The sequence below is a fragment of the Kitasatospora setae KM-6054 genome, assembly GCF_000269985.1.
Classification (GTDB): Bacteria; Actinomycetota; Actinomycetes; order Streptomycetales; family Streptomycetaceae; genus Kitasatospora; species Kitasatospora setae.
This window is the reverse complement of sequence record NC_016109.1, coordinates 3,322,992-3,380,662: the sequence shown is the minus strand read 5'-3', so window position 1 is coordinate 3,380,662 and position 57,671 is coordinate 3,322,992. Positions and strand designations below refer to the sequence as shown.

46 protein-coding genes and 2 pseudogenes (2 of these 48 cut by a window edge) are annotated in these 57,671 nt (G+C 73.3%); 32 read left to right on the top strand and 16 right to left on the bottom strand.

Annotation, left to right across the window (positions count from 1 at the left end):
* The 5 genes from KSE_RS45825 to KSE_RS38425 all read left to right on the top strand — a co-directional run.
* Window positions 1-714: the final stretch of a ricin-type beta-trefoil lectin domain protein gene (locus tag KSE_RS45825; protein WP_014136120.1), read on the top strand. It extends 3,633 nt beyond the left edge of the window; 714 of the gene's 4,347 nt are visible here — the last part of the coding sequence; the start codon falls outside the window, past its left edge; its stop codon occupies window positions 712-714.
* 405 nt (window positions 715-1,119) lie between these two features.
* The gene (locus KSE_RS45820; RefSeq protein ID WP_014136119.1) at window positions 1,120-8,292 is read left to right on the top strand and encodes a polymorphic toxin-type HINT domain-containing protein; all 7,173 of its coding nucleotides are present in this window, start codon (window positions 1,120-1,122) and stop codon (window positions 8,290-8,292) included.
* Window positions 8,293-8,321: 29 nt separating this feature from the next.
* The gene (locus KSE_RS14770; RefSeq protein WP_063747466.1) at window positions 8,322-8,882 is read left to right on the top strand and encodes a T6SS immunity protein Tdi1 domain-containing protein; all 561 of its coding nucleotides are present in this window, start codon (window positions 8,322-8,324) and stop codon (window positions 8,880-8,882) included.
* A gap of 160 nt (window positions 8,883-9,042) precedes the next feature.
* On the top strand, window positions 9,043-9,381 hold the full coding sequence (locus tag KSE_RS42140; protein ID WP_148283100.1) for a hypothetical protein: 339 nt from the start codon (window positions 9,043-9,045) through the stop codon (window positions 9,379-9,381).
* Window positions 9,382-9,403: 22 nt separating this feature from the next.
* Entirely contained in the window at window positions 9,404-10,078 is a 675-nt protein-coding gene (locus tag KSE_RS38425) for a hypothetical protein (protein WP_051055227.1), read from the top strand.
* A gap of 94 nt (window positions 10,079-10,172) precedes the next feature.
* Here KSE_RS38425 and KSE_RS14760 read toward each other — a convergent pair whose 3' ends face one another.
* From KSE_RS14760 to KSE_RS14750, 3 genes are all read right to left on the bottom strand, one after another.
* On the bottom strand, window positions 10,173-11,876 hold the full coding sequence (locus KSE_RS14760) for a phospho-sugar mutase (protein ID WP_014136116.1): 1,704 nt from the start codon (window positions 11,874-11,876) through the stop codon (window positions 10,173-10,175).
* Window positions 11,877-12,068: 192 nt separating this feature from the next.
* The gene (locus KSE_RS14755; RefSeq protein WP_014136115.1) at window positions 12,069-12,899 is read right to left on the bottom strand and encodes a purine-nucleoside phosphorylase; all 831 of its coding nucleotides are present in this window, start codon (window positions 12,897-12,899) and stop codon (window positions 12,069-12,071) included.
* A 135-nt stretch (window positions 12,900-13,034) separates the two neighbouring features.
* Window positions 13,035-13,472, bottom strand: coding sequence for a gamma-glutamylcyclotransferase (locus KSE_RS14750; protein ID WP_014136114.1), 438 nt, complete (start codon window positions 13,470-13,472; stop codon window positions 13,035-13,037).
* Between the two features lie 134 nt (window positions 13,473-13,606).
* Here KSE_RS14750 and KSE_RS38420 point away from each other — a divergent pair, with 134 nt between their 5' ends.
* From KSE_RS38420 to KSE_RS14730, 4 genes are all read left to right on the top strand, one after another.
* Entirely contained in the window at window positions 13,607-14,176 is a 570-nt protein-coding gene (locus KSE_RS38420; protein ID WP_148283099.1) for a hypothetical protein, read from the top strand.
* Between the two features lie 125 nt (window positions 14,177-14,301).
* The gene (locus KSE_RS14740; RefSeq protein ID WP_033259271.1) at window positions 14,302-15,819 is read left to right on the top strand and encodes an NAD(P)H-quinone dehydrogenase; all 1,518 of its coding nucleotides are present in this window, start codon (window positions 14,302-14,304) and stop codon (window positions 15,817-15,819) included.
* A 229-nt stretch (window positions 15,820-16,048) separates the two neighbouring features.
* The gene (locus tag KSE_RS14735) at window positions 16,049-16,948 is read left to right on the top strand and encodes a DeoR/GlpR family DNA-binding transcription regulator (RefSeq protein ID WP_014136111.1); all 900 of its coding nucleotides are present in this window, start codon (window positions 16,049-16,051) and stop codon (window positions 16,946-16,948) included.
* A 162-nt stretch (window positions 16,949-17,110) separates the two neighbouring features.
* Window positions 17,111-18,418, top strand: a complete 1,308-nt coding sequence (locus KSE_RS14730; RefSeq protein WP_014136110.1) for a condensation domain-containing protein — start codon at window positions 17,111-17,113, stop codon at window positions 18,416-18,418.
* 57 nt (window positions 18,419-18,475) lie between these two features.
* Here KSE_RS14730 and KSE_RS14725 read toward each other — a convergent pair whose 3' ends face one another.
* On the bottom strand, window positions 18,476-20,254 hold the full coding sequence (locus tag KSE_RS14725; RefSeq protein WP_014136109.1) for an acetyl/propionyl/methylcrotonyl-CoA carboxylase subunit alpha: 1,779 nt from the start codon (window positions 20,252-20,254) through the stop codon (window positions 18,476-18,478).
* Between the two features lie 217 nt (window positions 20,255-20,471).
* A complete protein-coding gene (locus tag KSE_RS14720) occupies window positions 20,472-21,227 on the bottom strand; it encodes a hypothetical protein (protein WP_014136108.1) in 756 nt (251 codons plus the stop codon).
* Between the two features lie 247 nt (window positions 21,228-21,474).
* On the opposite strand from KSE_RS14720, the gene KSE_RS14715 reads away from it, so the two are divergent.
* Entirely contained in the window at window positions 21,475-22,239 is a 765-nt protein-coding gene (locus KSE_RS14715; RefSeq protein ID WP_014136107.1) for an alpha/beta hydrolase family protein, read from the top strand.
* Window positions 22,240-22,248: 9 nt separating this feature from the next.
* Here KSE_RS14715 and KSE_RS14710 read toward each other — a convergent pair whose 3' ends face one another.
* Together KSE_RS14710 and mmpB are read right to left on the bottom strand one after the other, a co-directional pair.
* Window positions 22,249-22,860, bottom strand: coding sequence for a Maf family protein (locus KSE_RS14710; RefSeq protein WP_014136106.1), 612 nt, complete (start codon window positions 22,858-22,860; stop codon window positions 22,249-22,251).
* Window positions 22,861-22,878: 18 nt separating this feature from the next.
* Complete coding sequence (gene mmpB, locus KSE_RS45815) at window positions 22,879-23,004, bottom strand: morphogenic membrane protein MmpB (RefSeq protein ID WP_014136105.1); 126 nt, start codon at window positions 23,002-23,004, stop codon at window positions 22,879-22,881.
* Between the two features lie 262 nt (window positions 23,005-23,266).
* Here mmpB and KSE_RS14705 point away from each other — a divergent pair, with 262 nt between their 5' ends.
* On the top strand, window positions 23,267-23,689 hold the full coding sequence (locus KSE_RS14705) for a DoxX family protein (RefSeq protein ID WP_014136104.1): 423 nt from the start codon (window positions 23,267-23,269) through the stop codon (window positions 23,687-23,689).
* 70 nt (window positions 23,690-23,759) lie between these two features.
* Here KSE_RS14705 and KSE_RS14700 read toward each other — a convergent pair whose 3' ends face one another.
* Together KSE_RS14700 and KSE_RS14695 are read right to left on the bottom strand one after the other, a co-directional pair.
* A complete protein-coding gene (locus KSE_RS14700) occupies window positions 23,760-23,960 on the bottom strand; it encodes an acyl-CoA carboxylase subunit epsilon (RefSeq protein WP_014136103.1) in 201 nt (66 codons plus the stop codon).
* Window positions 23,961-23,983: 23 nt separating this feature from the next.
* Window positions 23,984-25,591: an acyl-CoA carboxylase subunit beta gene (locus tag KSE_RS14695; protein ID WP_014136102.1), complete on the bottom strand. Its 1,608-nt coding sequence runs from the start codon at window positions 25,589-25,591 to the stop codon at window positions 23,984-23,986.
* A 214-nt stretch (window positions 25,592-25,805) separates the two neighbouring features.
* On the opposite strand from KSE_RS14695, the gene KSE_RS14690 reads away from it, so the two are divergent.
* The 3 genes and pseudogenes from KSE_RS14690 to KSE_RS44665 all read left to right on the top strand — a co-directional run.
* Window positions 25,806-26,702 (top strand): biotin--[acetyl-CoA-carboxylase] ligase, encoded by an 897-nt coding sequence (locus KSE_RS14690; protein WP_014136101.1) that lies wholly within the window; start codon window positions 25,806-25,808, stop codon window positions 26,700-26,702.
* 203 nt (window positions 26,703-26,905) lie between these two features.
* A complete protein-coding gene (locus KSE_RS14685; protein WP_014136100.1) occupies window positions 26,906-27,970 on the top strand; it encodes an adenylate/guanylate cyclase domain-containing protein in 1,065 nt (354 codons plus the stop codon).
* Window positions 27,971-28,193: 223 nt separating this feature from the next.
* Window positions 28,194-29,321, top strand: a pseudogene (locus KSE_RS44665) (diguanylate cyclase domain-containing protein); the annotation flags it as partial.
* 562 nt (window positions 29,322-29,883) lie between these two features.
* On the opposite strand, the gene fdhD reads toward KSE_RS44665, so the two are convergent.
* Window positions 29,884-30,699 (bottom strand): formate dehydrogenase accessory sulfurtransferase FdhD, encoded by an 816-nt coding sequence (gene fdhD, locus KSE_RS14675; protein WP_033259269.1) that lies wholly within the window; start codon window positions 30,697-30,699, stop codon window positions 29,884-29,886.
* Between the two features lie 115 nt (window positions 30,700-30,814).
* Here fdhD and hutH point away from each other — a divergent pair, with 115 nt between their 5' ends.
* The 9 genes from hutH (at window position 30,815) to KSE_RS14630 (ending at window position 41,751) form a co-directional block, all read left to right on the top strand.
* Window positions 30,815-32,377 carry a histidine ammonia-lyase gene (gene hutH, locus KSE_RS14670; RefSeq protein WP_014136097.1) on the top strand — a complete coding sequence of 521 codons (1,563 nt, stop codon included), beginning with the start codon at window positions 30,815-30,817 and terminating at the stop codon, window positions 32,375-32,377.
* 163 nt (window positions 32,378-32,540) lie between these two features.
* Window positions 32,541-33,413, top strand: a complete 873-nt coding sequence (locus tag KSE_RS14665) for a MurR/RpiR family transcriptional regulator (protein ID WP_014136096.1) — start codon at window positions 32,541-32,543, stop codon at window positions 33,411-33,413.
* Between the two features lie 124 nt (window positions 33,414-33,537).
* Window positions 33,538-33,867: a hypothetical protein gene (locus tag KSE_RS14660; RefSeq protein ID WP_148283098.1), complete on the top strand. Its 330-nt coding sequence runs from the start codon at window positions 33,538-33,540 to the stop codon at window positions 33,865-33,867.
* Window positions 33,868-34,020: 153 nt separating this feature from the next.
* On the top strand, window positions 34,021-35,772 hold the full coding sequence (gene hutU / locus KSE_RS14655; protein ID WP_014136094.1) for a urocanate hydratase: 1,752 nt from the start codon (window positions 34,021-34,023) through the stop codon (window positions 35,770-35,772).
* A gap of 11 nt (window positions 35,773-35,783) precedes the next feature.
* Window positions 35,784-36,971: an allantoate amidohydrolase gene (locus KSE_RS14650; RefSeq protein ID WP_033259279.1), complete on the top strand. Its 1,188-nt coding sequence runs from the start codon at window positions 35,784-35,786 to the stop codon at window positions 36,969-36,971.
* The gene (locus KSE_RS14645; protein ID WP_033259268.1) at window positions 36,956-38,308 is read left to right on the top strand and encodes a formimidoylglutamate deiminase; all 1,353 of its coding nucleotides are present in this window, start codon (window positions 36,956-36,958) and stop codon (window positions 38,306-38,308) included. Before KSE_RS14650 ends, KSE_RS14645 begins: the two co-directional genes overlap by 16 nt.
* A 61-nt stretch (window positions 38,309-38,369) precedes the next feature.
* Window positions 38,370-39,536 (top strand): imidazolonepropionase, encoded by a 1,167-nt coding sequence (hutI, locus tag KSE_RS14640; protein ID WP_014136091.1) that lies wholly within the window; start codon window positions 38,370-38,372, stop codon window positions 39,534-39,536.
* A 231-nt stretch (window positions 39,537-39,767) separates the two neighbouring features.
* Window positions 39,768-40,442 (top strand): response regulator transcription factor, encoded by a 675-nt coding sequence (locus KSE_RS14635; RefSeq protein ID WP_014136090.1) that lies wholly within the window; start codon window positions 39,768-39,770, stop codon window positions 40,440-40,442.
* 58 nt (window positions 40,443-40,500) lie between these two features.
* Complete coding sequence (locus KSE_RS14630; RefSeq protein WP_014136089.1) at window positions 40,501-41,751, top strand: ATP-binding protein; 1,251 nt, start codon at window positions 40,501-40,503, stop codon at window positions 41,749-41,751.
* 21 nt (window positions 41,752-41,772) lie between these two features.
* Here KSE_RS14630 and KSE_RS14625 read toward each other — a convergent pair whose 3' ends face one another.
* Window positions 41,773-42,351: a GtrA family protein gene (locus tag KSE_RS14625; protein WP_014136088.1), complete on the bottom strand. Its 579-nt coding sequence runs from the start codon at window positions 42,349-42,351 to the stop codon at window positions 41,773-41,775.
* A gap of 171 nt (window positions 42,352-42,522) precedes the next feature.
* Between KSE_RS14625 and KSE_RS14620 the strand changes: the two genes are divergently transcribed.
* From KSE_RS14620 to KSE_RS14605, 4 genes are read left to right on the top strand one after another with little or no spacing between them, the layout of a single operon-like run.
* Window positions 42,523-43,680, top strand: a complete 1,158-nt coding sequence (locus KSE_RS14620; protein ID WP_033259267.1) for a 5-(carboxyamino)imidazole ribonucleotide synthase — start codon at window positions 42,523-42,525, stop codon at window positions 43,678-43,680.
* Window positions 43,677-44,204: a 5-(carboxyamino)imidazole ribonucleotide mutase gene (gene purE / locus KSE_RS14615; protein WP_033259266.1), complete on the top strand. Its 528-nt coding sequence runs from the start codon at window positions 43,677-43,679 to the stop codon at window positions 44,202-44,204. The genes KSE_RS14620 and purE overlap by 4 nt, the downstream gene beginning before the upstream one ends.
* 12 nt (window positions 44,205-44,216) lie before the next feature.
* The gene (locus KSE_RS14610; RefSeq protein WP_014136085.1) at window positions 44,217-45,410 is read left to right on the top strand and encodes a dipeptidase; all 1,194 of its coding nucleotides are present in this window, start codon (window positions 44,217-44,219) and stop codon (window positions 45,408-45,410) included.
* A 41-nt stretch (window positions 45,411-45,451) separates the two neighbouring features.
* Complete coding sequence (locus KSE_RS14605; RefSeq protein ID WP_014136084.1) at window positions 45,452-46,285, top strand: MerR family transcriptional regulator; 834 nt, start codon at window positions 45,452-45,454, stop codon at window positions 46,283-46,285.
* A 6-nt stretch (window positions 46,286-46,291) separates the two neighbouring features.
* Here the strand turns inward: KSE_RS14605 and KSE_RS14600 are convergent, their stop codons facing one another.
* Window positions 46,292-46,699, bottom strand: a complete 408-nt coding sequence (locus KSE_RS14600; RefSeq protein ID WP_014136083.1) for a CoA-binding protein — start codon at window positions 46,697-46,699, stop codon at window positions 46,292-46,294.
* A 40-nt stretch (window positions 46,700-46,739) separates the two neighbouring features.
* A complete protein-coding gene (locus KSE_RS14595) occupies window positions 46,740-48,083 on the bottom strand; it encodes a UDP-glucose dehydrogenase family protein (RefSeq protein WP_014136082.1) in 1,344 nt (447 codons plus the stop codon).
* A gap of 141 nt (window positions 48,084-48,224) precedes the next feature.
* Here KSE_RS14595 and KSE_RS14590 point away from each other — a divergent pair, with 141 nt between their 5' ends.
* Both KSE_RS14590 and KSE_RS40000 read left to right on the top strand, forming a co-directional pair.
* Window positions 48,225-49,418, top strand: coding sequence for an LCP family protein (locus KSE_RS14590; RefSeq protein WP_014136081.1), 1,194 nt, complete (start codon window positions 48,225-48,227; stop codon window positions 49,416-49,418).
* Between the two features lie 124 nt (window positions 49,419-49,542).
* Window positions 49,543-49,734: pseudogene (locus KSE_RS40000) on the top strand (acyl-CoA dehydrogenase family protein); the annotation flags it as partial.
* Window positions 49,735-49,756: 22 nt separating this feature from the next.
* Here KSE_RS40000 and KSE_RS38415 read toward each other — a convergent pair.
* Both KSE_RS38415 and KSE_RS14580 read right to left on the bottom strand, forming a co-directional pair.
* On the bottom strand, window positions 49,757-50,227 hold the full coding sequence (locus tag KSE_RS38415; protein ID WP_014136079.1) for a serine O-acetyltransferase: 471 nt from the start codon (window positions 50,225-50,227) through the stop codon (window positions 49,757-49,759).
* 119 nt (window positions 50,228-50,346) lie between these two features.
* Complete coding sequence (locus tag KSE_RS14580; RefSeq protein ID WP_231873170.1) at window positions 50,347-51,321, bottom strand: LCP family protein; 975 nt, start codon at window positions 51,319-51,321, stop codon at window positions 50,347-50,349.
* A gap of 707 nt (window positions 51,322-52,028) precedes the next feature.
* On the opposite strand from KSE_RS14580, the gene ssuE reads away from it, so the two are divergent.
* From ssuE to KSE_RS14565, 3 genes are all read left to right on the top strand, one after another.
* Entirely contained in the window at window positions 52,029-52,583 is a 555-nt protein-coding gene (gene ssuE / locus KSE_RS14575) for an NADPH-dependent FMN reductase (protein ID WP_014136077.1), read from the top strand.
* 288 nt (window positions 52,584-52,871) lie between these two features.
* Window positions 52,872-53,657 carry an ABC transporter ATP-binding protein gene (locus tag KSE_RS14570; protein ID WP_014136076.1) on the top strand — a complete coding sequence of 262 codons (786 nt, stop codon included), beginning with the start codon at window positions 52,872-52,874 and terminating at the stop codon, window positions 53,655-53,657.
* Window positions 53,658-53,676: 19 nt separating this feature from the next.
* Entirely contained in the window at window positions 53,677-56,229 is a 2,553-nt protein-coding gene (locus KSE_RS14565) for an FtsX-like permease family protein (RefSeq protein ID WP_014136075.1), read from the top strand.
* A 37-nt stretch (window positions 56,230-56,266) separates the two neighbouring features.
* On the opposite strand, the gene KSE_RS14560 is transcribed toward KSE_RS14565, so the two are convergent.
* Window positions 56,267-57,671: the 3' portion of an LCP family protein gene (locus KSE_RS14560; RefSeq protein ID WP_014136074.1), read on the bottom strand. 170 nt of this gene lie beyond the right edge of the window; the window shows 1,405 of its 1,575 coding nt (coding positions 171-1,575); its start codon lies off the right edge, out of view — the gene reads right to left on this strand; the stop codon is at window positions 56,267-56,269.

Below are 57,671 nucleotides of genomic sequence, written 5' to 3'. Positions count from 1 at the left end.
TTCGGCATGGCCACCACCGACAACGCCGGCCCGAGCTACCACCAGACGGCGGACGCCAGCACCAGCGCCGCCCGCTACCAGGCGGACCGCTGGGACCGGCTGACCGCCAGCTACAACGCCACCACCGGCGGCATGTCGCTGTACGTCAACGGGGTGCTCGCCGGCAGCAGCTACCACGCCGGCAAGTTCGGCTACAGCGGGCAGTTGGTGATCGGCAACTCCCAGGAGGCGGGTGCGCTCTCCGCCGCGTTCAGCGGCAACGTCAGCGACGTCGAGGTGTTCGACACCGCGACCGACCCGAGCACCGCCGCCAGCCGGATCATGGCCAACCTGCCGACCGGCGTCGGCTCCAACAAGTGCCTGGACGCCAACGGCGGCGTGGACGCCAACGGCACCGCGATCCAGCTCTGGGACTGCAACCCCAGCACCGCCCAGCAGGCCACCGCGCAGCCGAACGGCACCATCAAGGTGCTCAGCCGCTGCGTCGACGTGACCGGCGCGGTCACCGGCAACGGCACCAAGATCCAGCTCTGGAACTGCGACGGCAACCCCGCCCAGCAGTGGCTCTACCGCGCCGACGGCTCGCTCTACAACCCGATGTCCGGCCGCTGCCTGGACATCCCGAACGGCACCCTCACCAACGGGACGCAGCTCCAGATCTGGGACTGCAACCAGACCTACCCGCAGCGCTGGGGCATGGGGGCGATCGCCTGACCCGACCAGCCTGACCAGCCCGGCCGGGGGCGCCGCCCGCGCCCCCGGCCCGGTCCACCGCCCCGGAAATCCGCCCGGAAATATCCGACGGAATTCCACCGGGGCGGTCTCAGGCGCATCTTTCGAATGGTTTCTGGGAGAGCTGGGAGAAAGTTCCCTGCCGACTGGCACGTTCAATAACGGAATGGTTAAGTTGCCTGCTGGGGGCTGGTGTTGACGGCCAGCTGATCTCTAGTTTCGGTGTCGACCATCGCGCATGCAATTCGTGGCGTCCTGTTTCCTGACGGGGCGTCTTTTGTGCGTGGTCCCACATAATCTGGGGAGATTCATATGGGGGAGCAGCGTGAACGCACCCCGCGCCACCGGTTGAGAGGCCGGTCGAGGGCGCTGGGGTTGCTGACGCTCATGGCGGTGACCGGGGCACTGGTCGGTGCGCCGCCGGCGTTCGCCGAGAAGCCGCCGAAGATCTGGGTGCCGCCCACCACGCCGCTGCACGAGGCGGACTCGGTGGCCGGGCGCTCGGACGGCGCGGGCGGGACGGCCGCCACCGGCGGCGTGCCGCGGGAGTGGAAGCGTGCGGCGGTGGCTCCGGCGAAGGCCGGCAGTGCGACCGTCGAGGTCACGGACGTGTCGGCGGAGCAGGAGGCGGCGCGCCGGCTGGGCGGCGGGGCCGCTCCGGCGGCCGGCGGCAAGGCCAGGGTCAAGGCCGGCGACCTGCCGGTGTTCCTGACCGACCTGGGCACCGCGAAGGACAAGGACAAGGCCGCGGGCACGCCCTCGGTCAAGGTCGACCTGCTGGACGAGGGCAAGGCCAAGGCGGCCGGTTCGACCGGTCCGGTGGTCCGGCTGGAAGGGGCCGGCGGTGCCGCGAAGGGCGGCCACAAGCTCCAGGTCTCGCTGGACGTCAAGGCGCTGACCGGCAACGCGATGTGGTCCGACCGGGCCCGGCTGGTGCTGCTGCCCGAGTGCGCGCTCACCACGCCGGACGCCCAGCAGTGCCGCACCAGCACCCCGGTGCCCTCGACGGTCGACCCGCTGTCGGGTCTGCTGACCGCCGACGTGCAGCTGCCGGAGGCGCCCGCCGCGCCCGCGGCGTCCGCTTCGGCCGGCGGTGTCGTGCAGGCCGGGTTCGTCCAGCAGACGGCCGTCGCGTCGTCGGGCGCGATGGTGCTGGCCGCGCAGGCGGCCCCGTCGGGTTCGTCGGGTTCGTTCGCGGCGACCGCGATCGCGCCGTCGGCGGCCTGGAGCGCGGGTTCCGGCTCCGGCAACTTCACGTACTCGTACACCTTCGACATGCCGACCGCGGTCGGCGGGTCCGCCCCCAGCGTGGTGCTGGGCTACGACTCCTCGTCGGTGGACGGTCGCACCGCCTCGACCAACTCGCAGTCGGGCTGGGTCGGTGACGGCTGGGACTACTCGGCCGGCTCGATCTCGCGCTCGTACAAGCCCTGCGCCAAGGCCGGCATCGACATGTCGGGTGACGAGTGCTGGGCGGGGCAGTCGCTGCAGCTCAACCTGGCGGGCCACTCCGGCGTCCTGGTCAAGGACGACACCACTGGCGTGCTGCGGCTGCAGGGCGACGACGGGACCCTGGTCACCCCGCTGACGGGCCTGGCCAACGGGGCGTGGAACGGCGAGGGCTTCAAGGTCACCACGACCGACGGCACCCAGTACTACTTCGGTGCCAACCACCTGCCCGGCGGTGACAACACCGATCCGGCCAGCAACTCGGTCAACACCGTGCCGGTCTACCACCCGCACGCGGGCGACCCGTGCTACAGCTCCTCGACCGGCCTGGCCTCGTGGTGCCAGATGGGCTGGCAGTGGAACCTCGACTACATCGTCGACCTGCACGGCAACCTGATCAAGTACCAGTACGCGAAGGAGTCCAACTCCTACGCGCGCGGCGGCGGCCAGAACAACGGCACCGGCACCCGCACCGCGTACGACCGGTACTCCAACGTCTCCTCGATCCAGTACGGCCTGCGGCTGTCCGACCAGATCGCCTCCAAGGGCGCGGGCAACCCCGCGGCGAAGATCGACTTCACGACGGCGGAGCGCTGCTTCGCCTCCGGCTCGATCACCTGCACCACCGCCCAGCGGGTGGTGGCCAACCAGTCGTCCTGGCCGGACACCCCGCTCGACCAGGCCTGCACCTCGTCCGGTACCTGCACCAACTACGGCCCGTCGTTCTGGACTTCGAAGCGCCTGACCGGCATTCAGACCACCGTGTACGTGGGCGGCGCGGCCCGGGTGGTGGACTCCTGGGCGCTCAACCAGGTCTTCTCCGACCCGGGTGACGGCAACGCGCCGACGCTGTGGCTGAGCTCGATCCAGCGCACCGGCAAGAACGGCCAGGCCGACCTGCCGCTGCCCGCCGTGTCGTTCACGGCGATGCAGATGGCCAACCGGGTCGACGGCCTCGTCCCGGCGGCCCCGCAGTTCAACCGGCCCCGGATGAAGGAGATCACCACCGAGACCGGTGGCCGGATCACCGTCAACTACAAGCCCGCCGAGTGCTCCCGGGTCAACAGCACCATGCCGGCCTCCGAGGCCGGGAACACCATGGCGTGCATGCCGGTGAAGTGGGTCCCGCCGGGCTCGCAGGCCGGCACCAAGCCGATCGACGACTGGTTCCACAAGTACCTGGTCTCCTCGATCGTCGAGTCCTCGCTGGTGACGAGTTCGACCGTGGCGAAGGAGACGCAGTACGCCTACGGCGGCGGCGCCGCCTGGCACCGCAACGACTCCGAGTTCGCGGACGACGACACCCGCACCTACGACAACTTCCGCGGCTACCAGTCCGTCACCACCACGACGGGCTCCGGCTCGGACGGCCCCCGCACCAAGTCGGTCAGCACCTTCCTGCGCGGCATGGGCGGCCAGGTCGCCGACAGCTGGGGCTCCACCATCACCGACGTCGAGGAACTGGCCGGCTTCGTCCGCGAGACCCAGAACTACGAGTCGGACGCCGCGGGCGCCAAGGTCATCGGCGGCGAGCTCACCACCCCGTGGCTCTCCAAGATCACCTCGACCCACACCCAGACCGGCAACCTGCCCAAGGTCACCGCCCGCTACATCAACACCGCCAACGTCAAGAACCGCTCACTGCTGTCCAACGGCCAGTGGCGCACCACCGAGCGCAGCGCCACCTACGACGAGGACCACGCCGGACGCCTCGTCACCATGGACGTCCTCGGCGACACCACGCTCAGCGGCTACCCGCAGCGTCAGTGCACCTCGATGACGTACGCCTCGGGCAGCAACCCGGCCCTGGTCGAGCTGCCCTCGCGCATCCTCACCCTGGCCGGCGCCTGCGCGCAGACGCCCAACGCCACCAACACCGTCTCCGACGCGCTGACCTACTACGACGGCCAGGCCCTCGGCGTGATCGGCGACAAGGCCGACCAGACCGAGACCCGCGTCCTGGAGTCCTACGGCGCCAACAACAGCCCCAACTACCGGGTCACCGCCAAGGCGCAGTTCGACGCCTACGGCCGCCAGGTCTCCACCACCGACCCCAACCGCACCGACACCGCCCACCCCAACGGCGCGACCACCACCACGGCGTACACCCCCGCCACCGGTGAACTGCCCTCCCAAGTGGACGTCACCAACCCGCTCGGCTGGAAGTCCACCACCGTCGTCGACCCCGCTCGCGGCCTGCCCACCAAGGCGACCGACGAGAACGGCCGCACCACGCTGGAGACCTACGACGCGCTCGGCCGCCTCACCGCGGTCTGGCTGCCCGGCCGCGACCCCAACAGCACCGACACCCGGAAGACCGCGCCCAACCGGAAGTTCACCTACGCGCTGAACGGCTCGGCCTCCCCGTCGATCGTCACCAGCGAGAGCATCCGCGAGGACCGCACCTACGCCAAGAGCCTGCAGATCTACGACGGCCTCGGGCGCGTCCGGCAGTCGCAGTCGATGCCGGTGCAGGGCCAGGTCGGCCGGCTGATCTCCGAGTCGTTCTTCGACTCGCACGGTTGGCAGATCAAGTCCACCCCGTCCTACTACAACGCCGACTCCGGCCCGGTCGCGACCGTGTTCCTGCCGCAGGACTCGCAGGTCCCGACCCAGACCTGGAACGAGTACGACGGCCTCGGCCGCATCACCGCCAGCAAGTTCATCTCCTACGGCCAGGAGCAGTGGCGCAGCACGGCCTCCTACCCGGGCACCGAGCGCACCGACGCGACCCCGCCGCCCGGCGGCTACGCGACCACCACGCTCACCGACGCCACCGGCGCGGCCGTCGAGGTACGGCAGTACAAGGGCGGCACCCCGACCGGGGTCTACGACGCGACCACCTACGGGTACAGCATCACGGGCAAGCCGACCTGGGTCCAGGACAGCAGCACCCCGGCCCACCGGTGGACCTACACCTACGACCTGCTCGGCCAGCAGACCAGTGCGACGGACCCGGACAGTGGCACGTCCACCGTGGTGTACGACAAGGCCGGACACCCCGCCACCACCACCGACGCGCGCGGCAAGTCGACCAGCATCACCTATGACCTGCTTGGTCGCCAGGTTGCCTCGTACGACGGGACCAGCACCACCGACGCGAGCAAGAAGCTCATCGAGTGGACGTACGACTCGCTGGCCCTTGGCAAGCCCGCCGCCACGACCACCTATGCCGATGTTCCCAACGGCACCGGCAAGGTCGCCTACGTGGGTGCGGTCACCGGCTACGACATCGGCTACCGGCCGACCGGAATGTCGATGACGATCCCGTCCGTCACCGGCGAGGAGAAGCTGGCCAAGACCTACACCTGGTCGAAAGCCTATTCGCTGGTCCTCGGACTGAACAGGAGCAATACGCTGCCCGCGGTGGGCGGCTTGGCGGCGGAGACCGTCGGCAACTCCTACGACGTCGACGGCAACTTCCAGACCTCCAGCGGCCTGGACTACTACGTCCAGGACATGCAGTACGACGCGTTCGGCCGCCCCACCCGCACCACGGTGGGCGCGTCCGGCAAGCAGGTCGTCTCCACCCAGCAGTACGACCCGGGCACGGGCAACGTCGTGCAGTCCACCCTGGACAAGCAGACGGCGGCCACCACCCACGTCGACTTCACGAACTACACCTACAACAAGGTGGGTTCGATGACCTCGGCGAAGACGGTCCAGGACGGTACTTCCACCGACCTGCAGTGCTTCACCTACGACTACCTCGGCCGGCTCTCCGCGGCCTGGACCGACAAGGGCACCACCACCACCGCCCCCGCACCCTCCGTGCAGGGCATCGGCAGCTGCACCAACGCCACCGAGCCCACCGCGGCCACCGCCTCGGCCCGGATCGGCGGCCCCGCCCCCTACTGGCAGACCTACTCCTACGACCTGACCGGCAACCGCACCAAGCTCGTCCAGCACGACACCACCGGCGCGGTCGTCAACGACAAGCAGACCGACCAGACCTTCGCCCCGGGCCCGAACACCGCCACCACCGACCCCACCACGGGCGGCGGCACCGGCGGACCCCACGCGCTGCTCACCTCCAAGACCAGCTCGAACGGCACCAGCAAGGTCACCACGTCCACCTACGACGCGGCCGGCAACACCACGTCCCTCACCAGCACCAGCGGCACCAAGACGCTGACCTGGAACAACCAGGGCAAGCTCGCCAAGGTCCACGACACGGCGGCACCCGCCAACGACACCAGCTACGTCTACGACGCGGACGGCAACCAGTTGGTCCGCCGGGTGGGCGGCAAGACCACCATCAACCTGGGCACCGACGAGCTCACCCTCGACACCGCCACCGGCAAGACCACCGCCACCCGCTACTACGCGGCCCCCGGCGGCCTGACCATCACCCGCACCGCGGACGACGCCGGCGCCACGGCGCTCTACTACCAGGCGTCCGACCCGCACGGCACCGCCGGCGTCCAGCTGGACGCCGCCAACCTGACCGTCGCCCGACGCCCCACCGACCCCTTCGGCAACGCCCGCGGCACCCAGCCCGGCAACGGCGTCTGGGCCGGCGACAAGGGCTTCGTCGGCGGCACCATCGAAGGCACCGGATTCACCAACCTCGGCGCCCGCCAGTACGACCCTGCCACCGGACGCTTCCTGTCCGTCGACCCGGTGTTCAACGGCTCGGACCCGCAGTCGTGGAACGGCTACGCCTACGCCAACAACAATCCCGTCGACCACACCGACCCGTCCGGCACCTGCATCCCCGACGACAAGGGCCGCTGCATGTCGGCCGCCGGTTGGGACGCCTACGACGCCGGCAAGACCGGACTCCCGCAGACCACCGGGAGCACCACCACCGGCACCAGCCCGAAGTCCAAGGCCGCGCAGGACGCCTCCAACGAGGCCATGCGCCAGAAGCAGGCCGCCGACGAGGCGCTCGCCAAGGCGAAGCAGGCCCGCGAGGAACTGGTCAAGCAGATCGTCGACGTCGTCGGCGACCTGATCGGCTTCAACGACGCCCGCGACTGCTTCACCAAGGGCGACGTGATGGGCTGCATCAACACGGCCCTGAACTTCGTTCCGTGGAGCAAGGTCTTCAAGGCCGTCAAGGTCGGCATCAAGGCGTTCAAGCTCTGGCGCGAGGGCGAGAAGGCCTACGACGCCATCCGCAGCGCGGAACGCGTGGCCAAGGGCGCGGAGGACGCACTCAGCGCGGCTCGCAAGACCGAGAAGGAGGTTGCGGAAGCCGAGGCACAAGCGGCCAAGCAGGCCGAGGCCGACGCCGCCAAGGCCGCCGAGGCCGACGCCGCCAAGGCGGACAGCGGCGGGTCATGCCCGCTCAAGGCCAACAGTTTCCCGGCCGGCACCCTGGTCCGGCTCGCTGACGGCAGCACCAAGCCGATCGACCAGTTGGAACTGGGCGACATGGTTCTGGCGACCGACCCGCAGACCGGGGAGACCCGGGCCGAGCCGGTTACCGACACGATCACCGGCTATGACGATGTCGAGTTCACCGAACTCACGCTCGACCGTGCCACCGGGGGCGAAACCCCGACCGTCACTTCCACGGCGCACCATGCCTACTGGGACGAGACCGCCCGGAAGTGGGTCGACGCCCTCGATCTGAAGGTCGGCGACCAACTCCAGACCGCTGACCGCACACTCGCCACGATTGTGGCGACCCGGACCTACGGCACCCCGCCGTCGACCGCGCACAACCTCACCGTGGCGAACCTGCACACGTACTATGTGGTCGCAGGCTCCACGCCCGTGCTGGTCCACAACTGTGGCACTGACGATACGGCCGTCCACCTCGACCTCACCTACAAGGAGGGTTGGGACGATGCGCAGAAGGTTGCGGCCGACGGCAAGGTGGCGTACCTCGACGGGCTGGCCAAGAGCGAGGACCTGGTGAAGACCGACTCGGTGCGCGTGGTCAAGGGCTCTGCGGCAGGCCGTCTCCGCAAGGACGGCCAGACTGTTCCGAGCGGATCTGACGGGGACCACATGCGGGATCTTCAACTCGGTGGAACCGACACCCTCGACAACCTTTCTCCACTGGATGCGAGCGTGAACAGGAGCTTGGGCCCGCAGATCGCGGGAAGACTGAAGAACCTGCCGAACGGGACGCGCATCTGCGGCGTTTCCATTTCCTAGGGGTCATAATGTATGAAAACTTCTTGGCCGTGTACCCGGAGGATTTCAGGGAGGCGGAACGCCCTTCAGCCTTTTCCCACCTTGAGGGGGTCGCCGGGGGAACGGAGCTGATGGCCATTGGTGCCGGAAGTTCCTTCGGCAACGGCATCATCCGGATCCACGATGCCCACCAGTCCCGCCGTGCCGTCGCGCTCATCGGGGAGGTCTTCCCCGAGTACCAGGGGCGCGTCATCCCGTTCGCCAAGGACTGGCTGGGACGGCAGTTCGCGGTTCCCACTCACGACGGACTGCCGACCGCTGATCGGATTCTTCTCATGGAGCCGGGATCCGGAGACGCTTTCGTCGTCGACGTGACCCTGGCCGACCTCTTCGACCAGGAGATGGTCGAGGAGCCGGACACGTTCCTCGCGGCCGACCTGTTCGCGGAGTGGCGCCGTCAGTACCCCGGGCGGGTTCCAGCCGATGAGTGCGTGGGGTTCAAGGTCCCCCTCTTCCTGGGTGGTCAGGGAGAGGTCGAAAACCTTGAGGTGAGCGACGAGGAGGTCTACTGGGGCCTTTTCGGTCAGCTGCGTTCCCAAGTGAAAGGGTGACAGGAACGGAGCATGACCGTGTGCTGACCACTGCCCGAAAGCGGTCCCCGAATCGGTAGGAGGTTGGGGCGGCACGGAGAGCGGCTCCGCCTGGCTTCGGCCAGGCGGAGCCGCTCTGTCATGTGTGGTGTCGGCCCATTCTCGGGCCAGCCCCGCCGCCGTGGCGCAGGCGATCCACTTGAAGCCGGTGAGTGTTTCGGTGCGGCCGAGGCCGGCTGCGACGGCACACCGCCCCTATGGGGGCGAAACCTCCCGCGAGCGGGTTGACGCCCTTGATGTGGCGGTCGGTCACCGGCTTCGAGCCGTTGACCAGGAAGCTGCTGATGCGCAGACTCGGTCGCCGTCGCCCAAGGAGCAGCGGACTGCCAGTGCCGGTGACAGTAGTGGGAATTTCGCCATCATCGGTGTGCGCAACATTGAAGTCGGCCAGATCATCAAAAAGGTTGCCGCCAACGGCGATGTCGAGAGAGGGGAAAATGATCATTCCCGGGCATGGTGATTCCCTTCCGGAGGCTGTCGATGTGGATCTGATCACGTTTGACGGAGCGGATCTGATGGGGGAGCCAGAATTCTGGGCGGCCTACTGTCTCAATCAGTCGATCGAGGATGATTCATTGCTCGCGCGTGCGTGGGCGGTGGAAGTTCCTTCGATTCGCGAGATGCAGCGGGCCCTCTGGTCTCCGGATGCATGGCCGACTTTCGAGGTTCCCATCGACGGCGGTTCGTCCCTGGTGGTTGTCTTCCGCAACGTCGAGGACGACTCTGGTGTCGACTACCTGGTGGTGCCGCCCGGCGGAAGGGACTGCATCAGGGTGGCCACTCTGGAAGGCGGCTACCAGGGTCCGGGGATTTCGTGGGATGAAGTGCTCCGGGTTGCGAACCGGGCGGCTGATCCGCTTGCTCGGGCGCAGCGAATGCTGTTGCTGGCGCCCGCGCTGGGGGATGTCGAGGTGGCGGATTCGGGAGGTGTGGACATGCTGGCCGATGCCCTGCGGGCGGTCGGGGTGCAGGCGCATTCCGAGGAGGTTGCCGAGCTCATCGCCACGGAGAACCTCCAATGGGAGCCCGTCGAATGGCGCACCACCGAGGGCGGCATCCGGGTGTGTGCCTCGGAGGAGAGCCCGAGGAGTATGAACAGCGCTGTTTCGTTGTCCGATGAGCAGTTGCGGGTCGTCTCCGAACTTCTTGCCGGATAGCAGCACGAAGAGGTCCCGCCGACTGTTGTCGGCGGGACCTCGGCGCGTCCTGGTGTTGTTGGCACCGGGGCCCGCAGTCGGTGGTGCGGGTGATTCAGGCCAGCCCGGCCGCCGTGGCGAAGTCGTGCTTGAGGGCGTCCAGCAGGTCCTGGGCGGCGGCGCGGGTGGCCGGGAGGTCGGCCGGGGTGGGGACGGGGAGGACGGCCTCCAGGTAGCACTTGAGCTTGGGTTCGGTGCCGGAGGGGCGGACGACGACGCGGGCGGAGGCGACGGCGGGGCCGGCCAAGAGGTAGCGGAGGCCGTCGGTGGGGGGGAGGTCGGGGGTGCCGGTGGTGAGGTCGTCGGCGCGGGTGACGGTGAGGCCGGCCAGCTCGGTGGGGGGCTTGTCGCGGAGGGTGGTCATCGCGTCGGTGATGACGGTGAGGTCGTCGACGCGGACGGAGAGCTGGTCGGTGGCGTGCAGGCCGTGGGTGAGGGCGAGGTCGTCGAGGAGGTCGGTGAGGGTGCGGCCGTCGCGCTTGAGGCCGGCGGCGAGTTCGGCGATCTGGAGGGCGGCGGTGATGCCGTCCTTGTCGCGGACGCCGTCGGGGTCGACGCAGTAGCCGAGGGCCTCCTCGTAGCCGTAGCGGATGTGCTCGGCGCGGGCGATCCACTTGAAGCCGGTGAGGGTCTCGGTGTAGCCGAGGCCGGCGGCGGCGGCGATCCTGCCGAGCAGGGTGGAGGAGACGATGGTGGTGGCGAAGACGCCGTCGGTGCCGGTGGCGGCGACGGCGGCGCCGAGGAGGGCGCCGACCTCGTCGCCGCGGAGCATCCGCCAGCCGCCGTCGGCGGCGGGGTCGGGGACGGCGACGGCGCAGCGGTCGGCGTCGGGGTCGTTGGCGATGACGAGGTCGGGGCGGGCTTCGCGGGCGGTGGCGAAGGCGAGGTCCATCGCGCCGGGTTCCTCGGGGTTGGGGAACGCGACGGTGGGGAAGTCGGGGTCGGGTTCGGCCTGTTCGGCGACGACGGTGGGGGCGGGGAAGCCGGCGGCGGCGAACGCGGCGAGCAGGACGTCGCGGCCGACGCCGTGCAGCGGGGTGTAGACGGTGGTGAGCTCGCGCGCCCCGGCCGGGTCGAGGACGGCGGCGGCGCGGGCCAGGTACGCGGTGAGGACGTCGTCGCCGAGGACCTCCCAGCCGCTCTCGGCGCGCGGGATGCCGGCCAGCGGGCCGAGCGCGTCGATCTCGGCGGCGATGTCGGCGTCGGCGGGCGGGACGATCTGCGAGCCGTCGCCGAGGTAGACCTTGTAGCCGTTGTCCCGGGGCGGGTTGTGGCTGGCGGTGACGACCACGCCGGCCGCCGCGCCGAGTTGCCGGATCGCGAAGGCGAGGACGGGGGTGGGCAGGGCGCGGGGCAGCAGCGCGGCGCGCAGGCCGGCGCCGACGACCACGGCGGCGGTGTCGAGCGCGAAGTCGTACGACTTGTGGCGGGCGTCGTAGCCGATCACCACCAGGTCGCCGAGCTCGGGGTGCCGGCGGACGTACCCGGCCAGGCCGGCGGCGGCCCGGATCACCACGGCGCGGTTCATCCTGGTCGGCCCGGCGCCCAGCTCGCCGCGCAGCCCGGCGGTGCCGAACTGGAGGCGTCCGGCGAAGCGCTCGGCCAGCCGGGACCAGGCGATCCGCTCCTCGGCCTCGGCTTCCGGGCCCTCGGCGGCGGCCAGCAGGGCGGTCAGCTCGGCGCGGGTCTGCGGGTCGGGGTCCTCGGCCAGCCAGGTGCGGGCCCGGTCGAGGAGGTCGGTGGTGGGTTCCTTCGGCATGCGGCCCGCTCCTTGGGAGATGGGGGTGGGAGGACGAGAGGACGAGGGGGGTGCGGAGGGCGAGGGGAGGGGACAGCGGAGCGCCGCCGCGCACGGGACCCGCGCGCGGCGGCGCCGCCTCTCCTCGTCACGCCCCCGATTCTCCGTCAGGGCGGATCCCCGGCCGGGGAGGTCCGCCCGCCGGAGGGGGTGTCAGATCCGTTCCAGGACCTGCGCCAGCAGCGCGCCCATCCGCTCGGCGGACGCCTTGCCGGCCTCCAGCACCTCGGCGTGGTTGAGCGGTTCGCCGGTGATGCCCGCGGCCAGGTTGGTGACCAGCGAGAGGCCGAGCACCTCGGCGCCGGCCTCGCGGGCGGCGATGGCCTCCAGGGTGGTGGACATGCCGACGAGCTCGCCGCCGATCGCCCGGGCCATGTTGACCTCGGCCGGGGTCTCGTAGTGCGGGCCGCGGAACTGCACGTAGACGGCCTCGTCGAGGGAGGGGTCGATCTCGCGGCAGAGGGCGCGCAGCCGCTTGGAGTACAGGTCGGTGAGGTCGACGAAGTTGGCGCCGACGATCGGGGAGTCCGCGGTCAGGTTGATGTGGTCGCTGATCAGCACCGGCTGGCCGGGGACCCAGCCCGCGCGCAGGCCGCCGCAGCCGTTGGTGAGCACGATCGTCCGGCAACCGGCGGCGGCGGCGGTGCGCACGCCGTGCACCACGGTGGCCACGCCGTGGCCCTCGTAGTAGTGGTTGCGGCCGAGGAAGACCAGGGCCCGGCGGTCGTCGTCGCCGGGGATCCGCACCGAGCGGATGGTGCCGGCGTGGCCGGCCACCGAGGGGGCGGGGAAGCCGGGCAGGTCGGTGACCGGGAATTCCGCCAGCGTCTCGCCGAGCGCGTCGGCGGCGGGCACCCAGCCGGAGCCCATCACCAGGGCGACGTCGTGGCGCTCGGCGCCGGTGAGTTCGCGCAGCCGGTCGGCGGCGGCCCGGGCGGCGGCGTAGGGGTCGGCGGGGGCGACCGTCTGAGGAGATGCGTTCACACGGTCGAGGATAGGTCACATTTGCCTACGCGCGTAGACAGCGCGCCCGGGCCATGCCGGATCGTTACCCGGATTGCGTGGAACGACAGCATTCGTCCCCCGGGCGCGGGCCGCGCCCGGGCGAACGCACCAGCCTCAGCAGGGTCGGCGGCGCAGGTCCAGCACGTAGTCGTCGGGGGCGCCGGCGCTCTCCGCCGCGTCCGCGATCAGGCCCAGGTAGCGGGCCGCGGGCAGGCCGCCCTCGTAGTCGTTCAGCACGTACGTCCAGACCGCGACCTCGCCGTCCAGGGTCTGCGCGCGCAGCTTCACCTTGCGGTAGATGCCGAGCTGGACGCCCTCCCAGCGGTCGAGGCCCTCCTCGTCCATCGGCGCCACGTCGTACAGCGAGACGAAGACCTGCTCCTTCTCGTCCTCGACCACGGTGGCCAGCGAGCCCTCCCAGCCGAGCTGCTCGCCGCCGAAGGTCAGCCGCCAGCCGGGCAGCCAGCCGGTGCCGCGCAGCGGGGAGTGCGGGGCGCGCCGGGACATCTGCCGGGCGTCGAGGTTGGTGGCGTAGGCGGCGTAGAGCGACATGGCGCCAGCCTACGGGAGCCGGACGGCCTACCGGGCCGTCCGGCCGGGGCGGGCCTACCGTGGAGGGAGGTCTCACCCCGCGGGCGGACCCGCCCCGCTCGGGGGCGGGGTGCGCGCCGGACGGGAGTGTCCTGATGCGACGGCTACCGGTGGCGGTGGGTGTCCCGGCCGCGGCGGCGGTGCTGCTGGCGACCACGGCGGCCCTGGCGGGCTGCGGCTCCGGCGGAGGCGCCGGCTCCGGCGCCAGCCCGCCGGCCGCGGTCACCGTCACCGCGACGCCGACCCCGACGCCGACCGTCACGGTCACGCCGACGCCCACCCCGACCGTCACCGTCACGCCGCAGACGGTCACCGCGACGCCGAACCCGACCGTCACGGTCACCACCGCGAAGGGCGGCAACCCGACCCTCACCAACGCCACCGCCGTGGTCACGCAGTACTACCAGGACATCACCGACCACGACTACGCGGCGGCCTGGGCGCTGGGCGGCCGGAACATCGGCGGCAGCGACTACGCCGGCTGGGTGCGGGGCTACGCCACCACGGCCCGGATCTACCTCGGCACCAGCAGCGAGTTCGGCTCCGGCCAGGTCCGGGCGGTGATCTACGCGGAGCAGACCGACGGCAGCACCAGGACGTACGAGGGCACCTACACGGTCTCCGGCGGAGTGCTGGTCGGCGCCTCGATCCGGCAGACCGGCTGACGGCGCGGCGGGACGGCGCGGGGCGGGGCGTGCGGGGCGTGCGGCGCGGGCCGGTCGGCGGCCGGACGAAGTGAGAGGGGAACAACAACGGCCCCGGCGTGGAATCGGTTCCGGGGTGCGGGACAATGGGGCACGTGACTCGGATCGTGATCATCGGTGGCGGACCAGGCGGATACGAGGCGGCCCTCGTGGCAGCCCAGCTCGGCGCGGAGGTGACCGTCGTCGACCGCGACGGTCTGGGCGGATCGGCGGTGCTGACGGACTGCGTGCCGTCCAAGACGCTGATCGCCACCGCCGAGGTGATGACCAGCTTCGACAGCTCCTACGAGGAACTCGGCATCCTGGTCGCGGACGGCACGCCGGACCCGGCCGACCCGGCCCGGGTGGTCGGCGTCGACCTCGGCAAGGTCAACCGGCGCGTGAAGCGGCTGGCGATCGCCCAGTCGCACGACATCACCCAGGCCGTCACCCGGGCCGGCGTCACCGTGCTGCGCGGCCGCGGCCGGCTGGGCAGCGGCGGCCAGGCGATCGACGGCTCCCGCGAGGTGCTGGTCGAACTGGCCGACGGCGCCACCGAGTCGGTGCGCGCCGACGCGGTGCTGATCGCCACCGGCGTCCGCCCGCGCGAACTGCCGGACGCCCAGCCGGACGGCGAGCGGATCCTGGCCTGGACCCAGGTGTACGACCTGGAGGAGCTGCCGCGCGAGCTGATCGTGGTCGGCTCCGGCGTCACCGGCGCCGAGTTCGCCGGCGCCTACCAGGCGCTCGGCTCGAACGTCACGCTGGTCTCCTCGCGCGACCGGGTGCTCCCGGGCGAGGACCCGGACGCCGCCGAGGTGCTGGAGGACGTGTTCCGCCGCCGCGGCATGAACGTGATGAGCCGCTCGCGGGCGGTCTCGGTGAAGAGGTTTTCGGAACGGGCAGAAGGCGCACAGGGACCCTCCTCGCCGGAGGCGGGCAAGGAGGGATGGATCGGCGACCGGGTCGAGGTGACGCTGGCGGACGGCAAGGTGATCACCGGCACGCACTGTCTGATGGCGGTCGGCTCGATCCCGAACACCGCCGACCTCGGCCTGGAGGAGGCCGGTGTCGCGGTGAACGACTGGGGCCAGATCCAGGTGGACCGGGTCTCCCGCACCTCCGCCCCCGGCGTGTACGCGGCCGGCGACTGCACCGGCGTCTTCATGCTGGCCTCGGTGGCCGCCATGCAGGGCCGGATCGCGATGTACCACGCGCTCGGCGACGCGGTGCAGCCGCTGAACCTGAAGACCGTGGCGTCCAACGTGTTCACCGACCCGGAGATCGCCACCGTCGGCTACACCCACGCCGACGTGTCCTGCGGGAAGATGGACGCCGTCGAGGTCAAGCTCCCGCTGCGCGGCAACCCGCGGGCCAAGATGCAGGGCATCCGGGACGGCTTCGTGAAGCTGTTCGCCCGCCCCGGCACCGGCATCGTGGTCGGCGGCGTGGTGGTCGCCCCGCGCGCCTCCGAGCTGATCCACTCCATCTCGCTGGCCGTCGACAACAACCTGACGGTCGAGCAGGTCGCCGGCGCCTTCACGGTCTACCCGTCGCTCTCCGGCTCCACCGCCGAGGCCGCCCGCCAGCTGCACATCCGCAAGCGCGAGGGCGCCGAGTCGTAACGCCCCCGGGGCCCCGGGCGGCGCACGCCCGGGGCGTGCGGGACGTACCGGAACGAGCCGGGCGCGCACTGACCGGCTCACCCGGCCGAGGGAGCGCGCATTGTACGGTCGTGCGCCGTTCCGAGGTGAGCAAATCCCGTTACCAGGTGCAAACGCCTGAAAGCAGACGGTCACTCGGGTTACCGTCGGTCCTGTGTTTGCAGCAGAACGTCGCCAGTTGATCCTTGAGATGGTGCGCGCCAACGGAGCGGTTTCGCTCCGCGAGTTGGCCCGCGTCGTCCAGACCTCCGAAGTCACCGTCCGCCGGGACGTCCGGGCGCTGGAGTCCGAAGGGCTGCTCGACCGCCGCCACGGCGGCGCGGTGCTGCCCGGCGGGTTCAGCCGGGACCCCGGCTACCCGCAGAAGACCCACCTCGCCACCGCCGAGAAGAGCGCCATCGCCGATCTCGCCGCGGACCTGGTCGAGGAGGGCGACGCCATCGTGGTCGGCGCCGGCACCACCACCCAGGAGCTGGCCCGCCGGCTCGCCCGGGTGCCGGGGCTGACGGTGGTCACCAACTCGCTGCTGGTCGCCCAGGCGCTGGCGCACGCCAACCGGGTCGAGGTGGTGATGACCGGCGGCACCCTGCGCGGCTCCAACTACGCCCTGGTGGGCAGCGGCGCCGAGCAGTCGCTGGCCGGGCTGCGGGTGACCAAGGCCTTCATCTCCGGCAGCGGCCTGACCGCCGACCGCGGCCTGTCCACCGCCAACATGCTCTCCGCCTCGGTGGACCGGGCGCTGGTGCAGGCCGCCAACGAGGTGATCGTGCTGGCCGACCACACCAAGCTCGGCGCGGACAGCATGTTCCAGACCGTCGCCACCGAGGCGATCACCCGGCTGGTCACCGACGAGCGCACCCTGCTCGACGACCTGACCTCCCGGGAACAGCACGCGCTCGCCGACTGCGGGGTGCAGATCTCGGTGGCCTCGCTCGGCCTGGCCCCCGACGCCGGACACCAGCAGCCCGCCCGCCGGGCCGCCCCGCCGCCGTCCGGCCTGGCCGCCGGCGGCCCGCTGCCCGGCCAGCGCCGCCCCGCCCCGCACGGCGCCCTGCCGCCGCCGGCCCGGCTCGCCGAACGCATCCGCTGACGCGCGGGGGCACGGAGCGCGGGGGCACGGGGTGAAGGGCCGCCGGCTGACCGGTTCCGGCCCGCCCACCGCCGACCCCTGGCCGCCCCGCCCGCCCCGCTTGTAGCGTCTGGCCCCATGGACGCAGCGAGCGAAACACTCGACCGCACAACCGAATTGACGGTGCGTGAGGCCCGTGGCGGCCAAGGCCCCGCGACCTGGGGACAGCGCGCCATCCACTCCGCCCTGGTCCGGCTCGGCCCCGAGGCGCCCCGCTACAACCTGAAGCTGGCCGCGCCCGTCGACCCCGGCATGACGCCGGAGGCGGTGCTCCGCGCCTACGCCGAACTGCTGCACCTGCACGACGCGTTGCGCACCCGGCTGGTCGAGCGGGACGGCGACCTGACGCAGGTCGCCGACCCGGAGGGCGTCCTGCCGGTGGCGCTGCTGCACCGGGACACCCCCGAGGCGGCCGCCGCGGCCGCCGAGGAACTGCTCGGCGCGTACGCCCGGCAGCCCTTCGACCTGGCCGGCGAGTGGCCGGTCCGGCTCGGGCTGGTGCTGGTCGACGGCCTGGTCCGGTGGACGGTCGTGGTGCTCTCGCACACCGCCGCCGACGGCTGGGGGATGCGCCGGATGGTCCGCGACCTGATGCTGCTGGCGGCCGGTCGCACCGCCCGGGAGCTGCGCGCCGAACGGGAGTTCGCCCAGCCGCTGGAGGAGGCCGCCGGGCAGTCCGGGCCGCGCGGCCGCCGCCGGGACGCCGCCGCCCGCCGGCACTGGCGGGAGAAGCTGACCGCGGGCCCGCGCGTCCTGCTGCCCCGCCCGGACGGCGAACCCGACCCGGAGCGGACCTTCCCGTACGCGGTGCTGCGCTCCCCGGCGCTGGCCGCCGCGCTCCCGGCGGTCGCCGCCCGGCTGCGCACCAGCGACGCCACCGTGCTGCTGGCCGCGGCCGCCACCGAGTTGGCCCGGCTCGGCGGGCAGCGCGGCTTCCTGTGCCAGGTGGTGGTCGGCAACCGGTTCACCGAGCTGGCCGCCGAGGCCGTCACCACGCTCGCCCAGGAGGGCCTGTTCCACCTCCCGGAGATCTCCCCGGACTTCGCCGAGACGGTCCGCCGCGCGCACGGCCCGGCGCTCAGCGCGTACCGCCACTCCGGTTACGACAAGCCGCGGTTGGACGCCGACCTGGAGGAACTGCGGGCGTCCGGCGTCGAGTTGGCCGACCACTCGGTGTTCTGGAACGACACCCGGGACCCGCTGGCCGCGCTGATGTCCGACGCCCCGGCCCCGGGGGCCGCCGGGGAGCGGGAGTTGAGCTTCCCGGACGAGTTCCCGGTGCGCCCGGGGGTGTCCGTCGCGGTGGACGTGGTGGTGGTGCCCGGCGCGGTCGAGCTGCGGATGGTGGTGGACAGCGCGCTGCTCGGCCGAGAGCAGATGGCCGAGTTCCTGTGCGGCGTCGAGGAGTTGGTCCTCGGCGTGGCCGAATAGCCCGAAGGGCGGCGGGAGTCCGCGGACTCCCGCCGCCCTTCACGGTGCCGAGGAGGCTCAGGCGTCCTTGATGTCGCAGAGGGGGGCGCCGCTGGAGACGGCGGCGCCGACCTCGGCGGCGAGGTTGGTGATGGTGCCGGCCTTGTGGGCGTTCAGCGGCTGCTCCATCTTCATGGCTTCGAGGACGACGATGAGGTCGCCCTCGGCGACGCTCTGGCCCTCCTCGACGGCGACCTTGACGATGGTGCCCTGCATGGGGGAGGCGAGGGTGTCGCCGGAGGCGGCGGCGCCGGCCTTCTTCGCGCCGACGCGGCGCTTGGCCTTGGCCCCGCCGGCCGCGCCGGCCGCGGGGGCGGTGGGCAGGCCGAGGGAGGAGGGGAGGGAGACCTCGATGCGCTTGCCGCCGACCTCGACCACGACGGTCTCGCGGCCCTCGGGCTCCTCGCCGTCGGTGCCGGTGCCCGCGAACGGCGGGATGGTGTTGTCGAACTCGGTCTCGATCCAGCGGGTGTGGACGGTGAACGGCTGCTGGGTTCCGGTGAGTTCGGGCGCGAAGGCGGGGTCGGTGACGACGGCCTGGTGGAAGGGGATGGCGGTGGCCATGCCCTCGACCTTGAACTCGGCCAGGGCGCGGCGGGCGCGCTGGAGGGCCTGGGCGCGGTCGGCGCCGGTGACGACGAGCTTGGCGAGCAGGGAGTCCCAGGCGGGGCCGATCACGGAGCCGGTCTCGACGCCGGCGTCCAGGCGGACGCCGGGGCCGGTGGGGGGGTTGAAGAGGGTGACGGTGCCGGGGGCGGGCAGGAAGCCGCGGCCGGGGTCCTCGCCGTTGATGCGGAACTCGAAGGAGTGACCGCGCACGGGCGGGTCGTCGTAGCCGAGGGCCTCGCCGTCGGCGATCCGGAACATCTCGCGGACCAGGTCGAGGCCGGTGACCTCTTCGGAGACGGGGTGTTCGACCTGGAGGCGGGTGTTGACCTCGAGGAAGGAGATCAGGCCGTCCTGGGAGACGAGGAACTCGCAGGTGCCGGCGCCGACGTAGCCGGCCTCGCGGAGGATGGCCTTGGAGGCGCGGTAGAGCTCGGCGTTCTGGGCGTCGGTGAGGAACGGGGCGGGGGCTTCCTCGACGAGTTTCTGGTGGCGGCGCTGGAGGGAGCAGTCGCGGGTGGAGACGACCACGACGTTGCCGTGGGTGTCGGCCAGGCACTGGGTCTCGACGTGGCGGGGCTTGTCGAGGTACTGCTCGACGAAGCACTCGCCGCGGCCGAAGGCGGCGACGGCCTCGCGGACGGCGGACTCGTAGAGCTCGGGGATCTCCTCCAGCGTGCGGGCGACCTTGAGGCCGCGGCCGCCGCCGCCGAAGGCGGCCTTGATGGCGACGGGCAGGCCGTGCTCGGTGGCGAAGGCGACGACCTCGTCGGCGCCGGAGACCGGGTCGGGGGTGCCGGCGACCAGGGGGGCGCCGGCGCGCTGGGCGACGTGGCGGGCGGTGACCTTGTCGCCGAGGTCGCGGATGGCCTGGGGCGGGGGGCCGATCCAGGTCAGACCCGCGTCGAGGACGGCCTGGGCGAAGTCGGCGTTCTCGGAGAGGAAGCCGTAGCCGGGGTGGACGGCGTCGGCGCCGGAGTCGGCGGCGGCCTTGAGGACCTTGGCGATGTCCAGGTAGCTGGTGGCGGGGGTGTCGCCGCCCAGGGCGTACGCCTCGTCGGCCGCGCGCACGTGCAGCGCGTCCCGGTCGGGCTCCGCGTAGACCGCGACACTGGCGATACCCGCGTCCCGGCAGGCCCGGGCGACGCGGACGGCGATTTCTCCGCGGTTGGCGATGAGCACCTTGCGCACTGTGGCTCCCTTCTCGAACCTCGTCGAGTCTATGGATGGAAGGGCGCTACCGGCGAGTAGTCCCTGGTGGTGAGCGTGCTCACACGCTCGATTGCCGGACTCCGTTGCGCGTGGCGGCCGTTGGCGGCGCACCGCAGGCAGCGAGCCCGAAGCGGTCATGGCCGGGGCGGCGGCGGGGCCGGCCCGGAGCGGGTGGCCTTCGCCACATCGGGGCGGTTCAGCCGGCCGCCACGGGCTGCGGACGGGTGGTGGCCGCAGCCGTCACGTCGGCCTCGAACTCGACCACGTCCGGCCCGTAGGCGCGGGCGTTCACCACCCGCAGCACCACCGCGAACGCGCCGTCCCGGCCGTGCCGGCGGGCCAGCTCCCGGTGGTGCGCGAGCAGGTAGCGGGCCGCCGCGTGGTTGGAGACCGCGGTCTGCCCGGCTATCAGGAACACCGGCCGGCTGCCCTCGCGCAGGTGCACCCGGGCCAGCAGCGCGTGCGCCCGCTGGCCGGGCTCCTCCCGGGAGGTCAGGAAGCGGAACTCCCGCGCGCCGACCAGCAGGGTGTGCACCGGGTGCCCGGCCTCCTCGGGCGGGGAGACGAACGCGACGCCCGGCAGCCAGGACTCCAGGTGGGCCGCCGTCCGCTTGTTGCCGACCGGGCCGCCCACGCAGAACTCGGTCTTGTCGCCGAGCCCCTGCCGGACCTCGTCGTGACCGGTCAGCGTCGCCCGCGCCCCGCACTCGCGGACCAGCGCGGCCAGTTCCATCAGCGCGTACACGTCGTCGCGGGCCACGCTCCTCGCGTCCGTCGCCGACGCCTGCCGGTTGACCACCAGCAGCGCCTCGCCGCCGACCGGCAGGCCGAAGAAGGCGCGCTCCCGCTCCAGCCGGCGGCGCCGGCGCAGCGACTGGGCCAGCCAGCCGAGGCCGGCGCTGATCGCCGAAGCGACGAGCCCGAGGACGACGTTGAGCACTCCATCGGTCATCTGCGGCTCCTCGTCGCCCCTTTCCGGTCCGGTTCGTCAGCCTAACGGTGGGTCGGCGGGTGCAGGAGTGGAAATCTGCAACAGATGTGCGGGCCGGGTTCTGTTCGTTTCCGCACCCCGTGAGCGGAATCGACTGATCCGCTTCGCGCGCGGCGATAACGGAATGGTTCAGACCATTGACCGGTTTCGGGCCGCTCCCTAGCGTCGCAGCCACCACGCACCATTCGTACGATTCACGGGGGAAAACGTGAAGCGTTCCGCACCGCCCGTCGCGCTGGCCGCCGCCGCGCTGCTGCTCACCGCCTGCTCCGGCGGCAGCGGCGGCGGGGGAGAGGACGGCGCCGCGCGCGCCGCCGCGAGCCCGAGCGCCAACACCTACGGCTGCGTCACCCGGCAGCAGGCCGAGAAGGGCTCCTTCACCCTCGACGGCGGCACCGCCGCCGGCACCTACCTGGACGCCTACTACCGGGACTCCGACGCGGGAGGGGCCAAGGTCGGGGTGATCTTCTCGCACCAGGCCGACGGCTCGCTCTGCGAGTGGGCGCCCGCCTTCGACGCGTTCACCAAGGCCGGGTACGCGATCCTCGCCGTCACCTGCTCGGGCGACGTCACCGAGGCCGTCAAGGCCGCCGAACGCTACTACCAGGGCAAGGGCGTCGGCGCGGTCGCGCTGGTCGGCGCCTCCAAGGGCGCGGCCGCCTCGCTGGTCGCCGCCAAGCTGGCCAACCCGCTGCCGGTGCGGGCCGTGGTCTCGCTCAGCTCGCCCACCTCGTACCCGCTGTTCAACGCGGAGATGGCCGTCACCGTGGTGAAGACCCCGACCTACTTCGCCGCCGAGCAGCTCGACACCCCGTTCAGCGCCGACGCCCGGACCCTGTACGACGCCTCGGTCGCCGAGGACAAGCAGCTCAAGATCTACCCGGGCAGCCACCACGGCGCCCCGCTGCTCCAGGACGGCGCGCTGCCCGACGTGCTCGGCTACCTGGCCAAGCACGCCCCGGCGACCGGCTGACGCGACTCCCTAGGCCCAGAGGTCGGTGATGCGCACGTCCAGCTCGGCGAGCAGCGTGCGCAGCAGCGGCAGCGACAGGCCGATCACGTTGCCGGGGTCGCCGTCGATCCCCTCCACGAACGGCGCCGAACGGCCGTCCAGGGTGAACGCCCCGGCCACGTGCAGCGGTTCGCCGGAGGCGACGTACGCGGCGACCTCGGCGTCGTCCGGCGTCCCGAACCGGACGGTGGTCGAGGCGGTCGCGCTCGCCCGCCTCCCGGTCGCGGTGTCGATCACGCAGTGGCCGGTGCGCAGCACGCCCGCGCGGCCGCGCATCGAGCGCCAGCGGGCCAGCGCCTGGGCCGCGTCGGCCGGCTTGCCGAGCGCGGCGCCGTCCAGCTCCAGCACCGAGTCGCAGCCCACCACCAGCGGCGGCTCACCCGGCTCGGCGGCCAGCTCGCCGGCCACCTTCTCCGCCTTCGCGACCGCCAGCACCAGCGCCAACTCGCCCGGCGTTGCGGCGCTCAGCGCGTCCTCGTCCACCCCGCTGACCCGCACCAGCGGATCCAGGCCCGCCTGCCGCAGCAGGCCCAGCCGGGCGGGGGAGGCGGACGCGAGAACCAGCGGGCGGCGAGCGGTCATGGGCCCCAGCCTAGCGTTCTAGACCAGCACCAGGGCCGCGCCGACGAGCGCCAGCAGCGCGATCAGCAGCGCCGTCCGGCGCAGCCTGCGCTGCACCTCGCGGGCCTCTTGCGACGGTTCGTCGCGCGGGTCTGACCAGAGCACCTCACCAGCCTGCAACGGCCGGGCCGACGGCGCCTGAGTACGCGTACTCAGTCCGGCGTAGCGGAAATGGTTCGGGTCCCCGCTTGACGCGGGGGCCCGCTTTCCCTGCAATAGAGCAACTGACTTGTCGGGTCCATGATTTGCGGAGTGCGGTCCGTCGATCCACCCCCACCGTCCCGGCGGTCGGCCTTCCCTGGTCAGGGCGCGTGCGCAGGCACGGAAAAAACCACCCCACTGGTTTCGCCTGAGGAGTCGACACCCCATGTCCCAACTCACCACCACCGCGAGAAGCACCGCCGACGCGGCCCGTCCGCACCTGATCGCGCTGTACCGCGTCGTGGTCGGCCTGCTCTTCACCTGCCACGGCGCCGCGTCGCTCTTCGGCGTCCTCGGCGGCGCCCACGGCGGCGGCACCGTCCCGGCCGGCAGCTGGCCCGGCTGGTACGCGGCCGTCATCCAACTCGTCTGCGGCGGGCTGGTCCTGCTCGGCGTCGGCACCCGGACCGCCGCGCTGCTGGCCTCCGGCTCGATGGCCTACGCCTACTTCACCGTCCACCAGGAGAACGCGCTCTTCCCGCTGCAGAACGGCGGCGAGGCGTCCGTCCTCTTCTGCTGGGCCTTCCTGCTGATCGCGATCCTCGGCCCGGGCAGTTTCGCGCTCGGCCAGGCGCTGCGCAGGTCCTGACCGGACGGGGCCCGGGGAACGGCGACCGTTCCCCGGGCCCCGCCGTTCCCCGGCCCCCGCGCGGCGTCGGTCAGCGCGGCCAGAGGCTGGTGCGCCACGCGTGCGGGCCCGGGGCGGGCAGCGGGCGCGGGACGCGGACGGTCCAGGAGGAGGCCGGGCCGGCGGCCGGGCCGGCGGCGGCCCGGGTCGCGGCCCGGGATTGGACCACCGCCAGGACGGTGGCCAGCTCCTCGGGGGTCGGCTGCCCGTGCAGCACCTGGATGGGGGTCATGGCGCGGAGTCCCTTCTGCCGGTCTAGAGCGGGATGTTGCCGTGCTTCTTCGGCGGGAGCGACTCCCGCTTGCCGCGCAGCGCCCGCAGGCCGCGGACGATGTGCCGCCGGGTCTCGCTGGGCGCGATGACCGCGTCGACGTAGCCGCGCTCGGCGGCCAGGTACGGGTTGAGCAGGGTGTCCTCGTACGAGGCGAGCAGCTCGGCGCGGCGCTCCTCGCCGAGGCCCTCGGCCTCCGCGGCGGCGATCTCCCGGCGGTGCAGGATGTTGACCGCGCCCTGGGCGCCCATCACGGCGATCTGGGCGGTCGGCCAGGCCAGGTTGATGTCCGCGCCGAGGTGCTTGGAGCCCATCACGTCGTACGCGCCGCCGAACGCCTTGCGGGTGATGACGGTGATCAGCGGCACGGTGGCCTCCGCGTACGCGAAGATCAGCTTGGCGCCGCGCCGGATGATGCCGTCCCACTCCTGGCCGGTGCCGGGCAGGAAGCCGGGCACGTCGACGAAGGTCAGCACCGGGATGTTGAACGCGTCGCAGGTCCGCACGAAGCGGGCCGCCTTCTCGCTGGCGGCGATGTCCAGGCAGCCGGCCAGGTCCATCGGCTGGTTGCCGACCACGCCGACCGGGTGGCCCTCGACCCGGCCGAAGCCGATCACGATGTTGCCCGCGTACAGCGGCTGGACCTCCAGGAAGTCGCCGTCGTCCAGCACGTGCTCGACCACCCGGCGGATGTCGTACGGCTGGTTCGCCGAGTCCGGGACGATCGCGTCGAGTTCGAGGTCCCCGGCGGTGATCGACAGGTCGGCCCGCTCCGGGTAGACCGGCGGGTCGCTCAGGTTGTTCGACGGCAGGTAGGAGAGCAGCGCCTTGACGTACTCGACGGCCTCCTTCTCGTCGGCGGCCAGGTAGTGCGCGTTGCCGGACTTGGTGTTGTGGGTGCGGGCGCCGCCCAGCTCCTCCATGTCGACGCTCTCGCCGGTGACGGTCCTGATCACGTCCGGCCCGGTGATGAACATGTGCGAGGTCTGGTCGGCCATCACCACGAAGTCCGTCACCGCGGGGGAGTACACCGCGCCGCCCGCGCACGGGCCCATGATCAGCGAGATCTGCGGGATCACCCCGGACGCGTGCACGTTGCGCCGGAAGATCTCGCCGTACAGGCCGAGCGAGACCACGCCCTCCTGGATCCGCGCGCCGCCGGAGTCGTTGATGCCGATCATCGGGCAGCCGGTCTTCAGCGCGAAGTCCATCACCTTGACGATCTTCTCGCCGAACACCTCGCCCAGCGAGCCGCCGAACACCGTGAAGTCCTGGGCGAACACCGCGACCTGACGGCCGTCCACGGTGCCGTAGCCGGTCACCACGCCGTCGCCGTACGGGCGGTTCCTCTCCTGCCCGAAGTTGGTCGAGCGGTGCCGGGCGAACTCGTCGAACTCCACGAAGGAGTCCTCGTCCAGCAGTTCGGCGATCCGCTCGCGGGCCGTCAGCTTGCCCTTGGCGTGCTGCTTCTCCACCGCCGCGGCCGAGCCGGAGTGCACCGCCTCGTCGATCCGCCGGCGCAGGTCGGCGAGCTTCCCGGCGGTGGTGTGCGGTGCCTTCGGGTCCTGCGGTGCCTGCGGTGCCTGGGTCATTCCGGTGGCTCTCCCTGCGTCCTCGGCCGCCGGCCCGGCGCGCGAAGGGGTGCGGGCAGGGCGGCGCTGCGGTCTACCGTTGAGTAGCGTAACCAGCGGCGGCGCGCCCGTGGTTATGGCCATCGCCACATCGTGCCACCGCGCTCCCTGCGGGACGATGAGGCGGCGTACGGCGTCCGGAAAACCGCCCTGGGCAAGGCCCTAGGCTGGCCCGGTGACCACTCCCGACAGCCCCCGCCCCCGCCGCTCCGGCCTGCGCGGCTTCGGCCACGACGGCCCCTCCCCGTGGACCGACCTGGAGCGCCCGCCGTTGGACGAACGGGCCCTGCGGCTCGACCTGCTGCGTCCCGGGGCGCTGTGGACCTCACTCGATGTGGTGAGCGAGACCGGCTCCACCAACGCCGACCTCGCCGCCCGCGCCCAGGACGGCGCGCCGGAGGGCGCCGTGCTGGTCGCCGAGTCGCAGCAGGCCGGCCGGGGCCGGCTCGACCGCCGCTGGAGCGCCCCGCCGCGCTCCGGGCTGTTCCTGTCGGTGCTGCTGCGCCCGCAGGGCGTGCCGGTCGAGCGCTACGGCTGGCTGCCGATCCTGATCGGCACCGCCGTCTCCGCCACCCTCGACCGGATCGCCGGCCTGCGCACCGGCCTGAAGTGGCCCAACGACCTGCAGACCGACGTCGACGGGCGGGAGCGCAAGCTCGGCGGCATCCTCACCGAGCTGTCCGGCGGCGCCGTGGTGGCCGGCCTCGGCCTGAACGTCTCGCTGCGCGCCGACGAACTGCCCGTCCCCACCGCGACCTCGCTCGCGCTGGCCGGCGCCGAGACCACCGACCGGCAGACCCTGCTGCGCGCCGTGCTGCGCGAGTTCGCCGACCTGTACGGCGAGTGGACCGCCGCGGCCGGCGACCCGCACGCCAGCGGCCTGCTGCCCGCGTACACCGCCCGCTGCACCACGCTGAACCGGCCGGTGCGGGTCCAGCTGCCCGGCGAGCGCGAACTGCTCGGCCAGGCCGTCGCGGTGGACGGCGACGGGCGGCTGGTGGTGCGCACCCCCGACGGCGTCCGGCACCCGGTCTCGGCGGGCGACGTGGTGCACGTCCGCCCGCAGGACTGAGGGCGCCGGACGGTCCGCGGCGCGGTCTCACCCTGCGGGACCGGCCGCCCGGCTACCGGGCGGATGCCCCGGATTACGCGATTCCGTGCGAACATTCCACCTGGCAGCGGTGTGAGGCTCGCCACTACCCCCGCGGTGGTCGCGTGCCGGCACCTCCAGGACGGCAAGAGAGCAAGTGCGGCCCACCGCACGGGGACGGACCGGTGACTGACAACGGCGGCGCCACGACGGGCTCCGGCAACGGCGCGACGGACGAGACCACCGTCGCCACCGACCTGGAGCGGCTGATCCTCGACGCGCCGCGCAAGTACACCCCGTACCAGGCCGCGCGCGCCGCCGAGGTCCCGATGGACCTCGCCACCCGGTTCTGGCGCGCCATGGGCTTCCCCGACATCGGCCAGTCCCGCGCCCTCACCGACAACGACGTGATCGCGCTGCGCCGGCTGGCCGGCCTGATCGAGTCCGGGCTGCTCAGCGAACCGATGGCGATCCAGGTGGCCCGCTCCACCGGCCAGACCACCGCCCGGCTGGCCGGCTGGCAGATGGACACCTTCCTCGACAACCTCACCCAGCCCGTCGAGCCCGGCATGACCCGCTCCGACGTCGCCTACCCGCTGGTCGAACTGCTGCTGCCCGAGCTGGAGCAGTTCCTGGTGTACGTCTGGCGCCGCCAGCTCGCCGCCGTCACCGGCCGGGTGGTCGCCGCCGCCGAGGACCACGAGGTCACCTCCGGCCGGCTCGCCGTCGCCTTCGCCGACCTGGTCGGCTTCACCCGGCTCTCCCGCCGGCTGGAGGAGGAGGAGCTCGGCGAACTCGTCGAGGGCTTCGAGAACACCTGCTCCGACCTGATCGCCGGCCAGGGCGGCCGGGTCGTCAAGACGCTCGGCGACGAGATCCTGTTCGTCTCCGAGGACCCGGCCACCGTCGCCGAGATCGCCCTCTCCCTGGTCGAGACCCTCGCCAAGGAGGACAACATGCCCGCCCTCCGGGTCGGCATGGCCTTCGGCACCGTCACCTCCCGGATGGGCGACGTCTTCGGCACCACCGTCAACCTCGCCTCCCGGCTCACCTCGATCGCCCCCAAGGACGCCGTCCTGGTCGACGGCGAACTCGCCGCCGCGCTCGACCGGGACGGCACCGCCGCCCTCCCCGAGACCGCGCCCGCCCCCGGCCACCGCTTCAACCTCCAGCCGATGTGGCGCCGCCCGGTCCGCGGCCTCGGCCTGGTCGAGCCCTGGCTGCTCACCCGGGTGCCCGGCACCGACTGAACCGGCCGCCCCCGCCGCCCCGCCCCGCACCCCGCCGGTCCCGTTCCGTCGTCTTCGGTCGAAAACCGTGCAGACCCCCCTAGGCTGGGTAAAAGGGTCACACGGGCGGGAGGACGGCTGACGGTGAGTAGCGGTGAGTGAGGCGACCATGGACGAGCAGACCTCGTTCCAGGCGGCGGCACCCGACCTGCGGCTGCAGGCCGTGGTCGAGCTGGCCCAGGACATGGCGGGCGCGATGACCCCGCTGGAGGCGGTCCGGGCCGCCGCCGCCCAGGCCGTCTCCGCGCTCGGCGCCACCATGGCCGCCGTCTCGGTCTGGGACCGCGAGTCCGGCCGGCTGCGGGTGCTGGTCAACCACGGCGAGCTCGCCCCCGGCGAGGAGGAGCTGCCCGAGGACGAGTCGTACCCGGTCGCGGACTTCCCCGAGATCGTCACCTACCTCGAGGAGCACTGGACCACCGGACGGCTGCCCCGCGCCTGGATCCAGACCGCCGAGGACGTCGGCCCGCACCACACCGGCCACCCGCCGCACGGCTCCGGCGCGTTCTGCCGCCAGCGCGCCGCCGGCCTGCGCCGCCGCGGCCGCGGCTGCTGCCTGGTCGCCCCGATCGTCCTGCACGGCCAGGCGTGGGGCGAGCTCTACCTCGCCCGCGGCCTCGGCATGCCGGTCTTCACCGGCGCCGACGCCGAGTACGCCACCCTGCTCGCCGCCCAGATCTCGGCCGGCCTCGCCCAGACCGAACGCGTCGCCGACCTGCGCCGCCTGGCCTTCACCGACGCCCTCACCGGCCTCGCCAACCGGCGCGCCGTCGACGCCCGCCTGGACGCCGCGCTCAAGGCCCACACCCGGGACGGCGCCGTCGTCTCGCTGGTCGTCTGCGACGTCAACGGGCTCAAGCGGGTCAACGACCAGCACGGCCACGAGATGGGCGACCGGCTGCTCGAACGCTTCGCCCACCAGCTCTCGCTGTCCGCCGCGAAACTCCCCGGCAGCCTGGCCGCCCGGCTCGGCGGCGACGAGTTCTGCCTGCTCGCCGAGGGCCAGTCCGCCGACGAGGTGGTCGCCGTCGCCGAGGAACTCTGCGTCCGCGCCCTGGAGTTGACCGACGGCGAGGGGGTCGCCTGCGGCATCGCCTCCACCGGCGACTCGATCGGCCCGGTCACCACCCCCGACCGGCTGTTCCGGCTCGCCGACGCCGCCCAGTACCGCGCCAAGGCCGCCCGCGCCGCCCACCCGGTCGTGGCCGGCCGCGGCCACGGACCCGCCTACGCCCCCGACCCGACCGTCCAGCTCGCCGACGCCAAGGCCCTCGGCGGGCGGCCGAACGGCGACCGGCGGCGCTTCCGCGGCACCGCGCACAGCGCCGACCCCGGCCAGCTCCTCACCGCCGTCCTCGGCACGCTCGACCAGGGCGGCGGCACCCACCCCGCCGACACCCTCGGCCGGCTCGCCCTGGTCGCCGAGACCGCCTCCCGGCTGCTGAACGCCGTCGGCTGGTGGATCTCCTACGTCCCGCCCGGCTCCTGCCTGATGCGCACCGCCCGGCACGCCGTCTACCGGATGACCGGCGGCCCCGCCAGCTCCCGGGCCCAGACCCAGCGCGCCCAGATCGAGGCCCCCGACGCCGTCTTCGACCTCCGCCACTACCCGCTGACCTCCCGGGCGGTGGCCGGCGGCTCCTTCACCCTGCGGGCCGGCGCCCCCGGCAACGACGCCGCCGAGGAGGCCGTCATGGTGGTCTCCGGCTACCGCGCGATGGCCGCCGCCGGCGGCGCCAACCCGGCCGGCGGCTGGCTGCTCGAACTCTTCGCCGACGAGTCCACCCTGCCCTTCACCCAGACCGCCCCCGCCCTGCGCGCCCTGGTCGCGGTCGCCCTCGCGGGGCCCAGCTCGCCGCCGCAGGAGTGAGCGCCTAGCGGATCCGGTCCGCCCGGCTGTAGACGTTCGCCGAGCGCTCGCGGAGGAAGCCGACCAGGGTGAGGCCGAGCTCCTCGGCGAGGTCGACGGCGAGCGAGGACGGCGCGGAGACGGCGGCCAGGAGCGGGAGGCCGGCCAGGGCGGCCTTCTGGGTGAGTTCGAAGGAGGCGCGGCCGGAGACCATCAGCAGGTGGCCGGTCAGCGGGAGGCGGCCCTCGCGCAGCGCCCAGCCGACCACCTTGTCGACGGCGTTGTGGCGGCCGACGTCCTCGCGGACGCAGAGCGGCGTGCCGTCCGCGCCGAAGAGTCCGGCGGCGTGCAGGCCGCCGGTGCTGTCGAAGGCGCGCTGGGCGGCGCGCAGCCGGCCGGGGAGGTCGTAGAGGACGGCGGCGGGCACGCTGAGCGGGTCGGGGGCGACGTCCCAGCGGGAGCGGGTCCGGACGGCGTCGACGGTGTCGCGGCCGCACAGGCCGCAGGCGCTGGTGGTGAGCAGGTTGCGGTGGGCGGAGAGCGCCGGGCGGGCGCCGCGGACGGTGGCGTCGACCACGTTGTACGTGTTGGCGCCGTCCGGGTCGGTCCCCGCGCAGTAGCGCAGCGCGGCGAGCTCCTCGGCGGTGGTGACCAGGCCCTCGCCGACCAGGAACCCGGCGACCAGGTCGAAGTCGTGGCCGGGGGTGCGCATGGTGACGGTCAGCGGCTCGCCGCCGATCCGGATCTCCAGCGGCTCCTCGGCCGCGAGGCTGTCGGGCCGGCCGGAGCGCCCGTCGCCGTCCAGCCGCACCACTCGTCGTCGTTCCGTCGCCCGCGCCATGTGTGTCGCACCTCCGCGGGCCAGTCAACCACTGGTCGGGCGGCCGCGGCCCGCGACGGCTTCGCGACCCCGCTTGTCACATCTTCATTCACCTGATGAGATTGTGCATATGGATATGCACAGTGTCGTCGTCCGGGTCGGCAAGGCCGACGTCAGCGCCGAGGACGTCCTCGCCGTCGCCCGCGGCGGCGCCCGGGTGGAGATCGGGCCGGACGCGCTCGCCGAGATGGCCGCGGCCCGGGCGCGGATCGACGCGCTGGCCGCCGAGCCGCGCCCGGTGTACGGCGTGTCGACCGGCTTCGGCGCGCTGGCCGTGCGGCACATCAGCCCCGAGCTGCGGGCCCAGCTGCAGCGCTCGCTGGTCCGCTCGCACGCGGCCGGGATGGGCCCGGTGGTCGAGACCGAGGTGGTCCGGGCCCTGGTGTTCCTGCGGATGAAGACGCTCGCCTCCGGCCGGACCGGCGTCCGCCCGCTGGTCGCCGAGACGATGGCCGCGCTGCTGAACGCCGGGATCACCCCGGCCGTCCGGGAGTTCGGCTCGCTCGGCTGCTCCGGCGACCTCGCGCCGCTCTCGCACTGCGCGCTGGTGCTGATGGGCGAGGGCACCGCCTTCGGCCCGGACGGCGTGGAGAAGGACGCCGGCGAACTGCTCGCCGCCGCCGGGATCGCCCCCGTCGAACTGCTGGAGAAGGAGGGCCTGGCCCTCATCAACGGCACCGACGGCATGCTCGGCATGCTGCTGATGGCGCTGGCCGACCTGCGCCGCCTCTACACCACCGCCGACGTCACCGCCGCGATGAGCCTGGAGGCGCTGCTCGGCACCGACAAGGTGCTCGCCCCCGACCTGCACGCCCCGATCCGCCCGCACCCCGGGCAGGCCGCCGCCGCCGCCAACATGCTCGCGGTGCTGCGCGGTTCGGCCCTCACCGGCCACCACCAGGACGACGCCCCCCGGGTCCAGGACGCGTACTCGATCCGCTGCGCCCCGCAGGTGGCCGGCGCCGGACGGGACACCCTGGCGCACGCCGCGCTGGTCGCCGAGCGCGAACTGGCCGCCTCGGTCGACAACCCGGTGGTGCTGCCGGACGGCCGGGTCGAGTCGAACGGCAACTTCCACGGCGCGCCGGTCGGCTACGTGCTGGACTTCCTGGCGATCGCCGCCGCCGACCTGGCCTCGATCTCCGAGCGCCGCACCGACCGGCTGCTCGACAAGGCCCGCTCGCACGGCCTGCCCGCGTTCCTCGCCGACGACCCCGGCGTCGACTCCGGCCTGATGATCGCCCAGTACACCCAGGCCGCGCTGGTCAGCGAGAACAAGCGGCTCGCGGTGCCCGCCTCGGTCGACTCCATCCCGTCCTCCGCGATGCAGGAGGACCACGTCTCGATGGGCTGGTCCGCGGCCCGCAAGCTGCGCCGGTCGGTGGCCAACCTGGGACGCGTGCTGGCCGTGGAACTCGTGGCCGCCGCGCGCGCGTTGGAGATCCGGGAGCAGGCCGCCGAACAGTCCGGCGTGCTCGCCCCGGCCACCGCCGCCGCCGTCGCCGCCGCCCGCGCGGCCGGGGTCGGCGGGCCCGGCCGGGACCGCTTCCTCTCGCCGGACCTGGAGGCCGCCGCCGCGCTGGTCGCCTCCGGCGGGCTGCTGGCCGCGGTCGAGCGGGTCACCGGCCCGCTCGCCTGAGGACCGCCCGGTGGGACGGGCGGGCCGCACCCGCCGGGGCCGCGCCCCGGACCCGTCCGTCCCGCCAGGCGATACGCGATTGCCCACCTGCCGGGACTGCGCCACAGTCGTCCCACCGCCGAAGCCACCGGCGACCGCCCAACCGAGCGTGGAGGTACCGCACATGACCGCCCTGGACGAGACCGGCACCGGTGCCGGGCCCTCCGCCCGACTGCTCCAGCTCTTCGAGGGCCACCGGCTGACCCCCACCCAGCGGCGGATCGCCCACTCGCTGGTCCGGCACGCCACCGAGGCGCCGTTCCTGTCCAGCGTCGAGGTCGCCGAACTGGCCGGCGTCAGCCAGCCCTCGGTCACCCGGTTCGCGGTCGCGCTCGGCTACGACGGCTACCCGGCGCTGCGCAAGCAGCTGCGCGAGCTCGGCGTCGGCGAGCCCGGCACCGCCGAGAGCCACGACGACGTGGCGCGCAACGAGCACCAGCAGGCCGTCCTCGCCGAGATCGAGCACCTGCGGCACCTCGCCGAACTGCTCGCCGACCCGGCTCCGATCGCCCGGGCCGCCCGGATCCTGGCCGCCTCCCGCCCGCTGCCGGTGCTCGGCCTGCGGGCCGCCTCCGCGCAGGCCCGCGGCTTCGCGTACTTCGCCGGCAAGGTGCACCCCGACGTCCGGCTGCTCGACGAGGGCGGCTCGATGCTCGCCGACCGGCTGGAGCAGGCCGCCGCCGCCGGGGCCACCGCGCTGCTCTGCTTCGCCCTGCCGCGCTACCCGCGCGAGCTGATGGACGCCCTCGCGGTGGCCCGCGACTGCGGCCTGACCGTGCTCACCGTCGCCGACTCGGCGTTCGCCCCGGTCGCCAAGCTCTCCGACGTCCTGCTGCCCGCCGCCGTCGGCACCGGCCTGGTCTTCGACACCGCGTGCGCGCCGATGATGCTCGGCCGGGTCCTGCTGCAGACCATGTGCGACGAGATCCCCGGCGCCGAGGCCCGGCTGGAAGCCATCGAGCAGTCCGCGACGGCCCGTCAACTGTTCCTGGACTGACACCCGTTGTTCGCCGAACGACACCTTCCCGCCGGGTTGGCGACGGGTGCTGAGCGGGCATCTACCCCCTAGGGACAAAGACAGCTTGGACGGGGGAAGTCCAATGCCACCGCCGATCCACCAGATGAGACTCACCGGACGGCTCGGTTCCGGGGCCGACGAATGGTCCTGCCCGCTCTGCGGCCGCCGCATCGCCCTGCGCCGCCCGCCCCACCCCGAACTGACCGTCCTCGACCCCGGCGACGAGGAGGCCGTGCACATCGGCGTCCTCGAACCCCGCGACGACGCGGCCGACGCCGCCGACCAGGCCGCCGCCCGCTACGGCGTCGGCCCGATCCAGCACCTCCCGCGCCCCCCGGCCCGCCCCGGCCAGCCGACCCCCGAACCCGACGCGGCCGACCGCCGCTGGCTGGCCGAGATCGGCATCGACTGGGACGGCGACGAGGCCGCCTGACGGGCGGACGGCCGCCGCCTGACGGGCGCGCGCGGACCCGCCGGCCCCGGGCTCCCCGCGGTCGCGCGGCGGGCTCTGGCCACCCTGCCACTGTTTGGATATATTCAGTCTCGTTGATCGTGAATGAATTCCATCCGGCAGGGAGGCTGGCCCATGGCAGAGCAGACGAGCGGCCCGCGCGAGGTCCGCGCGGCGCGGGGGAGCGGGCTCAGTGCGCAGGGGTGGCAGCAGGAGGCCGCGCTGCGGATGCTGATGAACAACCTGGACCCGGAGGTCGCCGAGCACCCGTCCAAGCTGGTCGTCTACGGCGGCACGGGGAAGGCGGCCCGGGACTGGCGCTCGTTCGACGCGATGGTGCGGACGCTGGAGGGGCTGAAGCAGGACGAGACCATGCTGGTGCAGTCCGGGCGGCCGGTCGGTGTGATGCGGACGCACGAGTGGGCGCCGCGGGTGCTGATCGCCAACTCCAACCTGGTCGGCGACTGGGCGAACTGGGAGGAGTTCCGCCGGCTGGAGTCGCTGGGCCTCACCATGTACGGCCAGATGACGGCCGGTTCGTGGATCTACATCGGCACCCAGGGCATCCTGCAGGGCACCTACGAGACCTTCGCGGCCGTGGCGAACAAGAAGTTCGGCGGCACCCTGGAGGGCACCATCACCCTCACCGCCGGCCTCGGTGGCATGGGCGGCGCCCAGCCGCTCGCGGTGACGATGAACGGCGGCGTGGCGATCTGCGTCGACTGCGACCCGTCCCGGATCGCCCGCCGGATCGAGCACCGGTACCTGGACGTCGAGGCGAACGGCCTGGACCACGCCCTGCAACTGGCCGTCGAGGCCCGCGACCAGCGGCGGCCGCTCTCGATCGGCCTGCTCGGCAACGCCGCCGACCTGCTGCCCCGGCTGCTCGCGATGGACGCCCCGATCGACATCGTCACCGACCAGACCAGCGCCCACGACCCGCTCGCCTACCTGCCGACCGGCGTCGCGTTCGACGACATGGCGACCTACGCGGCCGAGAAGCCCGCCGAGTTCACCGTCCGGGCCCGCGAGTCGATGGCCCGGCACGTGGAGGCGATGGTCGGTTTCCAGGACCGCGGCGCCGAGGTCTTCGACTACGGCAACTCGATCCGCGGCGAGGCGCAACTCGCCGGGTACGAGCGGGCGTTCGCCTTCCCCGGGTTCGTCCCGGCGTACATCCGGCCGCTGTTCTGCGAGGGCAGGGGCCCGTTCCGCTGGGCGGCGCTGTCCGGCGACCCGAAGGACATCCACAAGACCGACAGGGCCGTGCTCGACCTCTTCCCGGAGAACGAGTCGCTGCACCGCTGGATCACCATGGCCCAGGAGAAGGTGCACTTCCAGGGCCTGCCCGCGCGGATCTGCTGGCTCGGCTACGGCGAGCGCGACAAGGCCGGCGAGCGGTTCAACGACATGGTGGCGTCCGGCGAGCTGTCCGCGCCGATCGTGATCGGCCGCGACCACCTGGACTGCGGCTCGGTCGCCTCCCCCTACCGGGAGACCGAGGCGATGCTGGACGGCTCCGACGCGATCGCCGACTGGCCGCTGCTCAACGCCATGGTCAACGTGGCCTCCGGCGCGTCCTGGGTGTCGATCCACCACGGCGGCGGCGTCGGCATCGGCCGCTCGATCCACGCCGGGCAGGTCACCGTCGCCGACGGCACCCCGCTGGCCGGCGAGAAGATCCGCCGGGTCCTCACCAACGACCCCGGCATGGGCGTGATCCGGCACGTCGACGCCGGCTACGACCGGGCGGGCGAGGTCGCCGCCGAGCGCGGCGTCCGCGTCCCGATGCGCGAGCACGGCCCCGAGCACGGGCACCGGCACGCCCCCGAGCACGGGCACCAGCACGGCGCCGAGCACCCGCACGGCCCGACGGCGCAGCGGTGAGCTTCGACGCGATGTGGGCGGAGCTGCTCCCGGTGGGCCGCTCCGCCGCCACCGGCGGCTACCGGCGGCACGCCTGGAACTCCGCCGACGCCGAGTGCCGGGCCTGGTTCGCCGAGCAGGCCCGGGCCCGCGGCCTGGCGTACCGGACCGACCGGAACGGCAACCAGTGGGCCTGGCACGGCGACCCGGCCGCCGGGAACGCCGTCGTCACCGGCTCGCACCTGGACTCCGTCCCGGACGGCGGCGCCTACGACGGCCCGCTCGGGGTGATCTCCTCCTTCGCCGCGTACGACGAACTCCGTTCGCGCGGAGCCGAGTTCACCCGTCCGCTGGCGATCGTCAACTTCGGCGACGAGGAGGGCGCCCGGTTCGGCGTCGCCTGCGTGGGCAGCCGGCTGGCCACCGGCGTGCTCGACCGGGAGGCCGCGTACGCGCTGCGCGACGCCGACGGCGTCCGGCTGCCCGACGCGATGGAGCGGGCCGGGCACGACCCGGCGCTGATCGGGGCCGACCCCGAACTGCTGGGCCGGATCGGCGCGTTCGTCGAGCTGCACGTCGAGCAGGGCCGCGCGCTCGCCGAGGGGCGGCCGGTCGGGGTGGCTGCCGCGATCTGGCCGCACGGCCGCTGGCGGTTCGACTTCCACGGCGAGGCCAACCACGCCGGCACCACCCTGCTGGCCGACCGCCGCGACCCGATGCTGACCTACGCCACCACCGTCCTCGCCGCCCGCAAGAAGGCCCGGCTGGCCGGGGCGCTGGCCACCTTCGGCAAGGTCGCGGTGGAGCCCAACGGCACCAACGCGATCGCCTCGCTGGTCCGCGGCTGGCTGGACTCCCGCGCCCCCGACGAGGAGACGCTGGAGCGGGTCGTCGAGGAGATCGGCCGGGCCGCCGCCGAACGGGCCGGGCGCGACGGCGTCCGGGTCGAGCTCACCCGGGAGTCCTACACGCCGGTCGTCGACTTCGACGCCCCGCTGCGCGACCGCCTCGCCGCCCGGCTGGACGCCCCCGTGCTGCCCACCGGCGCCGGACACGACGCCGGGATCCTGGCGTCCGCCGTCCCGACCGCGATGCTGTTCGTGCGCAACCCCACCGGCGTCTCGCACTCCCCGGCCGAACACGCCGAACGGGCCGACTGCCACGCTGGCGTCGCGGCCCTGGCCGACGTACTGGAGGACCTCGCATGCCGTCCGTCGTGACCTACTGGGCCGAATACGCCTGGCTGCCGGGGCCGGACGGCCCCGCCGTGCGCGACGAGGTGCTGATCGCGGTCGGGCCGGACGGCCGGATCACCGACGTCCGGCCCGACAGCGGCCGCTGCCCGGCGGGGGCCGTCCGGCTGGCCGGCCTCGCGCTGCCCGGCCGGGCCAACGCGCACTCGCACGCCTTCCACCGGGCGCTGCGCTCCACCGTCCAGGTCGGCTCCGGCACCTTCTGGACCTGGCGCGACACCATGTACCGGTTCGCCGCCGCGCTCGACCCCGACCGCTACCTGGCGCTCGCCACCGCCGCGTACGCCGAGATGGCACTGGCCGGGATCACCGCCGTCGGCGAGTTCCACTACCTGCACCACGCGCCCGGCGGCGCCCGCTACGCCGACCCGAACGCGATGGGCGCGGCGCTGATCGAGGCCGCCGCCCGGGCCGGGATCCGGATCACCCTGCTCGACACCTGCTACCTGTCCTCCGGCTTCGGCGCCGCGCCCACCGAGACCCAGCTGCGGTTCTCCGACGGCGACGCGGACGCCTGGGCCGAGCGCGCCGCCGCCCTGAAGCCCACCGGACACGCCCGGATCGGCGCCGCCGTGCACAGCGTCCGGGCCGTCCCCGCCGGGCAGTTGGGCACCGTCGCCCGGTGGGCCGCCGACCGCGCGGCCCCGCTGCACGTGCACCTCTCCGAGCAGACCGCCGAGAACGACGCCTGCCTGGCCGCGCACGGCGTCACCCCGACCCGGCTGCTCGCCGACCACGGCGTGCTCGGCCCGCGCACCTCCGCCGTGCACGCCATCCACCTCACCGACGAGGACGTCCGGCTGCTGGCCGGCTCCGGCACCACCGTCTGCATGTGCCCCACCACCGAACGGGACCTCGCCGACGGCATCGGCCCGGCCAGGCGACTCGCCGACGCGGGCTGCCCGATCAGCCTCGGCTCCGACAGCCACGCCGTCGTCGACCCGTTCGAGGAGGCCCGCGCGCTGGAGCTCGACGAACGCCTGCGCACCCGCACCCGCGGCCACTGGAGTGCGAACGCCCTGCTCACGGCGGGCGGCGCGGACGGCCACGCCTCGCTCGGCTGGCCCGAGGCCGGTCGCCTGGAGCCGGGCGCGCTCGCCGACTTCTGCGTCCTCGCCCTCGACACCGTCCGCACCGCCGGGGCCGTCCCCGCCCTCGGCGCGGAGACCGCGGTCTTCGCGGCCGGCGCCGCCGACGTCCGCCACCTGGTGGTCGGCGGCCGGCACGTGGTCGAGGACGGCGCGCACCGGCTCGTCCCGGAGACCGGCCGCGCCCTCGCCGAGGCCGTCGCCGCGCTGCGCTGAGCCGCGCCGTACGGCCCCCGACCGAACGACCGACCGACCCAGCCAAGGACAACGGACCCCCATGAGCCTGCTGATCAGCAACATCGGTTCCCTCGTCACCAACGACCCCGCGCTCGGCACCGGCCCGCTCGGGCTGCTCGCCGACGCCGCCGTGGTGGTGGACGGCGCCACCGTCGCCTGGGTCGGCCCGAGCGCGGCCGCGCCCGCCGCCGACGAGGCGCTGGACGCGGCCGGGCGGGCGCTGCTGCCCGGGTTCGTCGACAGCCACTCGCACCTGGTGTTCGCGGGCGACCGCACCGCCGAGTTCAACGCCCGGATGTCCGGCCGGGCGTACGGCGCGGGCGGCATCCGCACCACCGTCGCGGCGACCCGGGCCGCCTCCGACGCCGAGCTGAACGCCAACCTGACCCGCTACCTCGCGGAGATGCTGCGCCAGGGCACCACCACCGCCGAGGTGAAGTCCGGCTACGGGCTGAGCACCGAGGACGAGGCCCGCTCGCTGCGGATCGCGGCCGGCCACACCGAGGAGACCACCTACCTGGGCGCGCACGTGGTCGCCCCCGAGTACGCCGACGACCCGGCCGGCTACGTCGACCTGGTCACCGGCGCGATGCTGGACGCCTGCGCCCCGTACGCCCGCTGGGTCGACGTGTTCTGCGAGCGCGGCGCGTTCGACGGCGACCAGGCCCGCGCCGTGCTCACCGCCGGCGCCGCCCGCGGCCTGCTGCCCCGGGTGCACGCCAACCAGCTCGGCCACGGCCCCGGCGTGCGGCTCGCCGTGGAGCTGGGCGCCGCGTCCGCCGACCACTGCACCCACCTGACCGACGCGGACGTCGCCGCGCTGGCCGGGAGCGACACCGTCGCGACGCTGCTGCCGGGCGCCGAGTTCTCCACCCGGGCGCCCTACCCGGACGCCCGCCGGCTGCTCGACGCGGGCGCCCGGGTCGCGCTCTCCACGGACTGCAACCCGGGCTCCAGCTTCACCAGTTCGATGCCGTTCTGCGTGGCCGTCGCCGTCCGCGAGATGGGCATGACCCCGGACGAGGCGGTGCACGCCGCCACCGCGGGCGGCGCCCTCGCGCTGCGCCGTACCGACGTCGGCCGGATCGCCCCGGGCGCCCGGGCCGACCTCCACCTGCTGGACGCGCCCTCGCACGTCCACCTGGCCTACCGCCCGGGCGTCCCGCTGACCGCCGTCGTCTGGCAGGGCGGGGTCCGCCGGGCGTGACCAGGACGGGGTGGATCGACCACGGAGCGTCAATGGTATGCGGAAGGTAAAGCCACTTGATCGTGCGGCATGCGCTTCCAAGGTCATTGACATATTGGATCTTCGAATAGAAGGGAGCAGTGGGTGCTGCCCGTGAAAGCGCAATGACCCCCGGGGGCGGCGCCCCCGCGGACCCCGCCCGCCCCGCAGGCCCCCTGATCGGCGGCCCGCGCGCGGTCTACCATCGCCCCTATGACCTGTGTGCTGCTGGCCGAGGACGACCCGGCAATCTCCGAACCGCTGGCCCGCGCCCTGCGCCGCGAGGGCTACGAGGTGCTCGTCCGCGAGGACGGACCGGCCGCCCTGGGCGCCGGCCTCAGCGAGGACGTCGACCTGATCGTGCTCGACCTCGGGCTCCCCGAGATGGACGGCCTGGAGGTCTGCCGCCGGCTGCGCGCCGACGGCAAGAGCTTCCCCGTCCTGGTGCTCACCGCCCGTGCCGACGAGGTGGACACCGTGGTCGGCCTGGACGCCGGCGCCGACGACTACGTCACCAAGCCGTTCCGGCTGGCCGAACTGCTCGCCCGGGTCCGGGCGCTGCTCCGACGCGGCAACGTCGACCAGCTCACCACCGGCGCGCACGGCGTGAAGATCGACATCGAGTCGCACCGCGCCTGGCTCGGCGAGGAGGAACTCACCCTCTCCGCCAAGGAGTTCGAGCTGCTCCGGGTCCTGGTCCGGGACGCCGGACGGGTCGTCACCCGCGAGGAGATCATGCGCCAGGTCTGGGACACCACCTGGTGGACCTCCACCAAGACCCTGGACATGCACATCTCCTGGCTGCGCAAGAAGCTCGGCGACGACGCCGCGAACCCGCGCTACATCGCCACCGTGCGCGGCGTCGGCTTCCGCTTCGAGAAGAACTGACCGCAGCGGCGGCCGCGGCAGCGGCCGCGCACCGCACCGAACCGAAGGACCGCCCGGCGTGAAGCGCAGGATGATCAACTCACTGCTGGGCGTCGTCCTGGTGGTGGTCGCGGTGTTCTGCGTGCCGCTGGCCCTGATCGAGAAGCAGTCGATCGTCAACGCGGCCAACGACCGGGTCGACGCGGTGGCGGTCCGGGTGCTCGGCCTGGTGGAGAGCCGGCTCGCCGCGGGCGAGCCGGTCAGCGGTGAGAAGTTCGCCGCCGTCGTCACCGGCGACGACTACTACGTCACCGTCGACATCCCCGGCCAGCCGCAGATCGCCCTCGGCCACCCCGTCGAGGGCGAGGCGCTGACCGCCACCGAGCCCGGCGCCAGCGGCGAGACCGTCACCGTCGAGCAGTCCCGCACCGCGCTCGACCACGAGATCGGCAACATGCTGCTGCTGCTCGGCGTGGTCGCGCTGCTCGCCGTCCAGGCCGCCGTGGCGCTCGCCGTCTGGCAGGCCAAGCGGCTCGCCCGGCCGCTCACCGACCTCGCCGAGACCGCCGAGCGCCTCGGCTCCGGCGACCCCCGGCCGCAGGGCCGCCGCTACGGCGTGCCCGAACTCGACCGGATCGCCGAGGTGCTGGACACCAGCGCCGAACGGATCGCCCAGATGCTCACCGCCGAACGCCGGCTCGCCGCCGACGCCTCGCACCAGCTGCGCACCCCGCTCACCGCGCTCTCCATGCGGCTGGAGGAGATCACCGCGCTCGCCGAGGACCCCGGCACCGTCCGGGAGGAGGCAGCCATCGGCCTCCAGCAGGTCGAACGGCTCACCGACGTGGTGCAGCGGCTGCTCACCAACCAGCGCGACCCGGCCAGCCCCACCGCCGTCGCCTTCCCGCTCGACGAGGTGGTCAAGCAGCAACTGGAGGAGTGGGGCCCCACCCTGCGCGACAGCGGACGGCGGCTGCTGGTCGAGGGCCTGCGCGGCGTCCGGGTGGTCGGCACCCCGGGCACCGTCGCCCAGGTGCTCGCCACCCTGATCGAGAACTCGCTGATGCACGGCGCCGGCACCATCACCCTGCGGGTGCGCCGCTCCGCCGGCTCGGTGGTCGCCGAGGTCCAGGACGAGGGCCAGGGCGTCCCCCGCGAACTCGGCAACCGGGTCTTCGAACGGGCCGTCAGCGGCCGCAACTCCACCGGCATCGGCCTGGCGGTCGCCCGCGACCTCGCCGAAGCCGACGGCGGCCGCCTCGAACTGCTGTCGCTGCGGCCGCCGGTGTTCGCGCTGTTCCTCGCCCGCGCGGGCGCCCGGGAGGACTGAGCCCCCGGACGCCCGCGCGGCTCAGTTCGCCAGGGAGCGGCTCGGCTCGGCGACCAGCAGCAGTTCGGCCTGCTGCACCACCCCGGCCGGCTGGTGCGGGTGCTGCTCGGCCCGCTGCTCGGCCGGCTGGTGCGCCGCCGGGTCCTCCAGCTCGGGCATCGCCTTGAACACCCAGGTGCGGTAGGAGAGGAAGCGGAAGACGGTGCCCGCCGCCAGGCCGACCACGTTCTTCGCGATGGTCTGGCTGAGGTGCGAGTCGTAGCCGAGCACGTGCACCGAGAAGGCCAGGATGCCGTTCTCGATCAGCAGGCCGATGCCGCTGAACAGCAGGAACAGCGTGATCTCCCGCTTGCGGGAGGCGGCGTCGCGGTCCTTGTAGAGCCAGAAGCGGTAGCCCAGGTAGTTGGTGCCGATCGCCACCGCGCCGGAGATCACGCCCGCCGCCGAGTTGATCAGGCCGTCGGCGCGCAGGCAGACGTTGAAGACGATCAGGTTCACGAAGAAGCCGACGCCGCCGATGACGGCGAACCCCACCGCTTCCATGGACAGCCCGCGGAACCGCTGGACCAGGGAGGGGCGCGTCTCGATGGTGCTCGTCATCCGGGCTGTCTCCGTCTGCGTCTTACATCACATGGTCGGACAAGTGGGTGTCGTGCGATCCGGCCCACCAGGCTACCCGCCCCGCACAAGTGCTCCACCCCGCTCCGGAGCGCGCCACCGCCGTGCACGCCGGTGCAATGGCACCTGACCGGCCCGGATATCCTGGAGCGCGTGACTGTAGCGGGCAATGCGAACTTTCCAGTGGTCGGAGTCGTCGGCGGCGGGCAGCTCGCCCGCATGATGCACCAGGCGGGCATCCCGCTGGGCATCCGCTTCAAACTCCTCGCCGACACCCCCCAGGAGTCGGCCGCGCAGGTGGTCGGCACCACCGTGCTCGGCGACTACCGCGACCTCGACACGCTGCGGGCCTTCGCCGCCGACTGCGACGTGATCACCTTCGACCACGAGCACGTGCCCACCGAGCACCTGCGCACCCTGCAGGCCGAGGGCGTCGCCGTCCGCCCCGGCCCGGACGCGCTGGTCAACGCCCAGGACAAGGGCGTCATGCGGGCGAAGCTCGACTCCATCGGCGTCCCCTGCCCCCGGCACCGGCTGGTCGCCGACCCGGCCGACGTGACCGCCTTCGCGCACGAGGGCGAGGGCTACCCCGTCGTCCTGAAGACCGTCCGCGGCGGCTACGACGGCAAGGGCGTCTGGGTCGTGCGGGACGAGACCGAGGCCGCCGCCCCCTTCCTGGCCGGCGTCCCCGTCCTGGCCGAGGAGAAGGTCGACTTCCGGCGCGAGCTGGCCGCCAGCGTGGTCCGCTCGCCCAGCGGCCAGGCCGTCGCCTACCCGGTCGTCGAGTCGCTCCAGGAGAACGGCATCTGCGCCGAGGTCACCGCCCCCGCGCCCGACCTCGACCCGGCCCTCTCCGACGAGGCCCAGCAGCTCGCCCTCCGGATCGCCGGCGAACTCGACATCACCGGCCACCTCGCCGTCGAGCTCTTCCAGACCCGCGACGGCCGCATCCTGGTCAACGAGCTCGCCATGCGCCCGCACAACTCCGGCCACTGGTCCCAGGACGGCGCCGTCACCTCGCAGTTCGAGAACCACCTGCGCGCCGTCCTCGACCTCCCGCTCGGCGACCCCCGCCCGCGCGCCAAGTGGACCGTCATGGTCAACGTCCTCGGCGGCGACTACCCCGACATGTACCGCGCCTTCCTGCACTGCATGGCCCGCGACCCCGGCCTCAAGATCCACATGTACGGAAAGGACGTGAAGCCCGGCCGCAAGGTCGGCCACGTCAACGTCTTCGGGGACGACCTCGAAGACGTCCGCGAGCGCGCCCGCCACGCGGCCGCCTACCTGCGAGGAACGATCACGGAATGACCTCTTCCCCCCTTGTCGGCATCGTGATGGGCTCCGACTCCGACTGGCCCGTGATGGAGGCCGCCGCGCAGGCGCTCGACGAGTTCGAGATCCGGTACGAGGTCGACGTGGTCTCCGCGCACCGGATGCCGCGCGAGATGGTCGCCTACGGCGAGCAGGCGCACGGGCGCGGGCTGAAGGCGATCATCGCCGGGGCCGGCGGGGCCGCCCACCTGCCCGGGATGCTGGCGTCGGTGACGCCGCTGCCGGTGATCGGGGTGCCGGTGCCGCTGCGCTACCTGGACGGGATGGACAGCCTGCTGTCGATCGTCCAGATGCCCGCCGGGGTGCCGGTGGCCACCGTCTCGGTCGCCGGCGCGCGCAACGCCGGGCTGCTCGCGGTCCGGATGCTGGCCGCGTTCGACGCCGAACTCGCCGAGAAGATGGTGGAGTTCCAGGCCGAGCTGAACAACCAGGCCACCGACAAGGGCCGCAAGCTGCGCGCCAAGGTGGCGGGGAACGAGTCCTTCGGCTTCGGCAAGTAGTAGAACGGGGGGATGACCCCCGAACTGCTCGACCGCGCCCGGGCCGTCCTGCGCACCACGCCGGTGGTGGACGGCCACAACGACCTGCCCTGGGCGATGCGCGCCCAGGCCGGGTACGACCTCGACGCCGTGGACCTGACGGCGGACCAGAGCCACCGGCTGCACACCGACTTCGGCCGCCTGCGGGCGGGCGGGGTCGGTGCGCAGTTCTGGTCGGTGTACGTGCCGGCCGAGCGGGCGGGCGACGACGCGGTCAGCGCCACCCTCGAACAGGTCGACTTCGTCCGGGAGATGACCGCCCGCCACCCCGAGCACCTGCGGCTCGCGCTGACCGCCGACGACCTGGAGACGGCCCGCGCCGAAGGCCGGATCGCCTCGCTGATGGGCGCCGAGGGCGGGCACAGCATCAACTCCTCGCTGGCCACCCTGCGCGCGCTCTACGAGCTCGGCGTGCGCTACCTGACGCTCACCCACAACTCCAACGTGCCGTGGGCCGACTCCGCCACCGACGAGCCCGCGCACGGCGGGCTGACCGCGTTCGGCGAGGAGGTGGTGCGGGAGATGAACCGGCTCGGCATGCTGGTCGACCTCTCGCACGTCTCCGCCGACACCATGCGCGACGCGCTGCGGGTCTCCGCGGCGCCGGTGCTCTTCTCGCACTCCTCCGCCCGCGCCGTCTGCGACCACCCGCGCAACGTCCCGGACGACGTGCTCACCGCGCTGGCCGCCAACGGCGGCGTCGTGATGGCCACCTTCGTGCCGAAGTTCGTGCTGCCCGCCGCCATCGAGTGGACGCTCGCCGCCGACGCCAACATGCGCGCCAAGGGCCTGCACCCGCTGGACACCGCACCCGAGGCGATGGCCGTGCAGCGCGCCTACGAGGCCGAGCACCCCCGCCCGGTCGCCACCGCCGCCACCGTCGCCGACCACCTCGACCACCTGCGCGAGGTCGCCGGAATCGACCACGTCGGCATCGGCGGCGACTACGACGGCACCGCGTTCACCCCGACCGGCCTGGAGGACGTCTCCGGCTACCCGGTGCTGGTCGCCGAACTGCTGCGCCGCGGCTGGTCCGAGGCCGACCTCTCCAAGCTGACCTGGCACAACGCCGTCCGGGTGCTGCGCGAGGCCGAGACGGTCGCCCGCCGGCTGCGGGCCGAGCGCCGCCCCTCGATCGCCACCCGCGAGCAGCTGGACGGCGCGTGAACCACGGACACCTTGACCCCGCCCCTGGGGCAGGGGGCAGCGTGGCCGGTGCGGAGGAGGAACGGCTGCTCACCACCGGTGAGTTCGCCCGCCGCGGCCTGCTGTCGCCGAAGGCGCTGCGGCTGTACGACCGGCAGGGACTGCTGCCGCCGGACCGGATCGACCCGGACAGCGGCTACCGGTACTACCGGCCGGAGCGGCTGGCCACCGCGCGGCTGATCGTCCGGCTGCGCGGCCTGGACATGCCGCTGGCCACGGTCGCCGAGGTGCTCGCCCTGCCGGGCCCCGCGGCGGCCGAGCGGATCGCCGCGTACTGGGCCGCCGTCGAACGGCGGACCGCCTCGCAGCGGACGCTGGCCGACCACCTCCGCGTCCAACTCAGCGGACTGGAAGGGATCGACGGGATGTACCGGATCGAACAGCGCGACGTGCCCGAGCAGCTGGTGCTCACCGAGCAGCGCCGCGCCAAGCCCCACGAACTGGACGGCTTCATCGGCGGCGCCACCGCCCGGCTGACCGCCCTCGCCGAAGCCCACGGCGGCGTCGCGGCCGCGCCGTTCGTCGTCTACCACGGCCAGGTCGACGAGGACAACGACGGCCCGGTCGAGGTCTGCGTCCCGATCGACCCGGCCCGCGCGCCAGGACTGACCGCCGCGCACCGCACCGAACCCGCGCACCGGGAGGCGTACACCACGCTCACCAAGGCCCAGGTGGACTACCCGCAGATCCTCAGCGCCTACGACGCGGTCTGCGCCTGGATGGAGCGCAACGGCACCCCGCGCGCCGGGGCCGGCCGCGAGGTCTACTTCGCCGACTGGGCGGCCGCCGAGCCGGGCGACCTGGTGTGCGACGTCGCTTTCCCGATCGCGGGCTGACCGGCCCTACAGGCGGGGCAGCTCGATCGCCGGGCAGCGGTCCATCACGATGTCGAGGCCGGCCGCGCGGACCCGGGCGGCCGCCTCCTCGTCGACCACCCCGAGCTGGAACCAGACGGCCTTCGCGCCCGCCGCCACCGCCTGGTCGGCGACCGGGCCGGCCAGCGCCGAGTTGACGAACACGTCCACCACGTCGACCGGGAACGGGATCTCGGCGAGCGAGGCGTAGCCCGGCTCGCCGAGCACCGCCTCGGCCTTCGGGTGCACCGGCACGATCCGCTTCCCGGCCCGCTGCAGCACCCGGGCCACGCCGTACGCGGCGCGCGCGGTGTTGCCGGACAGGCCGACCACGGCCCAGGTGTCGCCGGACTCGGTGAGGATCTTCCGGACGGTGGCGTCGTCTCCGTAGCTCATGCCAGGGAGAACGGCGCCGCCGCGGCGCCCATTCCGCCCGCTACTCCGCCGACGGCCGGCCCATCGCCCGGTAGGTCCAGCCCGCGGCCCGCCAGGCTTCGCCGTCGAGCACGTTGCGGCCGTCGACCAGGCGGCGTTCGGCGACCACCGCGCCGACCTCGGCCGGGTCGAGCTCGCGGAACTCCTGCCACTCGGTGAGGTGCAGCACCACGTGCGCGCCCTCGGCGGCCTCCAGCGGGGAGGCGGCGTAGGAGAGGCTGGGGAACATCTTGCGGGCGTTGTCCATCGCCTTCGGGTCGTAGACGGTGACCTGGGCGCCCTGCAGCTGGATCTGCCCGGCGACGTTCAGCGCGGGGGAGTCCCGGATGTCGTCCGAGTTCGGCTTGAAGGCCGCGCCGAGCACCGCGACCCGGCGGCCCAGGAAGCCGCCGCCGCACTGCTCGCGGGCCAGCTCCACCATCCGGGAGCGGCGCCGCATGTTGATCGAGTCGACCTCGCGCAGGAAGGTCAGCGCCTGGTCGGCGCCCAGCTCCCCGGCCCGGGCCATGAACGCCCGGATGTCCTTGGGCAGGCAGCCGCCGCCGAAGCCCAGGCCGGCGTTCAGGAACTTCCGGCCGATCCGCTCGTCGTAGGACAGCGCCTTGGCGAGCTGCACCACGTCGGCGCCGGCGCTCTCGCAGACCTCGGCCATCGCGTTGATGAAGGAGATCTTGGTGGCCAGGAAGGAGTTGGCGGCGGCCTTCACCAGTTCGGCGGTCGGGAAGTCGGTCACCACGAACGGCACGCCGTCCTCGATCAGCGGCGCGTACACCTCGCGCAGCAGCCGCTCGGCGCTCCCGCTGCGGACGCCGACCACCAGCCGGTCCGGGCGCAGGGTGTCGCCGACCGCGAAGCCCTCGCGCAGGAACTCCGGGTTCCAGGCCAGTTCGGCCCGCTCGCCGGCCGGGGCCAGCGCGGCCAGCCGCTCGGCCAGCCGGTTCGCCGAGCCGACCGGCACCGTCGACTTGCCGACCACCAGGGCGGGGCGCTCCAGCAGCGGGGCCAGCGACTCCAGCGCGGAGTCGACGTGGCTCATGTCGGCCGCGAACTCGCCCTTGCGCTGCGGGGTGTTCACGCAGATGAAGTGCACGTCGCCGAAGGCCGCGACCTCCTCCCAGGAGTCGGTGAAGCGCAGCCGCCCGGTCGATCCCTGGTGGCCCGCCACGTGCTTGAGCAGCAGCTCCGACAGCCCCGGCTCGTACATCGGCACCCGGCCGGCGGCCAGGGCGGCCAGCTTGTCCCGGTCGACGTCGAGGCCGAGCACCTCGAAGCCGAGTTCGGCCATGCACGCGGCGTGCGTCGCGCCCAGGTAGCCAGTGCCGATCACCGTGATGCGGGGAGCCACTCGCGTTCCCTTCGATCCGGGCCGTACCAGGAGGGAGCGACGGCCGCAGCCACCGATGGTAGCCGCCGACCGCTCCGCCGGGGATCCGCCGATTTCGGGGTTTCCGCTCGAAGACCTGTACGGAAGGTTCACAATGCGCGCATGACTTCCAAGGGACGCGGCGGCGAGCCGGAGGACGGGCCCGGCTCGCTGAGCATCTTCGACCGCGGCTCCGGCGACCACGAGCACGACCACGAGCACGAGCACGAGGACGGCCACCAGGACGAGGGCGCGGACGCGGAGGCGGACGGGCCGGAGCCCCCGCGCCGCCGCCGGCGCGCCCGGCGGCTGCTGCTCTGGACGCTGGCGGTGCTGCTGCTGCTCGGCGGCGGGGCGTTCGGCGGCATGCTGTGGGTCGCCGACCACTACGCGTCCTCGGTCGAGCGGATCCCGAACGCCTTCCCGACGGTGCCGGAGTCCGAGCAGCCCCCGGCCGTCCCGCACACCGGCCAGACCTTCCTGCTGGTCGGCCTGGACGCGCGCTCCGACCAGCCGACCACCGGCAAGGACGCCAAGGCCCCGGCCTGGCAGGTGGGCGCGCAGCGCAGCGACACGATGATGCTGATGCACGTCTCCGCGGACCGGAAGTCGGTCTCGCTGGTCTCGATCCCGCGCGACACCTGGGTGCCGGTCCCCGGCCACGGCAAGGCGAAGATCAACGCCGCCTACTCCTGGGGCGGTCCGGCGCTGATGATCCAGACCGTCCAGGACCTCACCAGGATCAAGGTCGACCACATCGCGGTGATCGACTGGAACGGCTTCCGGGCCCTCACCGACGCCGTCGGCGGCGTCGACATCACCATCCCGAAGACCATCGAGGCCAAGGGCGACGCCCGCGAGTGGCTGGCCGGCACCCACCACATGGACGGCGCCGAGGCGCTGCTCTACGTCCGCGAGCGGCACGGCCTGCCCAACGGCGACCTGGACCGCACCAAGCGGCAGCAGAACTTCCTGCGCGCCCTGATGCTCAAGACGATGAGCTCCGGCACCCTCTCCAGCCCGTCCAAGCTGACCGGCCTGCTCGGCACCATCGGCGACGTCGCCAGCGTCGACGACCGGCTCAGCAACTCCGACCTCTACGACCTCGCCTGGAGCCTGCGCGACGTCCGCCCGGACGGCGTGCACTTCATGAACGCCCCGTTCGGCGGCTTCGACACCATCGGCGGGCAGGACGTGGTCCTGATGGACGACGGCGCCGCGGCCGTGCTGTGGAACGCGATGCGCACCGACCGGATGGACGACTACCTGGCCCAGCACCGCACCAGCACCGACACCCTCGGCCAGGACGTCCGCTGACCCCCGCGCCGCCCCCGTGTCGCCCCTCGTGTCGCGCCGGTCACCTGCCGCCCGCCCGGCCCCGAGCCCAGGACGACCACTACGTGACGGTCGTTAACCACTGACGCGAGGGGCGGGCAACTCCGGGGCGGCGGCGAAGTGCTTCGCGTCGGACGTGGCGATGGAGGTGACGGTGGACGCGGTGCGGTTGCCGGGCGGGTACGGGTACACCCGGGACCACCCGGTGGAGCGGATGACGCGGGACGCGGAGATCACCCAGATCCACGAGGGCACCAACCAGGTCCGGCGGATCGTGATGTCCCGCAGCCTGCCCTGACCGACCGCCGACCGGGCCCGCCCTATCCGCCCACCGGTTCGCGTCCCTGCTCGCTCACCCGTCGGCGCTCCCCGACCTTCCGGGCCGGGGCGCCGGCCCAGATCTCGCCGGGGCCGGTGGAGCGGGTGAGGACGGCGTTCGCGCCGACGACGGTGTCGGCGCCGACGGTCAGGGTGCCGCTCTTGCAGACGATCTTCGCGCCCGCGCACACCATCACGCCGTCCTCCAGCACCACCCGCCGCATCGCGGAGAGCTCCTGCGGCACCCACGGGTCGGCCCGGCCGATGGTCACCCCGTTGTAGAGGGTCACGTTGGCGCCCAGCGTGGTGTACGGGTGCAGGACGGTGCCGAAGCCGCGGTGGAAGACCACCAGGCCGGGGCCGATCTCGGCGGCGGCCGGCACCTCCATCCCGTAGAGGGCCAGCGCCTCCTGGACCAGGCGGCCGAACACCCGGCTGCGGCGGCGGTAGATGAGGGAGGTCACCAGCGACATGGCGGACATTGTCCCGTCCGACCCGCCGCCGCGCCGCCGACGACGCGCCCCGCGGCGGCAGTTCGGATTCGCCGTACGAATCCCGAACCGCCGCCGCGGGGCGGTCCCGGACCGCCGGGTCACTTGACGGCGGGCACCGCCGTGTCGTTGCGCATCGCCTCGAAGACCGCCTTCGACTTCTCCGGGTCCCACTTCACGGCGGACTCGCCGGTCGGCGTGCGGTAGTCGGCGTTGCCGATCGGGACGGTGATGGTCTGGCCGGCGCCGCCGGTGACGCCCTTCATCGCGAGGAACATCGAACCGAGGTCGGTCAGCCCGGCGTCGTCGTCGACGATCACGGTGTCCAGCCCGGCCGAGACCAGCGGGTAGAAGGTGAACGGGTTCAGCAGGGTGGTCGGCGAGGCTGCCTGCTTGGCCAGCGCGCCGAGGAACTTCTGCTGGTTGCGCATCCGGCCGAGGTCCTGGTCGGCCATCTGGTGGCGCTGGCGGACGAACGCCAGGGCCTGCTTGCCGCTCAGGGTCTGGGTGCCGGCCTGCAGGTCGAGGCCGGAGTCCTTGTCCTTGATCGGCTGGTCGATGGTCATCTCGACGCCGCCGACCGCGTCCACCAGGCCGACGAAGCCGGAGAAGCCGATCTCCGCGTAGTGGTCGATCCGCAGGTTCATGTTGGTCTCGACGGTCTGCACCAGCAGCCGCCCGCCGCCGGCCGCGAAGGCCGCGTTGATCTTGCGGGTGGCGGCGGGCACGGTCTTCCCGCTGCCCGCGGTGTCCTGGTGGGCCGGTATCTGCACCCAGGAGTCGCGCGGGATCGACATCAGGGTGTTCCCGTGGTCGCCGATGTGCAGGATCATCATCGAGTCGCTGCGCTTGCCCTCGGCCGAACCGGTGTGCAGGTCCTGCTCGTCCGCGCTGGTCAGCCCGGCCCGGCTGTCCGAGCCGACGATCAGCCAGTTGGTGCCCTTGCCCGCCGCCGGGCGCCCCGGGTAGTCGGCCAGCACGTTCTCGTGGTGCAGCTTGCCGTCCGCCCAGAAGTAGGTGCCGATCATGGTCACCAGCAGCGCCAGCACCAGGCCGAGCACCGAGTAGCCGACCACCTTCTTCCGCGACCGCCGCGGCCGCGCCCCGGGCACCCCCGGCCGCGCCGCCCCCGGCCCGGGCCGCTGCCCGTCGCCGCCGTCACCGCCGCCGCCGTACGGGGGCTGACCGCCGCCGTACGGGGGCTGACCGGGCGGCTGACCGCCGCCGTTGCCGTATGGCGGCTGCCCCCCGCCGCCGTTGCCGTACGGCGGCTGACCGCCGCCGGGGTGGGCCGGACGGGAGAGCGGGACCCCCGTGCCGCGCGGGTTCAACTCCGGGGGGAGCGGCGGTTCGGCCGCCGTCCCGCCCTGGCCCCGCGCCGCGTCGCCCCGCCCGTATGCGCCGCCCCCCGGGCGCTCCTGCCACGTGTTCATGGGGGAAGGATGCCCGAACCGGGGGCCGGGCAGTGGTCCCGGAGCCCCCCGCGGGCCCCTTGTGGCCGTTTTGATGCAGGGCGCGGACCGTTCGCGGCAGTGTTCACCAGGCGGTCGTGGCCTTGACCCGCGGAAAGCGGCCGTGTTTGCATGACGGTATGGAGCAGCGCCAGGTCCTCACCCGTCGGCGGCACGTCGACCACGGTCGGGTGTCCTGCTCGCTGTGTCGCGGCTGACCACTACCGCCGCGCACATCTCACCCCTTCGGCGAACCGCGCCCCGCCGTCCTCTCCGCCGCCCCTTCCCGGCCGCGCCCTGCCCCGCGCCGCCGTACGCCCCGAGGTGACTCCATGGCCGTGATCCTGTCCGTCTCCGGTTCCCCGTCCGCGACCTCCCGCACCACCCGGCTGCTGCGCCACGTCGACCGCCGGCTCGTCTCGCACGGGCACGAGGTGCGCACGCTGGACGTCCGCACGCTGCCCGCCGCCGCGCTGCTCGCCGCCGACACCTCGGATCCCGAGATAACCCGCGCCGTCGAACTGTTCGCGCAGGCCGACGGCGTGGTGATCGGCACCCCGATCTACAAGGCCGCGTACTCGGGCCTGCTGAAGGCCCTGCTCGACCTGCTGCCGCAGTACGCGCTGCGCGGCAAGACGGTGCTCCCGCTGGCCACCGGCGGCTCCACCGCGCACGTGCTGGCGGTGGACTACGCGCTGCGGCCGGTGCTCAACTCGATGGGCGCCGGGCACATCACCCAGGGCTGGTTCGTGCTGGACCGGCACATCGGGGTGCGCGAGGACGGCGGCACCGAACTGGAGCACGAGACCGAGGTGCTGCTGACCCCGGTGGTCGACGGGTTCGCCGCCGCGCTCGCCCCCCGGGCGGAACTCGCCACCACCGGCTGACCGTTCGTCGACGAAGGCGTCCCGTCCGGGGCCCGGACCCTCAGACCGCCCCGCGGTCACCCCTAGGGGAGAGGGTCCGGGCCCCGGACGCATTCCCGGGCCGGGGCTCCCCCCGGTGGAGGACGACCGGCCCCCGCACCCGCTCCTACCGTGGTGCCATCCCCGCAGCACCAGCATCCATGGTGGTGCCAGCCCCACCCCGAAGACGGATGCCTGCTGGATTCCGCGCCGGGCGGGGCACCCGGAAGGCTGGGGGACGACGGTCGACCCCACGACGAGGAGCACGCAGTGACCACGGCAGCCAGCCCCGCCCACCTCTCACCGCAGCCGGAGCGGGGCGCCGACGCCGCCCGGGCCCGACAGGTCACCAAGGCGTACGGCGCGGGCGAGACCCGGGTCACCGCGCTCGACGCCGTCGACGTCGACATCGAACGCGGCCGCTTCACCGCCATCATGGGCCCGTCCGGCTCCGGCAAGTCCACCCTGATGCACTGCCTCGCCGGGCTGGACACCGTCTCCGAGGGCCGGATCTGGATCGGCGAGACCGAGGTCACCGGCCTGAAGGACAAGCAGCTCACCAAGCTCCGCCGGGACAAGATCGGCTTCATCTTCCAGGCGTTCAACCTGCTCCCCACCCTCAGCGCGGTGGAGAACATCACGCTGCCGATGGACATCGCGGGCCGCAAGCCCGACCAGGCCTGGCTGCAGCAGGTGATCGACACCGTCGGCCTGTCCGGCCGGCTCAAGCACCGCCCCGGCCAGCTCTCCGGCGGCCAGCAGCAGCGCGTCGCGGTGGCCCGCGCGCTGGCCGCCCGGCCCGAGATCATCTTCGGCGACGAGCCCACCGGCAACCTCGACTCCCGCTCCGGCGCCGAGGTGCTCGGCTTCCTGCGCCGCTCGGTCGACGAACTCGGCCAGACCATCGTGATGGTGACGCACGACCCGGTCGCCGCCGGCCACGCCGACCGGGTGCTGTTCCTCGCCGACGGCCGGATCGTCGACGAGATGCACAACCCGACCGCCGACTCCGTCCTGACCCGCATGCGCCGCTTCGACGGCAAGCGCACCAGCTGAAGGACGGGGAACCACCGCCATGCTGCTCAAGACCTCGCTGCGGAGCTTCTTCGCCCACAAGTGGCGCCTGCTGCTCTCCCTGCTCGCCGTGGTGCTCTCGGTCGCCTTCGTGTCCGGCACCCTGGTCTTCTACAACACCGCCACCAGCACCTTCGACAAGCTCTTCGCCTCCACCGCCTCCGACCTCTCGGTCTCCAAGGCCAAGGACGGCATCACCGACCGCGGCGGCCCCGCCGAGATCCCCACCGTCCCGGCCGGGACGGTGGCGAAGGTCGCCGCCGAGCCCGGCGTCAAGGCCGCCATCGGCCAGGTCATGACCTCCACCGCGACGCTGGTCGACCCCGCCACCAACAAGGTGATCGGCCCGACCACCGGCGCCCCCACGCTCACCGGCAACTGGACGGACGGCCCGCGCAACTCCGTCGACATCACCTCCGGCCACGCCCCGCAGGGCGCCGACCAGGTCGTGCTGGACGCCGACACGGCGAAGAAGGCCAAGCTCGGCCTCGGCGCCAAGGTCCGGGTCATCACCGACGCCAACCACGACTTCACCATCGCGGGCATCGCCACCTTCCGCACCACCAACCCCGGCGCCGCCCTCGTCTTCATGGACACCCCCACCGCCCAGCAGGTGCTGCTCGGCACCGGGGCCTACACCTCGGTCGAGGTGTTCGGCGACGGCACCCGCACCGACGAGCAGCTGAAGGCCGCCGCGCTGGCCGACCTCGGCGGCGGCTTCCAGGCCAGGACCGCCGACGAGCAGCAGCAGGAGAACGCCTCCGACGTCGGCTCCTTCCTCGACTTCATGAAGTACGCGATGCTCGGCTTCGCGGTCCTCGCGGCCGGCGTCGGCGGCTTCCTGATCGTCAACACCTTCTCCATGCTGGTCACCCAGCGCACCCGCGAGATCGGCCTGCTGCGCGCCATCGGCGGCAGCCGCTCCCAGGTCAACCGCTCGGTGCTGACCGAGGGCCTGATCCTCGGCGTGCTCGGCTCCACCCTCGGCCTCGGCGCCGGCCTCGGCCTCGCGCTCGGCATGATCCAGCTGATGCGGGCCGCCGGGATGAACCTGGACGCCTCACTGGACGTCACCTGGACGGTGCCGGCCGCCGCCTACGCGGTCGGCGTGCTGGTCACGCTGCTCGCCGCGTTCATCCCGGCCCGCCGCGCCTCCCGGATCACCCCGATGGCCGCGCTGCTCGACCACGCCGCCCCGGTCGAGCCCCGGGCCAACCGGATCCGCACGGTCCTCGGCGCGCTGGCCACCGCGCTCGGCGCCGCCGCCCTGGTGCTCGCCGCCCGCTCCACCGGCTCCTCCGGCGGCGCGCTGATCGGCCTCGGCGTGCTCGCCACCCTGGTCGGCGCCGTGGTGCTCGGCCCGCTGCTGGTCTCCGGCCTGCTCGGCCTGCTCGGCGGCCTGCTGCCCGCCCTGTTCGGCCCGGCCGGCCGGCTCGCCCAGCGGAACGTGACCCGCAACCCGCGGCGCACCGGCTCCACCGCCGCCGCCCTGATGATCGGCCTCGCCGTGGTCGTCGGCGCCTCCGTGATCACCTCCTCGATGGTGACCTCGGCCGGCGCCCAGATCGACAAGTCCGTCGGCGCGGACTACATCGTCGGCGGCGGCAACGGATCCATCGCCCAGGCCGCGGTCGACGCGGTCGCCCGCACCAAGGGCGTCGACCACGTCACCCGGCAGAAGGAGGTCCCCGCCGACCTCACCACCCCCGACGGCGCCCGCACCGAGAGCCAACTGATCGCCGCCGACCCGAGCTTCGCCCGGGACTTCCGCCTCCCGCTCGCCGCCGGCACCGCCGAGGGCGTCTTCACCGGCGGCGTCTCGGTCGACCAGAAGTTCGCCGACGCGCACCACCTCAAGGTCGGCGACCCGATCACCGCCGACTACGGCGACGGCCGCACCCAGACCCTCCCGGTCGCCGCCGTCCTGAAGACCGGCAACCAGCTGTTCGACGGCAACTTCTTCACCGCCATCGACACCGTCTCCACCGGCCTCGGCGGCCACCTGCCCGGAGACCGGGTGCTGTTCGCCGGCGCCGCGGCCGGCGCCGACAAGGCAACGGTCCTCGCCGACCTGCAGAAGACCCTGGAGGCGTACCCGCAGCTGATGGTCAAGGACCAGGCCGGCTACAAGGACATGATCAGGTCCCAGGTCGACAAGCTGCTCGCCATGGTCTACGGCCTGCTCGGCCTGACGATCGTGGTCGCCGTCCTCGGCGTGGTCAACACCCTGGCCCTGTCCGTCGTCGAGCGCACCCGGGAGATCGGCCTGCTGCGCGCCATCGGCCTCTCCCGCCGCCAACTGCGCCGGGTGGTCCGGCTGGAGTCCGTGGTCATCGCCCTCTTCGGCGCCGTCCTCGGCACCGGCCTCGGCCTCGCCTGGGGCGTCACCGCCCGCTCGGTGCTCGCCACCCAGGGCCTCAGCACCCTGTCCGTCCCCACCGGCACCGTCGCCGCCGTCCTGGTCGGCTCGGTCCTGATCGGCCTGATCGCCGCCCTCGTCCCGGCCTTCCGCGCCGCCCGGATGAACGTCCTGGCCGCCATCGCCACCGACTAGCCGGACCGACCACCGGCACCCGGCCACCCCGGCCCGCTCAGGCCGGGCAGCCGATCTCGCTGCCGCTCTCCGCCCCCGCCACCGCCGACGGACCCGCCGACGGTGCCGGGGGCGCGGCCACTGCCCGGCCCTCGACGGACGCCGAAGCTGACGCCGACGCCGACGCCGACGCCGGAGCCGGGGGCGAGGCCGGCGCCGACGCCTCGGCCGAAGGCGCCCGGTACGCGCTGCCCACCACCACCTGGAAGGTCGCTCCCAGCCCGGGGACGGGCTCCAGCCCGGCGTCCGGCAGAGCGGCCACCAGGGTCTTCAACGACTCGTCCCAGCGCGGGTCGTAGCGGATCACCGTCCGGGCGGCCGTCCCGCCGCCGGGGGCGTTGGAGGGCGTGCCGGTGGTGGCGAAACCGGCCCTGCGCAGCTCCGCGTCGGCCCGGAAGCCCAGGCCCTGGACGCCCGCCCCGTTGAGCACCTGCACCCGCACCTCGCCCGGCGGAACCGTTCCGGCGGCCGACGACCCGCTCGGCGCGGCCGGGGTCGAGGGGGTGGAGGAGGCGGCCGCGGCCCCGGTGAGCGGGCGCCCGGCCCGGACCGCCTCGAACAGCGCCGCCGCGCGCTCCTCGTCCCACAGCACGGTCGACCCCCACCCCGCGACCGGGTGGTCGACCTCGGCCAGCGGCACCGTGACGAAGTCCGCGTTCGCCGCCGACAGGTCCTTCAACCGGCCCGCGAACTCCAGCAGTTCGGCATTGCCCAGCCCCTTGTCCACCTTCACCGAGCGCAGCACGGTGTCCAGCACCCCGGTCAGCTTCGCCGGGTCGAGCAGGGTGTCCCCGGCGGACGCCCGGTGCAGCAGCTGCGCCAGGAACCGCTGCTGCCGGTGCATCCGCCCCAGGTCGGAGGAGCCGTCCACGTGCCGGGCCCGGACGTACCGCAGCGCCCCCGCGCCGTCCAGCCGGCTGGTGCCGGCCGGCAGGTCCAGGCCGGAGTACTCGTCCTTCAGCGGCTTGGGGCTGCACACCTCGACGCCGCCCAGGGCGTCCACCGTGGAGACGAAGGCCAGGAAGTTCACCTCGACGTAGTGGTCGATCCGCAGCCCGGTGTTCTGCTCGACGGTGCGCACCGCCAGCGGCGCCCCGCCCATCCCGTACGCCGCGTTGATCTTGCCCTTGCCGGCCGGCACCGGCCGCCCGGTGGCGAGGTCCTGGTGGGCGGGGATGTCCACGTACGAGTCGCGCGGGACGGAGACCACGGTGGCCCGGCCGCGGTCGGCGGACAGCTGCACGACCATCATGGTGTCGGTGCAGTGGCAGGACTCGCCGCCCGCGTGCAGCACGTCCTTCAGGGTGGACTCCGGGATGCCCGCGCGCTCGTCGGTGCCGACCACCAGGAAGGTCGCGGCGCCGTCGTCGGACGGCCGGTCCGGCCCGCCGCCGATCGCGTCC

Bases quoted from the DNA above. Each gene is read 5' to 3' on its own strand.
- KSE_RS45820 (WP_014136119.1), top strand. From the start codon at position 1,120: ATGGCGGTGACCGGGGCACTGGTCGGTGCGCCGCCGGCGTTCGCCGAG.
- KSE_RS14760 (WP_014136116.1), bottom strand. From the start codon at position 11,876: ATGCCGAAGGAACCCACCACCGACCTCCTCGACCGGGCCCGCACCTGG.
- KSE_RS14750 (WP_014136114.1), bottom strand. From the start codon at position 13,472: ATGTCGCTCTACGCCGCCTACGCCACCAACCTCGACGCCCGGCAGATG.
- KSE_RS38420 (WP_148283099.1), top strand. From the start codon at position 13,607: ATGCGACGGCTACCGGTGGCGGTGGGTGTCCCGGCCGCGGCGGCGGTG.
- KSE_RS14740 (WP_033259271.1), top strand. From the start codon at position 14,302: ATGGGGCACGTGACTCGGATCGTGATCATCGGTGGCGGACCAGGCGGA.
- KSE_RS14735 (WP_014136111.1), top strand. From the start codon at position 16,049: ATGGTGCGCGCCAACGGAGCGGTTTCGCTCCGCGAGTTGGCCCGCGTC.
- KSE_RS14720 (WP_014136108.1), bottom strand. From the start codon at position 21,227: ATGACCGATGGAGTGCTCAACGTCGTCCTCGGGCTCGTCGCTTCGGCG.
- KSE_RS14710 (WP_014136106.1), bottom strand. From the start codon at position 22,860: ATGACCGCTCGCCGCCCGCTGGTTCTCGCGTCCGCCTCCCCCGCCCGG.
- KSE_RS14705 (WP_014136104.1), top strand. From the start codon at position 23,267: ATGTCCCAACTCACCACCACCGCGAGAAGCACCGCCGACGCGGCCCGT.
- KSE_RS14700 (WP_014136103.1), bottom strand. From the start codon at position 23,960: ATGACCCCCATCCAGGTGCTGCACGGGCAGCCGACCCCCGAGGAGCTG.
- KSE_RS14695 (WP_014136102.1), bottom strand. From the start codon at position 25,591: ATGACCCAGGCACCGCAGGCACCGCAGGACCCGAAGGCACCGCACACC.
- fdhD (WP_033259269.1), bottom strand. From the start codon at position 30,699: ATGGCGCGGGCGACGGAACGACGACGAGTGGTGCGGCTGGACGGCGAC.
- hutH (WP_014136097.1), top strand. From the start codon at position 30,815: ATGCACAGTGTCGTCGTCCGGGTCGGCAAGGCCGACGTCAGCGCCGAG.
- KSE_RS14665 (WP_014136096.1), top strand. From the start codon at position 32,541: ATGACCGCCCTGGACGAGACCGGCACCGGTGCCGGGCCCTCCGCCCGA.
- KSE_RS14660 (WP_148283098.1), top strand. From the start codon at position 33,538: ATGAGACTCACCGGACGGCTCGGTTCCGGGGCCGACGAATGGTCCTGC.
- hutU (WP_014136094.1), top strand. From the start codon at position 34,021: ATGGCAGAGCAGACGAGCGGCCCGCGCGAGGTCCGCGCGGCGCGGGGG.
- KSE_RS14650 (WP_033259279.1), top strand. From the start codon at position 35,784: ATGTGGGCGGAGCTGCTCCCGGTGGGCCGCTCCGCCGCCACCGGCGGC.
- KSE_RS14645 (WP_033259268.1), top strand. From the start codon at position 36,956: ATGCCGTCCGTCGTGACCTACTGGGCCGAATACGCCTGGCTGCCGGGG.
- hutI (WP_014136091.1), top strand. From the start codon at position 38,370: ATGAGCCTGCTGATCAGCAACATCGGTTCCCTCGTCACCAACGACCCC.
- KSE_RS14635 (WP_014136090.1), top strand. From the start codon at position 39,768: ATGACCTGTGTGCTGCTGGCCGAGGACGACCCGGCAATCTCCGAACCG.
- KSE_RS14625 (WP_014136088.1), bottom strand. From the start codon at position 42,351: ATGACGAGCACCATCGAGACGCGCCCCTCCCTGGTCCAGCGGTTCCGC.
- purE (WP_033259266.1), top strand. From the start codon at position 43,677: ATGACCTCTTCCCCCCTTGTCGGCATCGTGATGGGCTCCGACTCCGAC.
- KSE_RS14610 (WP_014136085.1), top strand. From the start codon at position 44,217: ATGACCCCCGAACTGCTCGACCGCGCCCGGGCCGTCCTGCGCACCACG.
- KSE_RS14600 (WP_014136083.1), bottom strand. From the start codon at position 46,699: ATGAGCTACGGAGACGACGCCACCGTCCGGAAGATCCTCACCGAGTCC.
- KSE_RS14590 (WP_014136081.1), top strand. From the start codon at position 48,225: ATGACTTCCAAGGGACGCGGCGGCGAGCCGGAGGACGGGCCCGGCTCG.
- KSE_RS38415 (WP_014136079.1), bottom strand. From the start codon at position 50,227: ATGTCGCTGGTGACCTCCCTCATCTACCGCCGCCGCAGCCGGGTGTTC.
- ssuE (WP_014136077.1), top strand. From the start codon at position 52,029: ATGGCCGTGATCCTGTCCGTCTCCGGTTCCCCGTCCGCGACCTCCCGC.
- KSE_RS14565 (WP_014136075.1), top strand. From the start codon at position 53,677: ATGCTGCTCAAGACCTCGCTGCGGAGCTTCTTCGCCCACAAGTGGCGC.